This window comes from Dyella sp. EPa41 (assembly GCF_016586165.1).
Classification (GTDB): Bacteria; Pseudomonadota; Gammaproteobacteria; order Xanthomonadales; family Rhodanobacteraceae; genus Dyella.
In genome coordinates this window covers 1-46920 of record NZ_BCPR01000037.1, presented here as the reverse complement: position 1 = coordinate 46920, position 46920 = coordinate 1, and the positions used below count along the sequence as shown (strand labels likewise).

Annotated in this window: 35 protein-coding genes; 13 read left to right on the top strand and 22 right to left on the bottom strand. The window is 66.6% G+C overall.

Going from position 1 to position 46920, the window contains the following annotated elements; genetic code table 11:
- Positions 1–996: 996 nt before the first annotated feature.
- The 10 genes from nagA to pxpB form a co-directional block, all read right to left on the bottom strand.
- Positions 997–2151 (bottom strand): N-acetylglucosamine-6-phosphate deacetylase, encoded by a 1155-nt coding sequence (nagA, locus tag JMF82_RS13030; RefSeq protein WP_201314994.1) that lies wholly within the window; start codon positions 2149–2151, stop codon positions 997–999.
- Positions 2151–3185: an SIS domain-containing protein gene (locus JMF82_RS13025; RefSeq protein ID WP_201314993.1), complete on the bottom strand. Its 1035-nt coding sequence runs from the start codon at positions 3183–3185 to the stop codon at positions 2151–2153. The genes nagA and JMF82_RS13025 overlap by 1 nt, the downstream gene beginning before the upstream one ends.
- A gap of 42 nt (positions 3186–3227) precedes the next feature.
- Entirely contained in the window at positions 3228–4280 is a 1053-nt protein-coding gene (locus JMF82_RS13020; protein ID WP_201314992.1) for a LacI family DNA-binding transcriptional regulator, read from the bottom strand.
- Positions 4281–4348: 68 nt separating this feature from the next.
- Positions 4349–5635 carry a sugar MFS transporter gene (locus JMF82_RS13015; RefSeq protein WP_201314991.1) on the bottom strand — a complete coding sequence of 429 codons (1287 nt, stop codon included), beginning with the start codon at positions 5633–5635 and terminating at the stop codon, positions 4349–4351.
- 434 nt (positions 5636–6069) lie between these two features.
- Entirely contained in the window at positions 6070–6720 is a 651-nt protein-coding gene (gene pcp, locus JMF82_RS13010; RefSeq protein WP_201314990.1) for a pyroglutamyl-peptidase I, read from the bottom strand.
- A 10-nt stretch (positions 6721–6730) separates the two neighbouring features.
- On the bottom strand, positions 6731–7699 hold the full coding sequence (locus tag JMF82_RS13005) for a DUF979 family protein (protein WP_201314989.1): 969 nt from the start codon (positions 7697–7699) through the stop codon (positions 6731–6733).
- Between the two features lie 2 nt (positions 7700–7701).
- Positions 7702–8397 (bottom strand): DUF969 domain-containing protein, encoded by a 696-nt coding sequence (locus JMF82_RS13000; RefSeq protein WP_201314988.1) that lies wholly within the window; start codon positions 8395–8397, stop codon positions 7702–7704.
- Positions 8394–9176, bottom strand: coding sequence for a 5-oxoprolinase subunit PxpA (locus JMF82_RS12995; protein ID WP_201314987.1), 783 nt, complete (start codon positions 9174–9176; stop codon positions 8394–8396). The genes JMF82_RS13000 and JMF82_RS12995 overlap by 4 nt, the downstream gene beginning before the upstream one ends.
- Positions 9173–10156, bottom strand: a complete 984-nt coding sequence (locus JMF82_RS12990) for a biotin-dependent carboxyltransferase family protein (protein ID WP_201314986.1) — start codon at positions 10154–10156, stop codon at positions 9173–9175. Before JMF82_RS12990 ends, JMF82_RS12995 begins: the two co-directional genes overlap by 4 nt.
- Positions 10153–10914, bottom strand: a complete 762-nt coding sequence (pxpB, locus tag JMF82_RS12985; RefSeq protein ID WP_236585459.1) for a 5-oxoprolinase subunit PxpB — start codon at positions 10912–10914, stop codon at positions 10153–10155. Before pxpB ends, JMF82_RS12990 begins: the two co-directional genes overlap by 4 nt.
- Before the next feature lie 508 nt (positions 10915–11422).
- Between pxpB and glk the strand changes: the two genes are divergently transcribed.
- The 5 genes from glk (at position 11423) to JMF82_RS12960 (ending at position 20665) form a co-directional block, all read left to right on the top strand.
- Entirely contained in the window at positions 11423–12460 is a 1038-nt protein-coding gene (glk, locus tag JMF82_RS12980; protein ID WP_255560049.1) for a glucokinase, read from the top strand.
- A gap of 104 nt (positions 12461–12564) precedes the next feature.
- A complete protein-coding gene (locus tag JMF82_RS12975) occupies positions 12565–15339 on the top strand; it encodes a TonB-dependent receptor (protein ID WP_201314984.1) in 2775 nt (924 codons plus the stop codon).
- A gap of 101 nt (positions 15340–15440) precedes the next feature.
- Positions 15441–17276 (top strand): glycoside hydrolase family 9 protein, encoded by a 1836-nt coding sequence (locus tag JMF82_RS12970; RefSeq protein ID WP_201314983.1) that lies wholly within the window; start codon positions 15441–15443, stop codon positions 17274–17276.
- 21 nt (positions 17277–17297) lie between these two features.
- On the top strand, positions 17298–19598 hold the full coding sequence (locus JMF82_RS12965) for a family 20 glycosylhydrolase (protein ID WP_201314982.1): 2301 nt from the start codon (positions 17298–17300) through the stop codon (positions 19596–19598).
- Positions 19599–19600: 2 nt separating this feature from the next.
- A complete protein-coding gene (locus JMF82_RS12960; RefSeq protein ID WP_201314997.1) occupies positions 19601–20665 on the top strand; it encodes a heparan-alpha-glucosaminide N-acetyltransferase domain-containing protein in 1065 nt (354 codons plus the stop codon).
- Positions 20666–20770: 105 nt separating this feature from the next.
- Here JMF82_RS12960 and JMF82_RS12955 read toward each other — a convergent pair whose 3' ends face one another.
- From JMF82_RS12955 to JMF82_RS12905, 10 genes are all read right to left on the bottom strand, one after another.
- The gene (locus JMF82_RS12955; protein ID WP_255560051.1) at positions 20771–22282 is read right to left on the bottom strand and encodes an alpha-amylase family glycosyl hydrolase; all 1512 of its coding nucleotides are present in this window, start codon (positions 22280–22282) and stop codon (positions 20771–20773) included.
- 1053 nt (positions 22283–23335) lie between these two features.
- The gene (locus JMF82_RS12945; protein WP_236585458.1) at positions 23336–24715 is read right to left on the bottom strand and encodes a GGDEF domain-containing protein; all 1380 of its coding nucleotides are present in this window, start codon (positions 24713–24715) and stop codon (positions 23336–23338) included.
- A gap of 255 nt (positions 24716–24970) precedes the next feature.
- The gene (locus tag JMF82_RS12940) at positions 24971–26527 is read right to left on the bottom strand and encodes an RICIN domain-containing protein (RefSeq protein ID WP_201314980.1); all 1557 of its coding nucleotides are present in this window, start codon (positions 26525–26527) and stop codon (positions 24971–24973) included.
- 75 nt (positions 26528–26602) lie between these two features.
- Positions 26603–27994 carry a sugar porter family MFS transporter gene (locus JMF82_RS12935; RefSeq protein WP_201314979.1) on the bottom strand — a complete coding sequence of 464 codons (1392 nt, stop codon included), beginning with the start codon at positions 27992–27994 and terminating at the stop codon, positions 26603–26605.
- Positions 27995–28054: 60 nt separating this feature from the next.
- Complete coding sequence (locus JMF82_RS12930; RefSeq protein ID WP_201314978.1) at positions 28055–28963, bottom strand: SMP-30/gluconolactonase/LRE family protein; 909 nt, start codon at positions 28961–28963, stop codon at positions 28055–28057.
- Positions 28960–29721, bottom strand: coding sequence for an SDR family oxidoreductase (locus JMF82_RS12925; RefSeq protein ID WP_201314977.1), 762 nt, complete (start codon positions 29719–29721; stop codon positions 28960–28962). The genes JMF82_RS12930 and JMF82_RS12925 overlap by 4 nt, the downstream gene beginning before the upstream one ends.
- A 1-nt stretch (position 29722) precedes the next feature.
- Positions 29723–30871 (bottom strand): galactonate dehydratase, encoded by a 1149-nt coding sequence (dgoD, locus tag JMF82_RS12920; RefSeq protein WP_201314976.1) that lies wholly within the window; start codon positions 30869–30871, stop codon positions 29723–29725.
- On the bottom strand, positions 30868–31506 hold the full coding sequence (locus tag JMF82_RS12915) for a 2-dehydro-3-deoxy-6-phosphogalactonate aldolase (RefSeq protein WP_201314975.1): 639 nt from the start codon (positions 31504–31506) through the stop codon (positions 30868–30870). Before JMF82_RS12915 ends, dgoD begins: the two co-directional genes overlap by 4 nt.
- Positions 31507–31510: 4 nt before the next feature.
- A complete protein-coding gene (locus tag JMF82_RS12910) occupies positions 31511–32434 on the bottom strand; it encodes a 2-dehydro-3-deoxygalactonokinase (RefSeq protein WP_201314974.1) in 924 nt (307 codons plus the stop codon).
- Positions 32431–33159 carry a FadR/GntR family transcriptional regulator gene (locus JMF82_RS12905; protein ID WP_201314973.1) on the bottom strand — a complete coding sequence of 243 codons (729 nt, stop codon included), beginning with the start codon at positions 33157–33159 and terminating at the stop codon, positions 32431–32433. Before JMF82_RS12905 ends, JMF82_RS12910 begins: the two co-directional genes overlap by 4 nt.
- A 423-nt stretch (positions 33160–33582) precedes the next feature.
- Between JMF82_RS12905 and JMF82_RS12900 the strand changes: the two genes are divergently transcribed.
- The 6 genes from JMF82_RS12900 to JMF82_RS22025 all read left to right on the top strand — a co-directional run bounded on the left by JMF82_RS12900 (position 33583) and on the right by JMF82_RS22025 (position 41562).
- Positions 33583–34713 (top strand): aldose epimerase family protein, encoded by a 1131-nt coding sequence (locus tag JMF82_RS12900; RefSeq protein ID WP_201314972.1) that lies wholly within the window; start codon positions 33583–33585, stop codon positions 34711–34713.
- A gap of 126 nt (positions 34714–34839) precedes the next feature.
- Complete coding sequence (locus JMF82_RS12895; protein WP_236585457.1) at positions 34840–36024, top strand: cellulase family glycosylhydrolase; 1185 nt, start codon at positions 34840–34842, stop codon at positions 36022–36024.
- Between the two features lie 101 nt (positions 36025–36125).
- On the top strand, positions 36126–38924 hold the full coding sequence (locus JMF82_RS12890; RefSeq protein ID WP_201314971.1) for a TonB-dependent receptor: 2799 nt from the start codon (positions 36126–36128) through the stop codon (positions 38922–38924).
- Between the two features lie 97 nt (positions 38925–39021).
- Entirely contained in the window at positions 39022–40590 is a 1569-nt protein-coding gene (locus tag JMF82_RS12885; protein WP_201314970.1) for an exo-alpha-sialidase, read from the top strand.
- Between the two features lie 8 nt (positions 40591–40598).
- Entirely contained in the window at positions 40599–40931 is a 333-nt protein-coding gene (locus tag JMF82_RS22030; RefSeq protein ID WP_236585456.1) for a family 43 glycosylhydrolase, read from the top strand.
- Between the two features lie 19 nt (positions 40932–40950).
- On the top strand, positions 40951–41562 hold the full coding sequence (locus tag JMF82_RS22025; protein ID WP_236585455.1) for a glycoside hydrolase family 43 protein: 612 nt from the start codon (positions 40951–40953) through the stop codon (positions 41560–41562).
- Positions 41563–41575: 13 nt separating this feature from the next.
- On the opposite strand, the gene JMF82_RS12875 is transcribed toward JMF82_RS22025, so the two are convergent.
- Entirely contained in the window at positions 41576–42622 is a 1047-nt protein-coding gene (locus tag JMF82_RS12875; protein ID WP_201314969.1) for a hypothetical protein, read from the bottom strand.
- A gap of 98 nt (positions 42623–42720) precedes the next feature.
- Between JMF82_RS12875 and JMF82_RS12870 the strand changes: the two genes are divergently transcribed.
- Positions 42721–44469: an alkaline phosphatase gene (locus JMF82_RS12870; protein ID WP_201314968.1), complete on the top strand. Its 1749-nt coding sequence runs from the start codon at positions 42721–42723 to the stop codon at positions 44467–44469.
- A gap of 292 nt (positions 44470–44761) precedes the next feature.
- Here JMF82_RS12870 and JMF82_RS12865 read toward each other — a convergent pair whose 3' ends face one another.
- On the bottom strand, positions 44762–46054 hold the full coding sequence (locus JMF82_RS12865) for an alpha/beta hydrolase (protein WP_201314967.1): 1293 nt from the start codon (positions 46052–46054) through the stop codon (positions 44762–44764).
- Between the two features lie 255 nt (positions 46055–46309).
- On the opposite strand from JMF82_RS12865, the gene JMF82_RS12860 reads away from it, so the two are divergent.
- Positions 46310–46920 (top strand): glycerophosphodiester phosphodiesterase family protein (locus tag JMF82_RS12860; protein WP_304487915.1); only part of this gene is annotated, 611 nt, incomplete at its 3' end.

Sequence of the window (46920 nt, the reverse complement as noted above, 5' to 3'; positions counted from 1 at the left end):
ATATGGGGGATAGGAGCGTCGGACGACCGAGGTCAGTCGGGCCGTGCTCGTTACTACCTCGAACGTAGCCGCTACACCGCCACGCGCCGTAGCGAAGAGGACTCAAGGCAACGTTGTTGAGCCCTGAGGGGATCTATTCGCGCCGCACCGCCGTTTTTTCTCCCTCTCCCCTCCGGGGAGAGGGGTGGGGTGAGGGGTGGGTGCTCGCGAAGTTCCTTCCTACCTCTGTGGGAGCGCACCCAGTGCGCGACCGCAACGTTGCAACGCGCCTTGGCCTTGCGTCGTCGCGACCATCGCGGATCGAGGCAACCCTGTCAGTCCACGGTCGCGCACAGGGTGCGCTCCCACAACGAACCGCAGCCACCGGTGTCGCGACGCGATGTGCCGCTCCGCGGCACGAGCCTTCAACCAACCCCTGTGGGGCGGTGAGGGGTGGACGAGCAGGCCCCGCAGGGGTGCCCGACAGGACGTCGGGCACTTTTCGTCCGGGCAGGAGCCCGGTCGAAAAGCCCGGCCGCCCCTCACGGACTGGCTGGGCGTAGCCCAGACAGCGCCACGCGGGGTGCCCTTCTCTTTGGTTACTTTCTCTTGGGCAAGCAAGAGAAAGTGACCCGGGCCGCGGCAGCGGCTCGGAAGCCCGCCGCAGGCGAGCCCGGTCACGGAAGAAAGCAACTAAGACATCACCAACTACATGCTGAAGAACGAGTGCTGCAGACCGGCGCGAAAGGCGGTCGCGCACTGGGTGCGCTCCTACAAGGGAACGAACGTCACGTGAGGAGAAAGTGACCTGGGCCGCGACGGCGATCTGAAAGCCCGCGGCCCCACGAGGGCTCCTTTCGGTAGCGGGCGAGCCAGGTCGCCGAAACATAGCAATCGCCTGAAACGACATTGCCGAAAGAGCGAACCATGCAAACCGGCGCGAAAGGCGGTCGCGCACTGGGTGCGCTCCTACAATGGGTGCTTCAAGGATGCGCGGCGACAGGAGCGGGGCATGCCTCAGCCGGCATACCGCACGCCACCGATCCACGTCTCGCTCACCATCAACCCCTCATCCATCACCGCGAAGTCCGCCCGCTGCCCCGCCACCAGGCGGCCATGGGTGCGATCGAGGCCCAGCCATGCGGCCGGATAGGCGCTCGCCATGCGCGAGGCTTCGGCCAGCGGCAGGCCGACCATGTTCACGAGGTTGCGCACGCCCGTCGCCATGTCGAGCGCGGAGCCGGCGAGTACGCCGGTATCGCTCTGGCAGATGCCGTCGCGGGCGATGATGGTCTGGCCATTGAGTATGTATTCGGGGCTGTCGGCGCCAACCGGCGGCATCGCGTCGGTGACCAGCACGCTCTTGCCACGCGCCTTGGCAGCGATGGCGACGCGCAATGCCGCGGGATGCACATGATGGCCGTCGACGATGAGGCCGCACCAGCTGTAGGGATCATCCAGCGCGGCGCCGACCACGCCGGGCTCGCGACTGCCGAGCGGCGTCATCGCGTTGTAGAGATGGGTGAAGCCGCACACGCCCGCATCGAGCGCGGCACGCGTGGTGTCGTAGCTGGCGGCGGTGTGGCCGGCGACGACGAGCACGCCGGCTTCGCTGAGCTGGCGGATGGTGTCCAGTGGAACCTCTTCCACCGCGAGCGTGAGCATCACCACGCCGCGCCGGTTGCGCGTGATCGCGGCGATGTCTTCCGCATCCGGCAGCCGGAACAGGCTGGCGTCGTGAATGCCCTTGCGCGCGGTGGCGAGGAACGGGCCTTCGAGATGGATGCCGAGCACGCCCGGCACGCCTTGCTCGATCGCCGCGTCGACGGCGTCCAGCGCCTTGCGCATCACGTCGGCGGTATCGGTGATCAGCGTGGGCAGGAAGCCGGTGGTGCCGAACTTGCGATGCGCGGCACCCATCGTGGCGAGCGCGTCGACGGTGGGCTCGGCGTTGAACAGCACGCCACCACCTCCGTTGACCTGCACGTCGATGAAGCCGGGCAGCAGCAGCCGGCCCTTGAGGTCGTGGCGTTGTGCGGCCGTTGCGCGCGCGTCGTCGGCGCGCACGACGGCTTCGATGCGCTCGCCGCGCACCAGCACGGCCAGGCCGTCTTGCGGGCCGTGGTCGGTAAGCACGCGGGCGTTGACGAGGGCAGTGGCTTGGGCGCTCATCACATCGTCTCCGTCACCTTGCGCAGATGCGGCGGCACGTCCGGGTCGTAGCCGCGCGCGAGCGACAGCGCGCTGGCGGCGCGATAGAAGCTCTGCACGGCAAGCAGCGGCGTCACGATGGGCGAGATGCCTTCGGGCAACGGCAGCTTGTCCGGATCATGATTGCCGGGCGCGGCGACGAAGACGCGGGCGCCGCGGGCGCGGAACTCGCGCGCCACCGCCATGGTGTTTTCCAGCGTGCCGTCATCCTGGGCGAAGAACAGCACGGGAAACCCTTCGCCGACCAAGGCCATCGGGCCATGCTTCACTTCGGCGGCGCTGAAGGCTTCGGCATGCAGGCCGCAGGTTTCCTTGAGCTTGAGCGCGGCTTCCAGCGCGGCGCCGAAGCCGAAACCACGCCCCACCACGAACAGGTTGTGCGTATCGCGCAGGCCTTCGACCATCGCATTCCAGTTGCAGTCCCAACCCTGGCGCAGGTCACCGGGCAGGCGTGCCACCGCGGTGTGCAGGTCGTCGTCGTTGCACCAGTGCGCGGTCATCTGCAGGATCGCCGCCAGCGTGGCGAGATAGCTCTTGGTCGCGGCGACGCTCAGTTCCGGGCCCGCACGCAGCGGCACGAAGGTGTCGGCCATCTGCGCCAGCGGCGAGTCTTCCACGTTCACCAGCGCCACCACGTGCGCACCCGCATCCTTCGCGGCCTGCGCACTGCGCAGCAGGTCCGGGCTCTTGCCCGACTGCGAGATGGCGACGAACAAGGCGCCGTCCATGTGCAGGTCGGCGTCGTAGATGGAGGAGATCGACGGCGAGGCCGAGGCGGTGATCAGGCCAAGCCTTGTTTCGAATACGTACTTGGCGTACGCGGCGGCGTGATCGGAACTGCCGCGTGCACAGGTGACGATGAAGCGGGGCGGGTTGGCGCGAAGACGTTCGCCCAGGGCCGCGAGGATCGGTGCGTTCTCGCGCAACTGGCGCTCGACCACGGCGGCCGTCTCGTGGGCCTCGCGGAACATCAGGGTGGAGCTGGCTTCCTTCATCGTCTTCTCAATGGCATGCGTGTGGGCGCACACCGCAGGGTTTCAGCCCTTGCGTGGCGGGGTGGTTTGCGGCGGCGCGGTGGAGCCGCGCACGACCAGTTCGGGAACGAAACATTCGGCGTGCGGCATCTCCGCCGGGGCGCCGGCCTTGCGCTGCAGTTCGGCCATCAGCTGCAGCGCCGCATGGCGACCGATGTCGCTGGTGGATTGGCGCGCGGTGGTGAGCGCGGGCCATGCCTGCTTGGAGAACGGGCTGTCCTCGAAGCCGGCGATGGAGAGATTCCACGGCACGTCCAGTCCACTGGAACGCGCGGCCGCGAGCACGCCGGCGGCGATTTCGTCGTTGCTGCCGAAGATCGCGGTCGGCGGATCCTTCAGCGCGAGCAGCTTGCGGGCGCCGCGGAAACCATCGTCGAACGCGTAACGACCGGGCAGCACCAGCTTCTTGTCGAGCGGGATGCCGTAGTCCTTCAGTGCGTCGGCATAACCCTGGTAGCGCTCCGGGCTCGACCGGTGATGCGGTTCGCCCCACAGGAAGCCGACGCGCTTGTGGCCCATCTGGATCAGGTGTTCGGTGATGGCATACGCCGCGCTGCGGTCGTCCACGTAGACGCAGGGCGCGCCGTCGTGCGGATCTTCGCGCGAGGAAATGATGCGCACGAAACTGATGTCGTTCGCGCTGAGCTTGGCGATCAGCTCCGGCTCTTCGGACATCGGCGGCGCCAGCACCAGCCCGGCGAGGCGGTTGCGTTCGACCAGCGAGCACAGCTCGTTGGCGAGGTCAGGCGAGCTCGAGTCGCAGGGATGGATCAGCAACCCATAACCACGTTCGCGGCAGGCCGACAGCACGCCGTCCTGCATGCTGATGACGTAGTGCGCGTTCGGGTTGTCGTACACCAGCCCGATCGCATAGGCGTGCGTGCTGCGCAGGCCGCGCGCGGAGGGGTTGGGCTGGTAGCCCAGTGCCTCGATCGCGCGTTCGACCTTCTCGCGGGTATCGGCGCGCACCGAGGTCTCGCGGTTGATGACGCGCGAGACGGTCTTGAGCGAAACGCCCGAACGCTTGGCGACGTCCTTGATGGTGGGGTTGCGCAACGTGAAAACTCCGGAAAGCGGGAAAGGGCATCGTAGCCCAGCGAGGCGGGCGCCATGCCCGCCCTGGCTCAAGGCGCGTGCTGGCCGACGCGATGGCCCCTTGCGCCGTAATAGAGGATGTACAGGTAGCAGGGCACCATCAGCGCCATGAATACCAGCTGGAAGTTGAAGTGCTGTTTCAGGTGCACGAACAGCTGCGGCACCAGCGCACCGCCCACGATGGCCATGATCAGCAGCGCGGACCCGCGCTCGGTCAGGCGACCCAGGCCGTGGATGGCGAGCGGGAAGATCGCCGGCCACATCATCGCGTTGGCGAAGCCCAGCGCGGCGACGAAGCCCACCGAGACGCCGCCCGTGGTGAAGTAGGCGCCGAGCGTGAACAGCACGCCGAGCACCGCCGATACCGCCAGGTAGCTCTGCTGCGAAATGAAGCGCGGGATGAGCACCAGGCCCGCAAGGTAGCCGGCGAGCATCGCCATCAGCGTGTAGGAGGTGAAGTGCTTGGTTTCCTCCAGCGGCAGGCCGAAGCCCTGGCCATAGGTGCCGATGGCGTCGCCCGCCATCACTTCCACGCCCACGTAGAGGAACAGGCACAGCACGCCCAGCCACAGGTGCGGGAAGCTGAAGATGCCGCCCTTGCCGTGGCCGATATCGGACTCGGCGTTGGCGCCTGCCGGCTTGATCTCCGGCAGCGGCGAACGGACGACCCAGATCGCCAGCAGCACCAGCAACGCGGCCATGACCATGTAGGGCATGTGGATTTTCGCGGCGAACGTATTGAGCAGCGCCTCGCGGGCCGCGTCGGTCGGCGCGGCCTTCACTTGCGCATCGAAGCTGTCGATGCCGCTCAAGACCAGCGCGCCGAACACGAACGGCGCGAGCGCGCCAGCCACCTTGTTGCAGATGCCCATGAAGGCGATGCGCTGGGCGGCGCTGTCGATCGGGCCGAGGATGCTGATGTACGGGTTGGATGCCGTCTGCAGCAGCGCGAGGCCCGCGCCGATCACGAACAGGCCGACCAGCGCCGGATAGAAGATGCGCATGCTGACGAACTGCCCGAACAGCACGGCGCCGATGGCCATCACGAAAAGCCCGAGGCCCATGCCCTTCTTCATGCCCGTGCGGCGCAACACGCTCGACGAGGGAATGGCCAGGAAGAAGTAAGAGAAGTAGAAGACCAGCGGCACCAGGAAGGCCGACACGTCATCGACGTTGAAGGCGAGCTTCACGAAGGTGATCAGCGGGCCGTTGAGCCAGGTGACGAAGCCGAAGATGAAGAACAGCACGCCGATGATCAGCATCGGTACGACGCTGGACGATCGCGTCTGTCCGGCGGCAAGCGTTGTGGACGACATGGATGGTGAACTCCCCGCGGATGGCCTCATGACTGGCGGGCTCTAGCGGCCCGGCTCCCCCAGTGGCTCTTTATCGAGCTAACTAACAACGTTGTCAAATATTGACGCGTGCGAGTCATGGAGCGGTCATGGCCAAATCGGCGGACTTCCGGCGGAACGGATATTTTCCAAACGGCAGGGCACGGTCGCCGAAGTTGCTTGATTACTTAAAAAAGCATTCATAACAATGTGTTGCAGCGCACAAGGCGAGGTGTTCGGCCTTGGCTGCGCGGCCTGGCCAAGCCGTTGTTTGGCCTGAAAAACCCGCGATGACAACGTTATCATAAAAGTCTGGCTGGCGGCGGCAGCGGCCGCTGGCGACGCGTTCCGGACCCGGTGCCCCATCCAGCATGCGCGCCTTGGGCGCCGGAGGGAAGCCGCCCGCGGGCCTCGGCTCAGTCCAGCGTGCCGGCGCCCAGCTTCTCGTCCATGGCATGCGTGGCTGCGGCTTCGAGCGCCACGGCCAGTCCGCGCACCACGTCCCCGGCCGCCATGCTTGGCGCGCCCGGAAGTCGCGCCGCCTGGGCGGGCAGGTAGGGGATATGGATGAATCCGGCCCGTACCCCCGGCGCCAGCGTGGCCAGGTGCAGCATGAGGTAGGCGACGTGGTTGCACACATAGGTGCCGGCGGTGTTGGACACCTCGGCCGGCAGGCCCGCGGATTGCAGGGCGGCGAGCATGGCCTTGATCGGCAGCGTGCTGAAGTAGGCGGAAGGCCCGCCTGGCATCACCGGCTCGTCGATCGGCTGGGCGCCTTCGTTGTCCGGCATGCGCGCGTCCTGCACGTTGATCGCTACGCGCTCGATCGACAGGCGGCTGCGTCCCCCCGCCTGCCCGACGCCGAGCAGGATGGCGGGTTGGACCTCGTGCGCCGCCGACTCCAGTTCACGCCGGGAGGCCGCAAACACCGTTGGCAGCAGTCGCGCCACCACGCGATGGCCGGCGATCTCTCGATCGTGCAGCACGCGGACGGCTTCCCACGAGGGATTGACCGTCTCGTCGCCAAACGGGGTGAAGCCGGTCAGCAGGATGCGGGGCTTGCTCATCGACGGATGCTCAGCGGAAGACCAGCAGCCACATCATGATGAAGGTGGCGACGAAGATCGTCACCGCGCTCCAGAACTGCGCGCGGATCACGCCGTAGGGGCTGCGCAGTTCCAGCAGCGCGGCGGGCACCAGGTTGTAGTCGGCCGCCATCGGCGTCAACAGCGTGCCGCAATAACCGCAAAGCATGCCCATCGCGCCGAGAACGGCCGGGTGCGCGCCATACTGGTGGATCAGCAGGGGCAGCCCGATGCCAGCCATCATCACCGGGAACGCGGCGAACGCGTTGCCCATGATCACAGTGAACAACACCATGCCCAGCGCAAACACCAGCAGGCAGGCGAACGCGCTGCCTTCGGGCAGGATAGCGTTGGCAAGCGCGGCAATGGCGGCACCTACGCCGCTCTGCGTGAAGACCTCGCCGAGCGCGGCGAGCAGCAGCGGCAGCAGCGCCGCCCAGCCGATCGCGTCGAGCAGGCGCCGGCCCTCCGACAGTCCCTGATGCAGCGGCGCACGCGCCACGCCGGCGGCGACAAGCAGCGCGATGACGCAGGCGAGCGCCAATCCCGTCAGCGTCATTTGCGGCGCGGCAAACAGCGCATGGCCCGCCACCGACAGATGGGCGCCGAACAAGGCCACGATCAACGTCACCAGGGGAATCAGCAGCGCCGGCATGAACAGCTTGTGGCCCAGGCGCAGCGCCGAGGCGAGCCGCTGTTCCGCGCCGACGGTTTCCACGTGTGCATGCCTGCGCAGCCGCGGCGCGAGCAGGGCGAGCGCGATCACCATCGCACCGGCACCCTGGGCCGGCAGGGTGTTTCCCGCCTTCTGCTGCGCCAGCACGTAGTCACCGCCGGCGAACAACAGCCCCAGCAACAGCCAGAACGCCGCGCGACTGCCCTGTCCGTCGCGCAGGTTGCGCCATGCCACATGGATGAGGAAGGCGGCGATGAGCCAATAGGCATGCTCGATGCGCAACATGTTCAGCCGCCCCGTTCGCTGTGCAACGACATCGCACGCCGCTGCAGGCGGCGCTGATAGAGCCAGATGCGCACCGACTGGATGACGAAGGCGACGATGGCGGTGGGCAGCGCCCACAACGCGATGGCGAGCGGCGTCAGTTCGATGCCGTGCTGCGCGTAGAAACCCTGGATCAGCAGCACCGCTCCCAGCGCGATGAAGACATCCTCGCCGAAGAAACGGCCCACGTTGTCGGTGGCGGCGGCGATCGCGCGCAGTTCATCGCGATCATCGTCGCCCAGTGCCGGCAGGATCTTTTCCGCCGCGGCCTCGCTCATCGGCGCCAGCAGCGGGCGTACGGTCTGTGCATGGCCCGCCACGCCCATCAGGCCGAGCATGGCCAGCACCTCGCGCACCAGCAGGTAACCGATCAGCAGGCGTGCCAGCGTCATGCTGCGCAATCGCGCCATCCATTGCTGGGCGTGTTCGCGCAAGCCCGCGCGCTCGAGCAGGCCGATGGCGGGCAGGGTCAGCACGAACATCAACAGCATGCGCGAGGAGACGAAACTCCTGCCCAGCAGCGCGAGCAGGTCGGGCACATGCAGCCCGGCAAGCAGGCCGCTGACCAGGGCTGCGCACACCACCACGGGCACCGCGTTGAAGCGCAGGGCGAAGCCGATCACGATCACCGCCACGCCCAGCAGCGGCCAGTAGTTCATGCGCGCTGGCCCGGGGCGCGGATGCCGATGTCCGCGGCTTCCAGCGAGGCGCGCAGCTGGCGCGCGAATGCCACGGCATGCGCGCCATCGCCGTGGACGCAAAGCGTGTCGGCCTGCAGTTCCACGATGTCGCCATCCACGGCGCGCACGCGGCCTTCGCGCACCATGGCCATGGCCTGCGCGATGGCCTCGTCGCTTTCGACGATGACGGCGTCGGCTTCGCGGCGCGGTTGCAGCGAGCCGTCCGATCGGTAGCGGCGATCGGCGAAGGCCTCCGCCGCTACCGGCAGCCCCGCCTCGCGGCCGGCGTCCACCAGGGCGGAGTTGGCCAGGCCAAACAGGCACAGGGTGGGATCGAAATCGCGCACGGCCTGCGCGATGCCGTCGGCGAGGCGACGATCGCGCGCGGCCATGTTGTACAGCGCGCCATGCGGCTTCACGTGATGAAGGCGCGTGCCCGCCGCCTGTGCGAAGCCGTGCAGTGCGCCGACCTGATAAAGCGTCATCGCGTAAGCCTCGGACGGTGTGACGGGAATTTCGCGCCGACCGAAGCCCTGCAGGTCGGGCAGCGAAACATGGGCGCCGATGGCGACGCCGTGACCGACCGCCAGCGCGACCGTGCGGCGCATGATGTCCGGATCGCCGGCGTGAAAACCGCAGGCGATATTCGCCGAGCTCACCACGGCAAGCAGGGCGGCATCGTCGCCCATGCGCCATGCGCCGAAGGACTCGCCCAGGTCGCTGTTGATGTCGATGGTCTTGCGGATGACGGCGGTCATGCGGATTCCAGGCGTTCTTCGATGCGGCAAAGCAGGCGCTGCAAGCGTTCCTGGCGACGCGCCAGTCGCTGCAGCGACTCGTCCAGCGTGGTCTCCCGGAAGCATACGGCATCGCCGGGCCGCCGCTGCGCGAGGCGGGGGAGATCCACCGCCGCGAGCTGGCCGATGCGCGGATAGCCACCCGTGACCGGCGCCTCCGCCTGCAGCACGATCGGCTGCCCCGACGGCGGCAATTGCATGGTGCCCGGCAGGGTGGCTTCGGAAATCAGTTCCAGTGGCTGGCGCAAGGCGAGCCGATGACCATCCAGGCGGCTTGCCGTGCGGTTGCTGTCCTTGCTGACATGGAACGACGCGTCGAACAGCGTCCGTTGCGATGCGGCATCGAGCTGCGCGTAGTGGTGGCCGCGCAACAGGGCGAGAGGGCGCGCCATGTCGTCGAACCAGGGGCGGGGATCGAGCCCCCAGCGCGATACGCGCGGCGTATCCGTGGTGCGCGGCGACGATGGCGCTTTCTGTTCGCCGATCGCAAGTACGTCACCGGCCCGCAGCATCCGCCCGTCGAGTGGACCGAGGCGGGCATGCATGTCGGTGCTGCGACTGCCAAGCACGGCGGCCACGGCGAACCCCCCGTGCACGGCCAGGTAACCGCGGCAGCCGTGACGCATGCCGCCCAGTTGCAGCACGCTTCCGGCAGGGAGCACGCAACGGGTCCAGCCGGGCAGGGCATGCTGGTCGACACGCGCGTCCACAGTCGCGCCGGTGAGCGCGATGATGGCTGGCCGGGAAAAGCGCAGGGTCGGCCCCGTCAACGTGAACTCGAGCACCGCTTCATCGCCGGCGTTGCCGACCAGTGCGTTGGCCAGTCGCCATGCCGGCCCATCCATGACGCCCGCGCGCCCCACGCCAAGCGCTGCATAGCCTTGTCGGCCGCCATCCTGGAGACTGGTCAGCAGCCCGGGCCTGAGCACGCTCGCGTTCATGCGTCGCCACCGCCCGTGGTGGCAAGCCGCTCGTACTCCCGCGCATCGATTGCGCGAAAGCGCACGCGATCGCCGGGTTGCAGCAGCGAGGGCGGCGTGGACGCCAGCTCGAACAAGGCCAGTGGCGTGCGGCCAATCAGCTGCCAGCCACCCGGCAATGCCTGCGGATAGATGCCTGTTTGCAGGCCGCCGATGGCGACGCTGCCCGCCGCTACGGCGAGCCGCGGATCGGCGCGGCGCGGCATGGCGAGCGCCGGGTCCAGGCCCAGCAGATACGGGAAGCCGGGTGCGAAGCCGAGCATCGCGACGCGATAGTCGGCCGCGGTGTGGCGAGTGATGACTTCGGCTTCGGACATGCCGGCGTGCGATGCGACATCGTGCAAGTCGGGGCCGTGCTCGCCGCCGTAAAGCACCGGAATCGTCGCCACGCGGACGTCTTCGACAACCACGGCGGCATCGCGCAACGAAGCGCGCACGGCATCGTGCAGGCGCTGGCCGGGCGTCGCGGCGCCGATATCGATCCACTGCAACGGATCGAAGCGCAGCAGCACGCTCGCGTAGGCGGGCACGCATTCGATGCCGGGCAAGGCGGCCTGGAGACGTCGTGAGGCGGCGTGCACGCGCGCGTTCACCGCGGCATCGATCGTGTCGCCGAAACGCAGCAGCCACGCTTCTTCGGACAGCACCTCGATGGAGGGGGCGCCGTTCAATGCCATGGCGATGGCTCCTGCCTGGGGCAGGTCATCGGCGCCAGGCATCGGGCGGTTCTTCGCATGCGAAACAGGCGTCCATGGGAAAGCCGCCACTGTAGGAGCGCGGCTGTTGCGGGAAAAGCCCGCGACGCGACGCATGCATTCGCGCGGCAGGTGTTGGCGCGCGATGGCCGCGCGACCGTCGCATCTAGCAACGTTGTCAATTTCGGGTCGAGCCAGGCCCCAAAATGTCCTGTCGAGTCATCTTCCGTGACCTCCGGCAGGGTGCCAAATGGCTGCTGTGGCCGTGATCCGCCGGGCCACCCATGGCGCGGCGCGGGACTGTCTTCACGTCGTCGCTGTTCATACATAAGTGTATGAACTATAGGGTAATTACGACGACATCTGCGCATGCCTGTAACCCCGCGGCCATGGTGCCTGCTGCGTGGCAACACGGCATCTGCCCGTCCAAAAGCACCAGGCTGTTGACAACGTTGTCAGTCGTTACCAGACTCCGGCCAAAATCGGGTCGCGTTTCACAAGTACGTGACGAAGGGATGACGAGGGGATCGCAGTGGGCGAAGGGGTAAGCCGCAGCACGGGCGAGTTTTCGGCGGAAGGCATGTTTCTGGCGGCCGACGTCGGGGGTACGCACGCGCGCATCGGGCTGGTCAGCCAGGAGCCGGACGGCATCCGCCCGGTGACCGTGCTGCAGTACCACCGCTATGCCTGCGCCGACTGGCCCAGCCTCACGGCGGTGCTGAAGGATTTCGTCAGCCAGCTCGATCGCAGCGTGCACGTGGACGCCTGCGCGGTCGCCAGCGCGGGCTATGTGCTGGGCGACGCCATCGTCAACGACAACCTCCCGTGGCCGGTATCGATCCGCGATATCCGCGACAGCCTCGGCATCAACCAGCTCGCGGTCATCAACGACTTCGAGGCGGTGGCGTATGCCACGCAGTTCCTGAGCCACGCCGACACCACGCCGGTGATCGAAACCGAGGCGCCGCACGTGGCGGGTCCGGTGCTGGTGATGGGTCCGGGCACGGGGTTGGGTTCGGCGGTGTTGCTCCCGGGCAAGCCGCACGCCACGGTGCTGCCCACCGAAGCCGGACAGATCGCGCTGGCGCCGGGCAACGAGCGCGAGATCGAAATCCTCCGTTATCTCTCGCGCGAACGTGCCCACGTGTCGTTCGAGCACGCCTTGTCAGGCCCTGGACTGATCAACCTGTACCGCGCGCTGTGCGTGCTGCGCGACCAGGCGCCGGTGCTTTCCCTGCCCAGCCAGGTGACGCAGGCCGCGCTCTCGCGCAGCGACGCGGCGGCCGTGGAAGCCCTGGATGTGTTCTGCAACCTGCTGGGCAGCTTCGTGGGCGATCTTGCGCTGCTCTACGGCGCGCGTGGCGGCGTGTTCCTCGCCGGCGGCATCCTGCCGCAAATCCGCGACGTGCTGCTGGCCAGCGGTTTCCGCGATCGTTTTTTCAACAAGGGCGTGATGCGCCCTTTCCTGCAGCAAGTTCCCGTACGACTGATGGAACACGGCCAGCTCGGCGTGATCGGCGCGGCCGGCATGTACCTGGACGGCCAGCACGACCGGGGGAGAACGCAGTAACCGCTTCACCGTTGCATTGAACCGGGCGCAAGCCCAGACAGCCACGCCGCAGCCGGACGACCCACATACATCCGCTGCAGATACGCCTTCGAGGGGAGGAAACCATGTCAAACCGCAAGACTCTGCTAGCAGCAAGCATCATCGCCGGCTTGTGTCTGTCCGGCTCCGTGTACGCTGCCGATAACACCCCGGCGCAGCCGGGCCCGGCCGCTTCCGGCCAGGACAATGCCCAGACCACGGCCGACAAGAACAAGGCCAAGGAACTGGGTACCGTCACCGTCGTCGGTATCCGCGATTCGGAAGCCGAGTCGCTGAACCTGAAAAAGGCAGCCGACTCGCACGTCGAAGTGATCACCGCCGAAGACATCGGCAAGCTGCCGGCCAAGAACGTGGCCGACACGCTGCAGCGCCTGCCCGGCATCAACATCAGCTCGTCGAGCGCCAGCGAAGGCGGCTTCGACGAGAACGATCGCGTCAGCCTGCGTGGCACCAACCCGAGCATGACCCAGACCCTGGTCAACGGCCATACCGTCGGCACCGGCGACTGGTTCGTACTGAGCCAGGTGCAGACCGTGGGCCGCAGCGTGAGCTATAGCCTGCTGCCGGCGGAAGTCGTCAGCGAAGTGGTCGTGCACAAGTCTTCCGAAGCCAAGCTGCAGGAAGGTGGCAGCGCCGGTACGGTCGACATCATCACCCGCAAGCCACTGGAGTTCGCGCAGCCGTTCACCGCGCAGGCGGCCGTCGGCGGCGTCTATTCCGACCTGCCGGGCGATACCAAGCCGCAGTTCAACGGCCTGGTCAACTGGAAGAGCGACGACAACACCTTCGGCGTGATGGCGCAGGCGTTCTACGAGAAGCGCAGCCTGCAGCGCGACGGCCAGGAAATCGTGGGCGGCTACAACCAGATCGGCGCCGCCGACCCCATCGCCGTCGCCCATCCGGACCTGGCGGGCAAGTACTACCCGAACCTGATCGGCCAGACCCTGTTCACCCAGACCCGTACCCGCAAGGGCGGCACGGTGGACATCGAATGGAAGCCGCTCGACAACCTGACCTTGAACCTCAACAGCTTCTACTCGAAGCTCGAGGCCGACAACTACAACCGCAACTACATGTTGTGGACCAGCCAGTTCGTTTCGCGCGGCCTGGGCCTGCAGCCGGGTTACAAGGTGCAGGGCAACGTGCTGACCAATGCCACGTTCGCTCCGCCGCCGGCCGGTACGCCCGACACGCCGTATGGCGTGTATGACCAGATCTCACGCCCGGGCGCTTCGTCGTCGTCGGCGTACACCACGCTGGATGCCGAATGGCGCGCCACCGATCACCTGACCTTTACCGGCCAGATCGGCACCACCCAGGGCAAGGGCAACAGCGATAACCAGGACGTGAGCGAACTGGGCTTCGCCAACAACGCCGGCGGCAGTTGGTCGATGCGCGGTACCGGTCAGCCGACCAACTGGTCCGTGGGCGGCGACAACACCACGCCGTCGGGCATCATGCCCTCGGCCGGCTGGATCTTTGGCGACCAGGACATCCACGTCAAGGACAAGGAAGATTTCTACCAGTTCGACGGCGAATGGGCGCTGGACAGCTCGCCGATCAACCTCAGCACGCTCGATTTCGGCGTGCGCTATTCCGACCACACCCGCGAGAACAAGACCGACATCGGCCAGGGCCCGACCGGCGACTGGCAGAACCCGGCCAACTATCCGACCACCTGGTCCAACTACCCGGGCAGCTTCAACAGCGACCTCGGCGTGACCGGCCCGGGCCCGGCCTGGTACTACAGCCCGGGTGCGTTGGCCGCGTTCGATGCCAAGTACGCCAACCGTGACCCGGTGGCGCGCTTCAACTGGCAGAACATCTACAAGGTCAACGAGAAGGACACGGCGGCCTACGCGCAGGCGAACTTCGCCGGCGACCGCTGGAGCGGCAACATCGGCCTGCGCTACGTCTATACGAAGGAAGACATCAACTACAACTCCAGCGCCGTGTCGTCCTACACCACGGCGGGCCCGATCACCGGTTCGGCGTTCGGCAACTACTACGTCAACACCTACAACCACAGCTACGACAAGTTCCTGCCGAGCGCGAACTTCAAGTTCAACATCACGGATGACGTGATCGCCCGCTTCGCCGCGTCGCAGACGATGACGCGCCCGGACTACTCGGCACTGGCCGGTTCGTACTCGCTGGATGACCTGACCCACACCGGCAGCGGCGGCAATCCGCAGCTGAAGCCGCTCATCTCGACCAACTTCGATGCCGGCCTGGAGTGGTACTTCGCTCCGCGCGGCCTCGTGTCGGCCGGCGTGTACAACATGCAGCTGAGCGACTACATCAACTTCGGTACCCAGAACATCCAGTTCAAGGACCAGCAGGCCAGCAACACCGCCGGCCACGACGTGTTCGCGACGTACCAGGTCAGCGTGCCGACCAACGTCAACGGCCACGTGAAGGGCGTCGAGCTGAACTACATCCAGCCGATCGGCGACTACTTCGGCGTGCAGACGAACTACACCTTCGCCAGCGGTTCGGCGGAGGACGGCAAGCCGCTGCAGGGCACCTCGAAGAACACGTTCAACGTCTCGGGCTACTTCGAAAACCAGATGTTCAACGCCCGCATCAGCTACACCTACCGCTCGTCGTTCTACGCGGGCGTGAGCCGTACCGACACGTTCTACCAGGCGGGCATCGGCAACCTGGCGGCGTCGTTCGGCTACAACATCACTTCGTGGATGTCGCTCACGCTGGACGCGATGAACCTCAACAACCCGAAGCTCAAGTACTACACGGTCAATCCGAACTACGGCAAGCAGCCGTATGCGTTCTACGTGAACGGCCGCCAGTACTACCTGAACCTTCGCTTCAAGATCTGATTTGAGGCTACCTCCCCGCCAACGGGCCCGGCACTTTTGCCGGGCCCGATTTTTCATCGGGGATCCGCAACACCGTTATGCAAGCTCGAGGGGTCGATGGCATGAAGCAATGTCGCCGTCTCGCGATCGCACTGCTGGCGTTCCTCGCGGACGCCGCCAGCGCATCCGGGCAGAAAGTGCTGGTCGACCAGGTGGGCTACGACACGCTGGCCTCCAAGCAGGCCGTCATACAGGGCCTGCCGGATGCCTCGAAGCAAGGCTTTCGCATCGTGGATGCCGATACCGGCAAGATCGCCTGGCAGGGCGAAACGACGCCGGCCGTGCAGGTCGCGCGATGGAGCGATGACCGCTACGCGCTCGCCGACTTCAGTGGCCTGAAGACGCCGGGTCGCTACTACGTCGAATGGCAGGCGGGCGACCGCCAGGCGCGATCGTCGACGTTCGATGTGCAGGACAACGTGCTGGAGCGCCATACGCTCTCCAACGTCATCTACTACTTCAAGGGCCAGCGCGCCAGCGGCCTGATGGACCGGGCGGATCGCCAGCTTGCGCGGCCGGACGGCCAGCCCGGCACGCTCGATCTTCGTGGCGGCTGGTACGACGCCACCGGCGACTACGGCATCCACCTGTCGCACCAGAATCCCACCCGCTACTTCAACACGCAGCAGTTGCCGCTGGTGGCATGGAGCCTGTTGCGCAGCTGGCAACAGCTCGAGGCACGGCACGACAAGAACTTCCGCGAGTACCAGCGCCGCCTGCTGGACGAGGGGTTGTTCGGCGCCGACTTCCTGGTGCGCGACAAGCGGCCCGACGGTTCGTTCTATCAGTCGATCGATGCACCGGGCCCCGGCAAGCTGCCGCAGGATCGCCACATCGGCGATCCGAACTGGCGCACCCAGATCAAGCTCAAGCCCGGCGACCACACCGAGCGCGTGGATGAACCGGCGCGTGGGCCGCATGCGTACGAAGCGAGTTTCCGCGCCGGAGGCGGCATGGCGATCGCCGCGCTCGCCCTGGCGGCGAGCACGGGCGTGGATGGCGACTTCACCGCGCAGGACTACCTGCGCGCGGCGGCATCGGCTTACCGCTTCCTCGACGCGCACAACAGCGAACTGGCCAATGACGGCAAGGACAACATCGTCGACGACTATGGCGCATTGCTGGGCGCCGTGGAGCTCTATCGCGCCACGCACGATGCGTCATGGCGCAGGCTGGCCGACGGCCGCGCCGCGCGGCTGATGGCCAGGCTGGTCAGCCACGACGGCCATCGCGACTACTGGCGAGCCGACGATGGCGTGCGCCCGTTCTTCCACCCTTCCGATGCCGGCATGCCGGTGATCGCACTGGTCGAATACGCCTCCATCGCGGATGCAGCCAACCAGGCCAGGGTGCGCGACGTCGTGCGCCGCTCCCTGCGGGCCGAACTGGCGACGACGAATGCCGTGGCCAATCCCTTCGGTTACGCGCGCCAGCTCGTGCGTGGTGGCGATGGCAAGGTGCGCACCGCCTTCTTCTTTCCGCACGACACCGAGGCTGCGCCGTGGTGGCAAGGCGAGAACGCGCGCATAGCGTCGCTTGCCGCCGCCGCACGCCTGGCGGCTCCGCTGTATGCGGGCGACGCCGGGTTCCAGGGCGAACTGCAGTCCTACGCGTGGAACCAGTTGCACTGGATCCTCGGCCGCAACCCTTATGACAGCAGCATGCTGATGGGCAGCGGCCACGGCAATGCACCCTATATGTTCTTCGACTCCTACGCCTACACCAATGCGCCGGGAGCGATCATCAATGGCATCACCTCGGGACTGGACGACGAGGAAGGCATCGCCTTCGACCTCGGGTACGCTCAGACCGGCAAGGACGACGACTGGCGATGGACCGAGCAGTGGCTGCCGCACGATGCGTGGTACCTGTTTGCCATCAGCCTTCCCCACGATTGACGTGACGACGCGAGACGACCGATGAGCATAGCCCGCACCGCCCTTTGCCTTGCCCTGGCCAGCCTGGGCACGTTCGCCCATGGCGCCGGTACGAGCATCGACGTGATCCCGATGCCGGCACAGGTCTCCGGGTCCGGCGATGGCTTTGCGGTGGGCACGCGAACCCCGATCGTGGTGGATGCGGGCGATGCGCAGGCGAAGCGGTCGGCCGACTATCTCGCCTCGCTGATGACGCGCACGCGGCACCTGGACCTCAAGGTGCAGCAGGCAGCCGCCACCGGCGCGGCCATCGTCTTGAAGCGCGATGCGTCGGCGCCGGTGGCCGGCGCGGAGGGCTACGCGTTGGACGTCACGCCCACGGGCATGGTCATCACGGCGCGCGACGAGGCGGGGCTGTTCTACGGCGCCATGACCGCATGGCAGTTGATGACGCCGGCACATGGCGAGGGCGACGTACGCGTGCCCGCGGTGCATATCCGCGATCAGCCGCGCTTCAACTGGCGTGGCTTCATGCTCGATTCCGCGCGCCACTTCTGGACGGTGGATGAGGTGCGCACCGTCATCGACCAGATGGCCCAGCACAAGCTCAACGTGCTGCATTGGCATCTCACCGATGACCAGGGTTGGCGCATCGAGATCAAGAAGTATCCCGAGCTGACCCGCATCGGCGCGTGGCGCAAGCCGCCGGGAGCCGGCCAGGACGGCGAACCGCGGCGCTACGGCGGGTTCTATACGCAGGACGAGATCCGCGCCATCGTCGCCTACGCGGCGGACCGCCACATCACGGTGGTGCCCGAGATCGACATGCCCGGCCATGCGCAGGCGGCGGTGGCGTCGTATCCGGAGCTTGGTGTCACCGGCAAGCGTCCGCCGGTGTCGGTGGACTGGGGCGTCAACCCTTATCTCTACAACGTCGACGACCACACCATCCGTTTCCTGGAGGATGTGCTGGACGAAGTGATGGCGTTGTTCCCGTCGACCTACATCCACGTCGGCGGCGACGAAGCCGTCAAGGACCAGTGGCAGGCATCGGCCGCGGTGCAGGCGCGCATGCGCGAACTCAAGCTCAAGGACGAGAACGCGATGCAGAGCTGGTTCATCGAGCGGATGGGCCGGTACCTCGCCGCGCATGGCCGTCGCCTGGTCGGCTGGGACGAAGTCCTCGAAGGCGGCGTGCCGCCCAGCGCGACGGTGATGTCCTGGCGCGGCACGCAAGGCGCCATCAGTGCCGCGAAACTGGGGCATGACGTGGTGCTGTCGCCCGCGCCGCAGCTCTACCTCGACCACATGCAGAGCGATCGCGAGGACGAAACCACGGGCCGCATGCCGCCGATGACACTGGAAAGCTATTACGGCTTCGAAGCGGTGCCGAAGGAACTGGACGCTTCGCAGGCCAGGCATGTGCTCGGCATGCAGGCGAACCTGTGGACGGAACACATGCCCACGATGCGTCATGTCGAGCACGCGGTGTTCCCGCGCCTGGACGCGCTTGCCGAAGCAGCATGGTCGCCGGCGGCCGTGCGCGACTGGCATGGCTTCCTCGACCGCTTGCCGGCGCAGTTCTTACGCTATCGCGCGCAGGACATCGGTTATGCCGACAGCGCGTTCGCGGCGAACATCGAGGTGGATCGCAATGCTTCCATCGCCAGCGGCGAGGCCAACGTGAGCTTGTCCAACCAGGCGGGTTACGGCGCGCTCCACTACACGACCGACGGCACCGCGCCCACCGCTGCTTCGCCGGTTTACGCCAAGCCGTTCGCGGTGAAGCTGCCGACCACGGTAAAAGCCGTGGCGCTTGCGCCGGATGGCGCGCCGTTGGCGCAAGCGCGCCAGCGCGTACTCGATCTTCCGTCGCTGCGCACCCGCGGCACCGCGGAGATGGTCAACTGTCCGGGCAGCGACTTCGGCCTGCGCGTGCAGCCGACGCCCGATGCCACCAGCATGAAGCCGAGCTACGTCATCAATGTGTTCGACAATTGCCGCGTGTATCCGGCCGCGAAGCTCGATGGCATCGCCGGCATTCGCGTGGAGACCGCGCGGCTGCCGCGCAATTACCAGTTGGCGCACGACGCGAAGCTGGTGGTTGCGCACAAGGGCGGCACGCCGCAGGGTGAACTGGTCGTGCGCGCGGACAGCTGCAAGGGCAGGACATTGGCGACGCTGCCGCTGCCCGTGGGCGGCAGCGACAGCTTCACGCTGAAGGGCGCCCTGGCCGCCCAGACCGGCGTGCATGACCTGTGCCTGGTGTTCACGTCGCCGATCACCGGCCCGCTTTATGGCATCGGCTCGGCCACGCTGGTGCCCGCGGGCGCGGCGCCGTGAACATGCTTCGGCGGCTGGCCTCGGTGGATGCGCTGCGTGGCTGCACGGTCGCGCTGATGCTCCTGGTCAACGATCCGGGCGATGGCGAGCATGTCTACTGGCCGTTGGAACACGCGCGGTGGAACGGCTGCACGCCGACGGACTTCGTGTTTCCGTTCTTCCTCTTCGTGGTGGGCGTGTCGATCGCACTGGCGATCGCTCCACGCGTGGAGCGCGGCGAAGACAAGGGCGTACTCGCACGGGCGGCGATGAAACGCGCCTTGCGCATCCTGTTGCTGGGCGTGGCCATCAACGTGCTGGCCTGGTGGGCGCTGCCATGGGCGCATCTGCGCTTTCCCGGCGTACTGCAGCGCATCGGCGTCTGTTTCGCGGGCGCGGCGCTGTTCGCGATCTACACGCAGGCGCGCGTGCAGTGGGCAGCGATCGTCGCCATCCTGCTCGGCTATTGGGGGCTGTTGCTGGCGGGCGGCAGCATGGAGCCGTTCGTCAACATCGTGAGCCGCACGGACTTCGCGGTCTTCGGCCGCTTCGTCTATCTGATCGACCCGGCCACCGGGCGTGGCCACGATCCGGAAGGCCTGCTCAGCAGCTTCCCGTCGCTGGCGACGACCCTGCTGGGATTGCGCGCCGGGCAATGGCTGCGCGATGGACGGATAAAGCCGCTGCTGGCCGCCGGCGCCGTGATGCTCGCGCTGGGCTATGCATGGTCGCTGGTGTTTCCGTTCAACAAGAATCTGTGGACTTCTTCGTTCGTGCTGTGGACCGGCGGCTGGGCGATGCTCGCGCTGGCGCTGTTCCACGGACTGGTCGACCGGCTCGGTTGGCCGGCCATCGGCCGTCGCTTCGGCGTGAACGCGGTGGCGGCTTACGCGGGTTCCGAGTTGATGCAGATACTGATGCCGGCCCTGGGTATCCAGGAGCCGCTCTACCGGCATGCCTTTGCCAGCTGGGTGACCCCTCTCGCTGGTCCCTACGCCGCTTCGCTCGCGTACGCCGTCGCGTTTGTCGCCCTGTGGTGGGCGATCGTCTACGTGATGGATCGCCGGCACCGTTACATCAAGCTTTGAACCATCGCCGAGAGCGCCACGTCAGGCCACCGCGCCCGCTCGGGCAGAGAGCGCCATCCAGGTCGCATTGCCATGGATGGCGCCCCAGTCACCCGGCAGGCTCTGCTATTTGGAAATCAATAACAGCAACGATTGGCCACATTGGCCGTAGGTGGTGCCGGCACCACCGATGAGAGCCTCGTTGCCAGGCGTCACGAAGGTATTGGCGCCGTCATTCCAGTTGCACGTATCGGTCACGCGATACCACTGCGTGCCGCTTGGCGGCGCGGGCAGGGTGAAGGTCACGCTGCCCGACCAGCCGTTGTAGGCGATGTAGATGGAGTTGGCATCGCCCAGTGACGGCCCGTTGATGGTGTACGCGATCGCGTAGTTGGATGTGTTGCTCCAGTAGCCGCTGGTGGCGACGGAGCCGTTCGGCTGGTACCACACGACCTGGCTGGACGAATACCAGGTGGCCGGCCGCAGGGCCGGATGCGCACGACGGAAGGCAATCAGGCGTTGCGCGAAGTTGTAGAAGTTGGACTGGTCCGTGGTCCAGCCGTTGGTGAGCCAGTTGGCCGTGGAGTCGAGGTTGTAGGCGTTGTTGTTGCAACGGAGGGAGCGCAGGTATTCATCGCCGCCCTGCATCAACGGCGTGCCGGCCGAAAGCATCTCGAAGGCCATGCCCGTTCGTGCCGCACGCCGCTGGTCGAACGCCGTGCCCGTGCCGGCGGACATGCCCTGGTCCCAGCTGTAGTTGCTGCTCGTGCCGCCATCGGACGGACCGTACGGCCATGCCTGGTTGTTGTTGGAACCGTTGCAGGCATAGACGTCATTGAGCGTCAGGCCGTCGTGCACGTCCATCAAGTTGATCGAGTTCCACGGCGAGCGTCCGCTGGCCTGGAACAGGTTGGATGACCCGCTGAAATCATTGGCGTCCTGCCCGATCGAGATGGTCATGCTGCCCAGCTCGTTCTGCGCCTGGCGCAGGCTGTCGCGAAACGCGCCATTCCATTCCGACCAGCCGGCGGGAAAGCCGCCCAGCTGGTACGAGTTGCCACCGATCGCCCAGGGCTCCGCGAACAGGTCCAGGCCGCTGCCGCCGGCGGCGGGGCGCACGGTGAATTCGCGCAGGATGCGGTTGATGGCGACGTTGGGGTCCGCCGCGTCGAAATTGAAGCCGCCATTGGGGCAGTTGGGTGCGGCCGATTGGTAGGCACCGTTGAGGCAGCTGTTGCCCAGCACCGGCGCGAGATCGAAGCGGAAGCCGTCCACGCCCATCGTGTTTGCCCAATAGGCGAGCGAATCGACGATGAGGTTCTGCGCCACGGTGTTGTACGTGTTGTAGTTCGCGCCCGTGCCGGTGTTGTCGTAGAAGTACTGATTGCCCGAGGTGAGTTCGTAGTACGTCGCGTTGTCGAGCCCGCGCCACGAGTAGATGGTCGCGGTCGACGGATCGCTGCTGCTCCAGCTGCCGCCCTCGGCGGTGTGGTTGTAGACCACGTCCATGTAGACCTTGATGCCTGCGTTGTGGAACGCCTGCACCATTGCCTGGAACTCCGCGGTGGGACCCCCGCTGCCTTGTTGTACGCATAGCGGCGATCGGGCGCGAAGTAGTCCTCGGTCATGTAGCCCCAGTAGTTCTGGTTGGCGCTGGAATTGGGCACCACGTCGTTGGCGTCATTCTGCGTTTCCTGCACCGGCAGGAATTCCACCGCCGTCACGCCGAGGCTGGCGAGATAGCTCGCCTTGAGTCCCGCGCCACGATAGGTACCCCGGTAGGCGGCGGGAATGCCGGTGTCCTGTTCGGTAAACCCGCGCACGTTCACTTCATAGATCACGTCGTCTTTCTGCGCGCGCGTGGGTTTCGTGCCGATGCCTTGTCCGCTGGGCGCGAGCACGATGCCCTTGGGCGCGTAGGTGCCGCTGTCGATGGTGCGGTAACTCGCGCCCGACGCGAACACGTTGCCGTTCTGGCTGGATGCGTTGAGCGGGTCCTGGCTCACTTCAAGCGCGTAGGGATCGAGCAGCAGCTTGTTCGGATTGAAGCGATTGCCGCCGGCATCCACGTCCGACACGAAGCCGGCCTGCGAGCCTTTGCCCCAGCTCGCGCTGTAGGTCCAGTTGGGCCCCCACGCCCGATAGCCGTAGTAGATGGCGCCGGTGATGCCGGCGGCCTGGATCGACGACACGGGAACCGTCGCCGCCCATACACCGTTGCCGACGTTGCTCATCACGTAGGTGGCCGACTCCTGCGCACCATAGCCGCTGGCGTACAGGTACAGCGCGATGCGCGTGGCATGCGACGAGTACACGCGAAACGTCACGTTCGCCTGCTGCGCGTCGTAAGCGGCGCCTAGGCTCATGCCATTGACGGCTGCGAGGGCAGGTGCGGCGGGAAGGGTCGCGAGGCTGGCGCAGGCCAGCAGCATGGCGAGAAACGTCGAGCACTTCATGCAGGTCTTCCTCCATCCAACGGTTGCGGATCGGGATACATGAACGTGCGCAGTCCGTGCGCTTGTTGCGTTTCAACGCTCGCGGCGGGCCGAAAGAGGAGGCGTGAAGCGATACGCCCTGGCGGTCGACGGCGAGTGCGAGGCATCGTAGAGAGCATCGCAATGCAGCAACCAGGGGGTTGCATACGTATTCATGGGTCGATCGAACACATCGCAGGATGTCGCGATGGCGGCCTCAGCCGGGGAAGTCGTGGCCGGGCGAATCGCCGGCGAGGTGGATGCGGTTGCCGCCGAGTTTCTTCGCTTCGTACATCGCGTTGTCGGCGGCGCGCGTGAGTTGCTCGGGATCGTCGCCGTGCTCGGGATAGGTTGCGATGCCGATGCTGGTGGCGATGCGCACCTCCCGTCCGGCGAGCAGGAAAGACGCGTGGAGTGCCAGGCGGATTTTCTCCGCGACATGCAGGCCGTCGTTCGGGGACTGCAGCGCATGGAGCAATACGACGAACTCGTCGCCGCCAATCCGGCCGATCACGTCGGCCTCGCGCACGTGCTTGGCGATGCGCGCGGCCACTTCGCACAGCAGCAGATCGCCCACGTGGTGTCCGTAGTGGTCGTTGGCCTGCTTGAACTTGTCCAGGTCGATGTAGAGCAGGCCCAGGTGTCCGCCAAACCGCTTGACGTGTTTCAGCGCGGCATCGAACTGCTGGTAGAAGAGATCGCGGTTCGCCAGGTCGGTCAGCGGGTCGTGCCTTGCGATATGGTGCAGCCGCGCTTCCGCCTGCTTGCGCTCGATGGAGGCCGCGACCTGCGTGGACACGAACTGCAGGAGCTCCTTGTCCTTTTCCGAGTAGCGCATGCGCTCGGAATAGCTCTGCAGCACCAGTGCGCCAATGGTGGCGCCGTGCGAGGTGAGCGGCACGCCCAGCCACTGCAGGGCGTCGCTGCCATGGCGCGGCAGGGACACCGCAAGGTCGGAGTCCGGCGTGAGCAACATCGCCTCGCCGGAGCGGATCACTTCGGCGGTGAGCGTGCCCGATTCGAGGGGCTGCGGCGCCGGCGCCGCATCGCGTTCATCCACGAAGTAGGGAAAGCTGAGCTCCTTGCGCGCAGCGTCATACAGCGCCACGAAGAAGTTCGCCGCGGGCAGCAGGCCGCCGATGATGCGGTGTATCTGCTCGATCAGCGCAGGCAGGTCGTCGCTGGCGTGCGCGGCCTCGGAAATGGCGTGCAGCGCGGAGGTCATCGACTCGGCGCGCTTGAGCTCGGTGATGTCGCGCGCGACCGCGATGCGCAGCCGGTCGGATTCCGACCATCGCGCCGACCACATGATGTGCACGACCTTGCCGTCCTTGCGGATGTAGCGGTTGTGGAAATGCGACTGCGGCTGGCCGGCCATGATGGCGTTGGCGGTCAGCAGCGTGAGTTCACGGTCGTCGGGGTGCACCAGCTCGATCATCGGGCGCCCGATCACCTCGGCCGGGGCATAGCCGAAGATGCGTTCGTAGCTGGCGCTGACGAACACGTAGCGGCCTTCCTCGTCGACCACGCAGATGGCGTCCCATAGCAGGTCCATGATCTTGTTGAGCGAGGTGAGTACGATCGGCTGCGTGGTCATGGTCGGCCCCTGGCGGCCGGATCGTGGGCCTGCCATCGGGCTCGCAAGTCCCGTGCCACGAAGCCACCCCGCGGTCGAGGGAGTTCTCCGGTCGGCACTTCGGTGCGACTGACAGTCATGGCGGCGAGGCGGCAGCGAAGTCGCGGGACGCGGGCACTATAAGGCGGAAGGCACCGCCACCGCACCTTCCGGGGCGCCGGGAAAGATCGACCCCGGCGCCGGCCACGCTGGCCGGCGCCGGGCTTCTTCACGGTTTCAGTGCAGCGTCCACTGCTGGGGCGCCAAGCCGTTGTCGGTCCAGATCTGCAGTTGCGTGCCGTGGGTGGTCGAACCGGCGGGGTCGTCCAGCATCAGCGAGCCGGAGGCCTGGTTCATCAGCTTGTAGGTGCCGTTGCCCAAGTCCATGAACATCCAGTTCTGGTTGGCGTTGTTGGCACAGCCCCACAGAGACACCAGGTTGCCCGGCGAAGTGCTGCCACCGGTGTTGTCCACGCAAAGGCCCGTCTGCTGGTTCTGGATGCTGAACCAGCCGCCGCCCTTGGCATGCACCGTCCAGTTCTGCACCGGAGCGCCGTTGCAGTCCCACAGTTCCGCGCTGGTGTTGTTGGCGGTGGACCAGGCGGTGTTGTCCAGGCACAGCGCCGGCGCCTGCACGCTCTGGAACACATGCGTGGAGCCATCGGCCGGCAGGCGGTTCCATGCCTCGCTGGCGAAGTAGGTGATGCAGCCGCCATTGAGGTAGTCCGAAGCCAGTTCCAGGATGCTCGATCCGTCGGTGGCCGGCAGCAATGCCGATGAATAATTGGGGCAGTAGTTGTCGTAGGCCGTCGGTACCTGCACCGGCGCGGCGATGGTGTACCAGTTGCCGGTGCCGTCGGTGTTGGTGTTGACGAACAGCACCTTGCCGTTGGAGGCGGACACACTGCCATTGGATTCGTACATCACCTGGCCGACCAGCAGGATGGCGCCGTTGCCCGACAGCACCGACGGGCTCCAGCGATTGAGCGGCGCATGCTCCAGGTACTGCCCCGCCGTGGTCTGCACCTTGGTACCCATGTTGCCGGCATCGCCGAAGTTCCAGCCGTCAGTGGACGTGCGCGAGAACACGGTGCAGGCCGCCGGCCCACATAGCTCGTAGCTCATGAAGAAATGCCCGTTGGGCAACTTGCTCACCGTGATCATGCCGGGGCGATCGCCCTGGATGGTGCTGCGCACGGTGTTGGTCTCGTCCTGCCAGGTCTGGCCGTTGTAGCTGCGGATCTGCGCGAGCTTCTGGCTGCAGCAGCTGTCCGTCTCGTCGGACCAGAACATCACCAGCGCGCCGTCGTTGGCCACTTCGAACTCGGGTTCCCACAGGCCATGGCTGCTGTCGCCGCGCACCACCGGCGTGCTGTGGTACGACCAGGAGCCGCCCTGGTTGGTGCTGATGTACACCTCGATCGCCGGCGTGCTGCCGGAGAAATACGACGCGGCCGAGATGAGCGTGCCCGCCGGCAGCGAACCCACTGGCTGGGGGAGCTCGTAGAGCGTGGCGCAGCAGCGTTCACTGCTGCCGCTCACCGTGGGCACCGGGCCCAGCAGCGACCAGCTGGCGCCGTCGTCGCTGCTCTGGAAGATGATGCCGTTGGTGCTGGCGATCAGACGTCCATACGTATTGGCGGGGCCATGCTGCAGCCTCACCACGCGTGGGTAGAGCGTGCTTCCCTGCAGCACGGTTCCGGTGGCGGCGTGGGCCTTGCCGCCGATCTGCAGCAAGCCCAGCAGAAGGACAAAGAGGAGGAACAGGGGATGGTTTTTACGACAGCACCGCATAAACGACCTCCGTGGCCGTCCGGAGACGGCCAAGCATGGGTTGATGGGTACAGCGGTTGGTTGGCCGGTTAGCGCTTACCGGCCGATGTCGCGCAGTCGCTTGCCGCTCATCAGATTGCGCTCGATCTGTTCCAGCGTGACGCCCTTGGTCTCGGGCACGAGCCAGAAGGTAAGTACGATGAACACCGCATTGAGCCCGGCATACAGCCAGAACGTATTGGCGTTGCCGATGCCGTTGAGCAGGCTCAGGAAGCTGATGCCCACGAGGTAATTGCAGGCCCAGTTGGTAAAGGTGGAGCAGCCGATGCCGAAGTCGCGGCCCTTGAGCGGCTGGATTTCCGAGCACAGCGTCCAGATCAGCGGGCCGGCCGACATGGCAAAGCCGACGATGAACATCAGCAGCATCGCCACGGTGAAGATCTGCGTGCCCTGGTCGTGGATGCCGTTGTGCATCATCAGGCCCACCACGGCGAGGCCGACGGCCATCACGGTAAAGCCGGTGTAGAGGATGGGCTTGCGGCCCCAGCGGTCGATCAGTGCGATGGCGATGAACGTGGCAAGCACGTTGGTCAGGCCCACCAGCGCGGTGAACCACATCTGCGCGGCCGTGTCGTAACCCATCACCTGGAAGATGCGCGGCGCGTAGTACATCACCACGTTCATGCCGGTGAACTGCTGCATCAGCTGCAGCAGCACGCCCAGCCATACTGAACGGCGGAAGTTGCGGTTCTCCAGGAACATGTGCCAGCCGCGCTGCGGCGTCTTCAGCTGCTCGTCGATGTCGGCGATTTCGCGCGACACGACGTCGCTGTCACCACGCAGGCGCTGCAGCACGTCGATGGCCTCCTGCCGGCGACCGCGCATCAGCAGCCAGCGCGGGCTGTCGGGAAGAAACAGCACGCCCAGCAGGAACAACGCGCCCGGAACCGCGATGATGCCGAGCATCCAGCGCCAGGCACCGCTGTAACTGAAGGCCGTATCGGAAAGAAACGCCACCAGGATACCGATGGTGATCATCAGCTGATACGTGGAAATCATGGCGCCGCGGATGTATTCGGGCGCGACCTCGGCCAGGTACAGCGGTGCCGTGAAGGACGCGATGCCGATGGCCATGCCCAGCACGACGCGGGAGGCGATCAGCGTCTCCGGCGACCATGCCATGCCCGATAGCAGCGAGCCGATGACGAACAGCACGGCGCCCAGTACCAGCGAACGCTTGCGACCGAGGTGGCCCGACAGCCAGCTGGCCGCCAGGGCGCCCGCGGCGGCGCCGAACATCATGGCGCTCACGATCCACTCGATGGTGTGGTCGCTCACCTTGTACTCGGCCTGGATGAACTGCGTGGCGCCGGAGATCACGCCGACATCGAGGCCGAACATGAGGCCCGCCAACGCCGCGAGTATGCAGACGAAGACGACGGTGGCCTTGGATTGCGCCGAGGATGGCGCGATGGCTTGGGCATTCATGGGTGAGACTCCCCCGCTGGCGATGGTGTGGCCCCTGTGGGCATGGGTGGGCCGCGATCCCTACGCGGCAGCGATGACGTGTGGCGGCGGCCCGGGAAAACGCGGCTCGGGCAATCCGCCGAAGTCCGAGTGCACGGCAAACAGCGCGCCGGCATACGGTTGGCTGGCGAGCGCGGCTTCGTCGAGGCCATCGCGCGCACTGGTGATGTAGAGCGTCGAAAGATGGGTGCCGCCGAAGGCGGGACGCGTCGGTTGCGAAGCCGCCACGTCGATGCAGCGATCCATGCGGCCGTCGCTGGTGTAACGCACCACCCGGCCGAGGCCCCACTGCGCGTTCCACAGCGCACCCTCGGCGTCCACCGCCGAACCATCCGGCTCGCCGCGCGGGTCATCCAGCGCGATGAACGTGCGCACGTCGGAAACCCCGTCGCCGTAGTCGCAGCATTGGATGGTGCGCGTGAGCGAATCGCAGAAATACATGAGGTCGCCGTCGGGGCTGAAGGCGACGCTGTTGCTGATCGCCACGCCGGGCAGCGGCAGGCGTTCCAGCGACAGATCGTGGTTGAGGCGATGAAAGCCGCCGATGGGTTGCTTCGGTCCGTCATCGGGCGGCTCGTGCAGCGTGCCGAACACGAAGCGCCCCTGGCGATCGCAGGCGCCGTCGTTGAGTCGCGTGGGCAGCCCGGCTTCGACCTCCATGATCGGCACCAGCCGACGGCTGGCCGGATGGAAGAAGGCCAGTCGCGTAGCGAGCCCGAGCAGCAGCCAGCCGTCCGCTTCGCACAGCGCGAAGCAGGCCAGTCGCTCAGGCATGCTCCACTGGTGCAGCGCGCCGTCGTGCGGCCGATAGCGCCACAGCGTGGAGGCGTGGATGTCGGTCCAGTAAAGCACTTGTCCGCGGTCGCACCACAGCACGCCTTCGCCCAGCGTGTTGTGCACCTGCATCGCGACCGTGGCGCGCATGTTCATACCCAGCCACCGTCGACGATGAAAGCCTGTCCCGTGCACATGCGGCTGTCGTCGGCGGCGAGGAACAGCGCGGCGCGCGCGAGATCGTCCGCCATCAGGTAGCCCGGCAGGCACTGCACGCGCGCGATCTCCGCCTCGCCATCCGCGTCCAGCCACAGGCGGCGCTGCTTTTCGGTGATCACCCAGCCGGGCACCAGCGCATTGATGCGGATGCGGTCGTGGCCGAGTTCGCGCGCGAGGCCGTTCACCAGCCCGTGCACGGCGGCCTTGGCCATCGCATACATCGGATAGCCGGCGTTTTTCTTCATCCAGCCGGTGGAACCCAGGCAGATCACCGAACCGCCGCCCAGCGCACGCATGTCCTCGCGCACGGCCTGCGTGGCGAAGTACTGGTGACGCAGGTTGATGGCGATATTGCGGTCGAATTCCGCCGCCGTGGTCTGCCCGAAGGTGTGGCGAACATCGTTCGCGGCGTTGTTCACCAGCACGCCGATCGGGCCGTGCGTGTCGCGCGCGTCATCGATGGACGCCTCCAGCGCCGCGAGATCGGTGACGTCGCATGGCAGGAATAGTGGGCGATGCTTCGCCTGGGCGAGGCTTTCCGCCAGCTGCTCGCCGCTCGCGCGATCGATGTCGACGAACGATACGCGCGCACCCTGCTGCGCGAAGTGCTCGACGAAGGCGGCGCCGATGCCGGTCGCGCCACCGCTGATGAACACGTGGCGGTCGACCAGGCTGGGATAAGTGGCGAATCTCATCTCACCATTCCGCCACGCTGCCGTCGGCGTGGCGCCAGATCGGGTTGCGCCAGCGATGGCCCACGGCCGCGCGCTCGGCGACGTATTCCTCGTTGACCGAGATGCCGAGGCCGGGGCCGCCGGGAATCGTCACGAAGCCGTCGTTGTAGGCGAACACGCTGCGGTCATGCACGTAGTCGAGCAGGTCGTTGCCCGCGTTGTAGTGGATGCCCAGGCTCTGTTCCTGGATGAAGGCGTTGTGGCAGACCGCATCGAGCTGCAGGTTCGCCGCCAGCGCGATCGGCCCCAGCGGGCAATGCAGCGCGAGCGCCACGTCGTAGGCTTCGGCCATCGCGGCGATCTTGCGCGTTTCGGTGATGCCGCCGGAGTGCGAGGGATCGGGCTGGATGATGTCCACGCCGCCCATCTGCAGCACGCGCTTGAAGTCGTAGCGCGTGTACAGGCGCTCGCCGAGCGCGATGGGCGCGGGCGAGATGGCGGCGAGTTCCGGCAGCGCTTCCAGGTGATCGGACAGCACCGGCTCTTCGATGAACATCAGCTTGAACGGCGCGAGCTCGCGCATCAGCACCTTGGCCATCGGCTTGTGCACGCGGCCGTGGAAATCGAGGCCGATGCCGACATGCGGGCCCACCGCCTCGCGGATGGCCTGCACGTTGGCGATGACCTGCTCGACCTTGTCGTAGGTGTCGACATACTGCAGCTCTTCCGTCGCATTCATCTTCACGGCGGTGAAGCCGCGGGCTACGGCATCCCTTGCCTGGCGTGCCGTGTCGGCAGGCCGGTCGCCGCCGATCCACGAGTACACGCGGATGCGATCGCGCACCGGTCCGCCAAGCAACTGGTGCACGGGCTGGCCCAGGTCCTTGCCCTTGATGTCCCACAACGCCTGGTCGATGCCGGCGATCGCGCTCATCAGCACCGGTCCGCCGCGATAGAAGCCGCCGCGGTACATCACGCTCCACAGGTCTTCGATGTGGCGCGGATCCTTGCCGACCAGGTAGTCGGAAAGCTCCTCCACGGCGGCCGCCACGGTATGCGCGCGGCCTTCCACGATCGGTTCGCCCCAGCCGACGATGCCGGCATCGGTTTCGATGCGAAGGAACAGCCAGCGCGGGGGAACGATGTAGGTGGTGAGGCGGGTGATCTTCATGCAGGCGATCCTTGTGAAGCGAGGTGACGCTGCCACGCGTCGGCGAACTCGCGCGCGCGGACGGCAACGTCGCCGGCCGGCCGGCCGGGCGCGTAGAGGGAAGAACCGATGCCGAAACCGGTCGCACCGGCGGCGAGCCAGGTCGTCATGTTGTCCGGCGAGATGCCGCCGACGGGGAGCACGGCGGTGCCCGCGGGCAACACGGCGCGCCATGCCTTCAGCCCGGCCGGGCTGGCCTGTTCGGCAGGGAAGAGTTTCAGCGCATCGGCCCCGGCGGCCAGCGCGGCGAAGGCTTCGGTGGGCGTGGCGACGCCGGGCACGCAATAGAGGCCCGCCTGCTTGGCAGCACGGATCACGGCGACGTCGGCATGCGGCATCACCACCAGTCGACCGCCCGCGTCCGCAACGTCCTTGACCTTGACCGGATCGAGCACGGTGCCGGCGCCGACGAGATAGTCATCGCCCAGCGCGTCGACCAGGCGGCGGATGCTGGCGAACGGCTGCGGTGAATTGAGCGGCACTTCCAGCATGCGGAAGCCCGCGCCGACGAGCGCGCGGCCGACATCGACGGATTCGTCGGGCGTGAGTCCGCGCAGGATCGCAACAAGGGGGAGGGGTTCAAGCCAGGCTTTCATGGGGTCATGCCGCTGCGAGAGGGGAAACCAGGCCGGCCGCGGCGGCGATGCGCCAGAGGCCTAGTGCCGTGGTGTTGTCGGGAGCCGCATCGATGTCGATGCCGAAGATGGCGGCGGCTTTCAGATAGCGTTCGCACAGCGCGCCTTCGCCCACCATCCGTGTCGGCGTGAGCGGGTCGGCCCAGCCGGCGGCGAGCGCGATGCGCAGCTCATCGCCGATCAGCAGGCCCGACAGGTAGTCGGCCACCGAAGAGGGCGGCAGCACGCCGTCGAGCATCAGCGCGCGCGCCGAAAACACGCGTGACAACGCGCCGGCGGCGCCGCTGTCGCGCGCGCAGACCACGCCGCCATGGAACGCCTGCTCGTCGTCGCCGCTTTCAGGCAGTTGGGCGCCGAGGATCGAATGCTGCAGCAGCACGCCATACAACTCGCCCGTCATGACCGTCGCGAAGCCGGTGACCGCCCCGTCGCGCAGCGACACCCATTTGCTGTGCGTGCCGGGCAGCAGCAGGCAGCCGCGTTGCCCGATCGAGGGCGTGGCGGCGAGCGCGCCGGCCACCTGGGTTTCTTCGCCGCGCATCACGTCCGGCCGCTGCGGATCACGCAGGCCCGGCACCAGGTGGACGCGGCGGCCGCCCGGTGTCTCAAGCCGCGCCAGCGCGCCGGCGAGCCGGTCGACACTGGTGGGCGTATCGAGATACGGCACCTCCCGCCAGCCGTTGCGGCTGCCGACCATGCCGCATGCCAGCACGGGCACGTCGGGCCAATGCTGCACGGCCTGCGCGAAGGCTTCGGCGAAACCGCCCTCGGGCAGGCGCCGGATGCCATGCGCAAACGCGCGTTTCTCCTCGACCTCTCCCTGGGCGTCGTAGCGGTAGGCACGCAGGTGCGTGCTGCCCCAGTCGAGGCCGATGAGCGACGTCGTCACGCGCTGGCCTTCTTGCGGGTACGGCTGCTGCGACTGCGCTGCAGGTTGGTGTGCGAGTCCACGATCATGCTCTGCATGGTCTTGCGCGCCACTTCCGGCTGCTTGCGGCGGATCGCCTCGAGCACCTTCTGGTGGTACGGCAGCGAATACTTGAAGTTGCCGGCATTGCGCGCCGACAGCGTGAAGAACGTGCCGAGCGCGGTTTCGATCACCGAGAACAGCGACTGCATCAGTTCATTGCCGGTGGCGTGCAGCACGGCGTCATGGAACAAAAGGTCGGCGTGCGACCACTCGTCCAGCGTCTGCGCGGCGTCCATCGCGTTGTAGGCTTCTTCGATCGCGGCCAGCTGCGGCGCGGTGCGCCGGCGCGCGGCAGCGGCGGCGGCGGCGGGTTCGATGATCTCGCGCATCTCCACCAGCTTGTCGACGAAGTCATCGGTCGGCATGGAGGCGCAGCGCCAGGCGAGCACGTCGGCGTCGAGCTGGTTCCAGTAGCGCTCTTCCAGCACGCGCGCGCCGACGCCCGTGCGCGACTCGATCAGTCCCTTGGCGGAAAGCACCTTGAGCGCCTCGCGCAATGCGGTGCGGCTGACCTGCAGGCTCTCGGCCAGGGTCTCTTCGCGCGGCAGGATCTCGCCGGGCTTCACCTTGCCGCTGACGATGCGCTGCCCCAGTTCGTGCATGACATGCCCGTACAGGCTGCGAACTGCGATCGGCTTCTTCATGAAATCCTCTGACCCCCGGTTCTGGCGACATGCGCCCGTACGTGCGCGGGCGATGATCGGCGCCCGAATCATTTGTCATACAAACGGACTATAAGCAAGTTGCTCGGCGCCTGCCAAGCTGTTTTGCATCGTTTCTTCGTGCGGACACGCCGACATGGCGGTTCGCGATCCAAACGCGCCATGACGCAATGCAGAAACTTCCTGCCTGGATCGCCAGCGGACATGACGCCCGTGTTTCCGGTTCACCGCACGAAAACCGCGTCGTGGCGGACCGTTGATCATGCCAGTGTCCGCAATGCCGCATCGCACAAAGGAAAATTCCGGTGACCAGGAACACTTGCACGATAATCATACAATGTGATTGCATGCCGCCACTCGTGATACATCGAAGGGGATGCTGGGGACATGCAGCGTGCAGGTTTGATGGCTTCGATTCTCTGGCTGGCGACGTTGTCCGCGGCACACGCGGCGACTGACGCCAGGCGCGAAACATTCGGCACCACGCCCGACGGCAGGCACGTCGATGCGGTGGTGTTGAGCAACACCCATGGCACCAGGGCGCGCATCATCGCGCTGGGCGCCAGCCTGCAGTCGCTCGAAGTGGCCGACCGCAACGGCCACGTCGCGAACATCGCGCTCGGCTACGCATCGCTGGACGGCTACCTGAGCAAGCCCCAGTACTTCGGCGCCACGGTGGGCCGCTATGCGAACCGTATCGCCAAGGGACACTTCGTGCTCGACGGCAAGCCGTACAGCGTGCCCGTCAATGACGGCGCCAATTCGCTGCACGGCGGCACGCGCGGCTTCGACAAGGTGCTGTGGACCGTCGGCGAAGTGAAGCACGACGCCGGCAAGGCCAGCGTGACGCTGAGCTACGTGAGCCCCGACGGCGACATGGGTTACCCGGGCGAGCTGAAGGTCAGCGCTACCTACACGCTGGACGAGGACAACCGCCTCGCCATCGACTATCGCGCCACCACCAGCAAGACGACCATCGTGAACCTCAGCAACCACGCCTACTGGAATCTCTCCGGCGAAGGCTCGGGCAGCGTGATGGACGAGCGCCTCACCATCGCCGGCGATGCGTACCTGCCGGTGGACGCGGGTTCCATCCCCACCGGCGAGATCCGCAAGGTCGATGGCACGCCGTTCGATTTCCGCCAGGGCAAGCCGATTGGCCGCGACATCCGCAGCAACGATCCGCAGCTGCTCAACGGCCGCGGCTACGACCACAACTGGGTGATCAGCCGCGAAGAAGCAACGACACCGCGGGTGGTCGCGCGGGTGGAAGACCCGGCGTCGGGCCGCGTGATGACGTTGAAGTCGGCCAAGCCGGGCCTGCAGTTCTATTCGGGCAATTTCCTCGACGGCACCACCGTCGGCACCGGCGGCCACGTCTATCGCCAGGGCGACGCCTTCGTGCTGGAACCGCAGCTTTACCCGGACACGCCGAACCAGGCGTCGTTCGGTTCGGCCCGGCTGGAGCCGGGTCATGAGTACCGCAACCTGATCGTGTACGAGTTCACCACCGAATCGGCGCGCGGAGCGCGCTGACGCACCGAGTCACCGACGCAAGGGCGCCCGCGAGGGCGCTCACGGGGCCGCTTTGTCTCGCGACAGCGCAGCCAGGCGTCAAACCATGCTTCGCGCGGAGGACCGCGCGATCCAAGAAGGAGAGCTATGAAGTACGCACTACTGGCCATGGCGATGGGACTGGCGGCAACATTCGCCGCGCCGACGCAGGCGCGCGAAGCCTCCGGTCGCTGGACGCCGGCCGAAGCCAAGGCCTGGTACGACAAGCAGTCGTGGACGCTGGGCAGCAACTACGTACCGGCAAACGCCATCAACGAGCTGGAGATGTGGCAGGCCGACACGTTCGACGCCGCGCGCATCGACCTGGAGCTTGGCTGGGCGCAGAAGCTGGGCATGAACACCATGCGCGTGTTCCTGCACGACCTGCTGTGGCAGCAGGATCCGGCCGGGTTCAAGCAGCGCATCGATCGTTTCCTCGCGATCGCGGCCAAGCACGACATCAAGCCGATCTTCGTGCTGTTCGATTCGTGCTGGGATCCGGAGCCGAAGCTGGGTCCGCAGCGTCCGCCGATCCCCGGCGTGCACAACTCCGGCTGGGTGCAGAGCCCCGGCGTGGCGATGACCGATCCGAGCCAGTACCCGCGATTCGAGCGGTACGTGAAGGACATCGTCGGCAGCTTCGGCAAGGACAACCGCGTCCTCGCCTGGGACGTGTGGAACGAACCGGACAACCCGGGTGGCGGCAACTACGATCCCAAGGAGCCGAAGGACAAGGTGGCGCTGGTCGCCAAGCTGCTGCCGCAGGTATTCACCTGGGCGCGCAGCGCGTCGCCGATGCAGCCGCTCACCAGCGGCGTGTGGCATGACGACGACTGGTCCGATCCGTCCAAGCTCAATGCGGTGGAACGCACCCAGCTCGAGCAGTCCGACGTGATCAGCTTCCACAACTACGGCTGGCCGGAAGAGTTCGCCAGTCGCGTGCGGCAGCTTAAGGGTTACGGACGTCCGTTGATCTGCACCGAATACATGGCGCGCGGCGCGGGCTCGACCATCGACGGCGTATTGCCGCTGGCCAAGAAGCTCGATGTCGGCATGGTGAACTGGGGCTTCGTGGAGGGCAGGTCGCAGACCATCATGCCGTGGGATTCCTGGCTGCGCCCGTACACGCAGCAGCCACCGACGCTGTGGTTCCACGACCTGTTGCATGGCGATGGCACGCCCTATCGCCAACGCGAAGCCGAGATTCTCCGCGCGCTGTCCCACGCGCCGCGCGGCGTAGTGCCTGCGGAAGCGGTGATGGTTCCCGCGCAGGCCACCAGCAAGACGCAGTGATGCACGCCTTATCCATTTGCCGTCCCACAACGGCATCGCACAACGACAGCTGCCGGCCCAACCGGCGGCACACGACCGACCTCTGAGGGGAGGCTTCACCCATGTATCGCCATCGCATTCCCATGACCCTGCTCGCGACGATGATCGCCGCGGCCTTCGCCACCGCCCACGCGGCCGACGCGCCGACGCCGGCGCCGGCCGACCAGCAGCAGACCACCGACGCGCAGTCCGCCGACGCACAGGCCAACCAGTCCGGCGCGCAGAAAAAGCCGGGCACCAGCGGCACCGAAGCGTCCACGCAGAACGCCGTGAACCTCTCCGGCGTGGTGGTGACGCCGCTGCGCGAAAGCTTGCAGAGCGCACAGTCGATCAAGCAGGACTCGCGCATGATCGTCGACTCGATCGTCGCCGAAGACATCGGCAAGCTGCCGGACAACAGCGTGGCCGACGCCATGCAGCGCATCACCGGCGTGCAGATCGCGCAGGGTTTCCAGGGCGAGACCAACTCGGTGGTGATCCGCGGCCTGCCCAATGTCATCACCACCTTGAACGGCCGCGAGATCTTCAGCGGCGTGGGTCGTTCGTTCGCGTTCCAGAACCTGCCGGCGACGGCGGTGAAGACCGTGCAGGTCTACAAGACCAGCGAGGCCAGCCTGCCGACCGGTGGCATCGCCGGCCTGGTGGACATGCAGCTCTATCGTCCGTTCGATTTCGACGGCCCCAAGGCGGCCGCCACCTTCACCGAAACGCACAGCAAGTACGGCGACCACAATGATCCCAACGGCAGCCTGCTGCTCAGTGATCGCTGGAAGACCGACATCGGCGAGTTCGGCGCCCTGGTGAACGTGGGCTACGACAAGCAGCACTACGCCTACAACGCCGTGTGGAACGACTTCCCGAAGGTGCTGACCGGCGCCAACGGCACGCCGATCCGCACGGGTGACGGCAACCTCATCTCCATGCCCAACGGCTTCGGCGCCGACTACAACATCGGCGACCGTACGCGCCAGGAGTTCAACTACGCGTTGCAGTGGAAGCCCAACGACAGCACCGAGGTCTACGTCGAAGGCCTCTACGACTGGGATTCGGACAGCTACAACCAGCCGTTCTACTTCAGTTTCCCGGTGGGTTCGGTCGATCCGACCTCGGTGACCGTGGGCAACCATTGCTACGCCAACCAGCTGACCGGTTCGCCGTACCAGGGCCAGACCATCTGCGACGCCACCAGCGGCAGCTGGACCGGCAACACCTATGCGGCCACCAGCACGCAGGCGCACCAGCAGTGGGGCCACGACATCCAGAACTCGATCGGCGCGAAGTGGCACGGCGACCGCCTGAACCTGTCCACCGACCTGTCGTTCAACTCCAGCTCGTTCCATGACCAGACCTTCATCGTCGACACCTTCCTTAAGGCGCCGGTGACCACGGTGTGGAACGGCGGCAACAGCTGGGCGCTCGCGGGCAACCCGGCCAACGATCCGTCGCAGTACTACCTCAACGGCCTGTTCCAGACCTGGAACAACCAGCGCGGCACGCAGACCGCCTGGCGCGGCGACGGCACCTACGACCTCAACGGCAGCTTCTTCCAGTACGTGGATTTCGGCCTGCGCTATTCGGACCACAAGGCCGAGTACACGGGCAGCGTGGAAGTGTCCACGCCGCCGCCAGGCGGCACGGGCGCCATCTCGGCCAACCCGAATCCGGCCAACCAGGTGATCGCGCGCTTCCCTAACGGCTACTTCTGCAACCAGCCGAGTACCGATGCGATCCCGGCCACCTGGTTGAGCGGCTGCTACAACTTCCTCGTCAACAACGCCGACGCGATCCGCACGCTCTACGGCCTGCCGACGGGCCTGGCGCCGGTAAACCCGGGTCGTTACTACCAGATCGACGAGAAGTCGTACTCGGGCTATTTCCAGTTCGCCTACGGCAACGAGATGTTCGGGCTGCCGTACGACGGCCTGCTGGGCATGCGCATCGAACGCGTGAAGCGCAACCTCGATGCGTTCTCGTATGACGCCTCGACCAACATCTACACGCCGCTGTCGGCGAACACCAGCTCGCCGGTGTACCTGCCGAACGCCAGCTTCAACCTGCACATCAAGGACAACCTGCAGCTGCGACTGGTGGCGGCCAAGACGCTCACCTACCCGGGCTTCGGCCAGCTCAACCCGTCGTTGTCGCTCAACCCGGGCACCATCAACCGGGCCGGCGTCGCCAGCAGCGGCAACCCGGACCTGAAGCCGATCAAGTCGAACAACTACGACGCTTCGCTGGAGTGGTACTTCGCGCCGGCCAGCTACATCAGCGGCGGCCTGTTCTACCGCGACATCAACGGCTACATCCAGAACTACGTGACGGACGTGACCATCGGTGGCCAGCCATACCAGCTCAACTCGCCGCAGAGCGCGGGCTCGGGCCACCTGTTTGGCGGTGAATTCGCGTACCAGCAGTTCTTCGACTTCCTGCCGGAACCCTTCAACGGCCTGGGCGCGCAGCTCAACTACACCTACATCGACGGCTCCACCCGTTCGCCGCAGTACATCGGCGGCCCGGTGGTCACCTCGCCGCTGCAGAACGTGTCGAAGAACAACGGCAACGCGGTGCTGATGTATGAAAAGTACGGCTGGTCCGCGCGTCTTGCCTACAACTACCGCAGCCGCTTCATCGATGGCTTCAACCAGCCGACCGTGGCGGGCGTGAACGACGAGATCAAGCCGGCCAACCAGGTGGACTTCTCGCTCGGCTACGACATCAACCAGTACTTCACCGTGGTGTTCAACGCGACCAACATCCTTGGCGCGGACCTGCACCAGTACTGGGGTGACGGCAACACCCGTCCGCGCGACGTGCGCTACCAGGACCGCACCTACGGCCTGGGCGTCCGCTTCAAGATGTAACGCTCTCTCCCACTTGGCGGGCGACGGTTGGCAACGCCGTCGTTCCGCCAGTTTTTTTTGGAGGGCAGGGCGCCTGCGTCGACACCGAGGAGCACGCATGAAGATCGCAACAACGCCGCTGGCCACGCTGGTGCTGGCTGTTTCGCTGGCCTGTGCCGCGCATGCCCAGGATGCGCCCAGGCAGGCGCAGGGCACGCGCCTGGCCGATGGCACAGGTTACGTGTCCATCGCGCGCGTGGAGCATGGCCCGGCGCAGGATCGTGGCCGCCTGCTGATGGTGTTCGAGCAGGACGGCATGGGCGGCATCCCCTTGTGGGAAAGCCGCGACCGCGGCGATACCTGGCATTTCCTGATGAACGTCACCGACCAGGCGCATGCCTCGGATCGGAACTGGCAGCTGCGCTGGCAGCCGCATATCACCGAGCTGGAGCGCGCGGCGGGCGATCTGCCGGCGGGCACGCTGGTGCTGTCGGCCAACGCGACCGGCAACGATGCGAAGGGCCACGTGGTCACCGAAGACCTGCAGGTGTACGTATCGCAGGACGGCGGCAAGACCTGGCGTTACCGCAGCTCCATCGTGAAGGGTGGCGGGCGACCGGAAGACAAGGACAACAAGGGCGTGTGGGAGTCCAACATCCACGTGCTCGACGACGGCCGCCTGGTGGCCTATTACTCCACCGAGCAGCACAAGGCCGAGGGCTACAACCAGCTGCTGGCGCACAAGGTCTCCAATGACGGCGGCCGGCACTGGGAACAGGAAGTACGCGACGTGGCGATTCCCGGCGGCGTGCAGCGTCCCGGCATGGCCATCGTCACGCGCCTGCCCGACAAGCGTTATGCGATGACCTACGAGAACATCGACGGTCCCGACAACGGCCAGGTGTTCATCAAGTTCAGTCGCGACGGCCTCGACTGGGGCGATCCGCAACGGCATGGCGAACCGGTGATGACGCTGTCGGGCTTCTGGCCCGCCGCCTGCCCGGTGGTGCGCTGGTTCCCGCTGGGCGGGCCCGAAGGCGTGATCGTCGTTTCGGCGCAGCGCGCCGGCGGCGGTGGCGACGAAGGTGGCCGCACGCTGTACTGGAACAATGCCTCGGGCCGCGGCCCCTGGTGGGAAGTGCGCGCGCCGGTGCAGAAGATCACCGGCAACATCCACGCCGGCTGGACGCAGGAGCTCCTGCTGCGCGACGACGGCAGCCTGCTGCACGTCACCAGTTCGTCGGTGGCCGACGCGCCGACGCATGCCTCGCGCAACGAGATCCTCTATCGCGCGGCGACGCTGCGCTTCGACCGCTATGAAGCGGAGGATGCGTCGTTTACCGGTGCGGTGGCGGTGCCCGATCCCAAGGCTTCCAACCTGCGCAAGGCGCGCCTGGGTGCGGGTCCGCAGGCGCGGCTGCGCTTCGTGGTCAACAGCACGGGTGGCACGCATGCGCTCACCCTGCGCTATGCCGATCTCGGTCTCGCGGCGCAGCCCGCGTTGGTGGTCAACGGTGCGCGCATCGCCACGCCGCGCGCGGGTGACACGCCGGACAGCTGGCACGAGATCAGCGTGCAGGCGAACCTGCTGCCGGGCTTCAACACCATCGATGTCGATGGCGGCGAACACGTGCTCGACGTCGACTACCTTCAGGTGGACGGCCAGGCACCGGCGGGCAAGTCGTGATGCGCGCCATGCGAACAGCGTTTGCACTGGCTTGCCTCGTCGTGGCTGCCCCGGCATTCGCGGCGGCTGCCAAACCGCAGGGTCCGCTGCTGCCTTCGGGCCCTGATCCGTGGGTGGCGCAGCGCGATGGCGTCTACTACTACACCAACACCCAGGGCGATCGCATTTCGCTGTGGAAGACCACCGACCTCGCGCGCCTGGGCGAGGCCAGGCCGGTGATCGTGTGGCGTGCGCCCGCGCAAGGTCCCAACTCCGCGTCCGTGTGGGCCCCCGAGCTGCACTACCTCGACGGCAAGTGGTACCTGTACTACACGGCCGTGGACAAGGCACACACGGGATGATGCGCATCGCCACGTCTTCGTGCTGGAGAACGCCTCGGCCGACCCCACGCAGGGCGAATGGATCGACAAGGGCATGCTGAAGACGCACCTGTCGGGCATCGACGGCACGGTGTTCGACCACGGCGGCAAGCGCTACTTCGTGTATTCCGCCTACGTGGGGGATCACAGCGACCTGGTCATCGCGCCGATGAGCAACCCGTGGACACTGGGCGAGCCGCAGGTGGACATCGCGCATCCCACGTATGCATGGGAAATGCAGGGCGGCCGCAAGATCCTCGAAGGGCCCGAGTTCCTCAAGGGCCCTGGCGGCAAGGTGTTCCTCAGCTATTCGGCAAGCGCGTGCTGGTCCGACGACTATGCGCTGGGCCTGCTCGAAGCCCATGGCGACGGCAACTTGCTGGACCCTTCCTCGTGGCGCAAGTCGCCAGCGCCGGTGCTGCATGGCTCGGCGGAGCGCGGCGTGTATGCCACGGGACACAACGGGTTCTTCAAGGCGCCGGATGGGCAGGACTGGATCATCTATCACGCCAACGGTGGCCCGGACTGGAAGTGCACCGCGCGCCGCGCGCCATATATCGAGCCGTTCCATTGGAGCCCGCAGGGCACGCCGGTCTTCGACGGCACGCGCTGAGCCGGATGCGTGGTCACCTGGACGTCGCGGCGTCGAGCCGCGACGCCAGCTCGACGCTACGCGGCGCGGCCAATCCACCGAAGCGCAGGTCGATATCCTGCAATTGGGTGCGCGCGTGGTTGCCGTCACCGCGCGCCAGCGAGGCCTCGACTGCGTCCAGTTGTTCGCCGAGTTCCTTGTCCATGCGCGCACGGCACGCCGTGAGGGGCGTCGCGTCGTCCGCAACATGGCGCTCCAGTGATTCCAGCGCGCGGTCGAACGCCGACGGATCGGCGATCTCGTGGCCGGTCCACGGTATGGTCCGCGCGTCGATGTCGGTGATGCACCACTGCTTCAGCGACTGGCGGCTTTGTCGATCGGCTTGCTGGCGCGCGGTGTCGGTGGCGCCCGTGAGGTAGACCACCCGGGTCGATGCCTGGAACTGTTCGAGCAGGTCGCGCGGCGGCAGCGGCACCTGCTGGCCGAGCACGTCGCTGCCGGCGTCGAGCAGCACGCCGTGGAACAGGTCCGCATAGCCGAGCGCCAGGCGCAGCGCCACGCGCGAGCCGCCGGAAAAACCGCCGATGAACACCCGCCGTGGGTCGATGTGGTAACGCGACATCGCGTTGGCGGCACCGAGCAACGCCAGTGGCTCGCGACGATCGAGCACATCCTCGTCGTTGCCGGATTCGGCGGCGGTGACAAGCACGATGCCGCGCCGCTCCAGCACGGGAATCCAGGTGAGCGGAATGCGCGCTTCGTCCCAGGGTGGCACGAACACCATCAGCGCGTAACCTTCCGGTGGCGCATGCGTGGGCACGTAGACGGTGAAGCGCTCCTTCGAAAGATCGATCGGCTGTTCGCGGATGGTGATGCCGGTCGCATGGGCCTGTTGCCGGATGCGCTGGCCGTTGAGGGGGCTCACCAGTCGACGGATAAGCTGGGAGCTGGTGGCGAAATCGGGGTACTGGTCGAACACCATGTCCCGATGCAGGCCGGTGACGTCGCCCGTGGCATCGCCGGCCACGGCCATGCAGGAGGCCAGTCCGAACAGGGACGCGAGCAATGCGCGGCAGGTCATGCCATGAGGCTAGCATCGAAGGCCGGGCCCGGCGTGTCACGGCAATTTCTTGCGACGCGACTATCATGCGCGATTGGCCTGTCACCAAGGGATTGCCCATGCCGTTTCCGTCGCTGCGCGCGCCACGCGTGCTGTTGCTGGCTTCGTTTCCGCTGATCACCGCCTGTGCCAGCCAGGCCGTCGCGCCGCCCGCCGTGCACGCCACCGTCATCGACGTACCGGCTATCCAGCGGCCCGGCGGCGAAACCCCGCAGTGGTGGTTCCGCAACGGCGCGGCCGCGGCTGCGCAGCTCGCCGCGCAAGCGAACACTGGTGGGCAGCACGCCAGGAACGTCATCGTCTTCCTTGGCGATGGCATGAGCCTGCCCACCATCGCCGCGGCACATGTACGCGCGGGACAACGCCAGGGCCTGGACGGCGAGAGCTACCGCCTGAGCTTCGAGCGTTTTCCGTTCAGCGCCTTGAGCCGCACCTACGAGACCGACCAGCAGACGCCCGACTCGGCCGGCACCATGACCGCCATCATGAGCGGCGTGAAGACGCGCGCAGGTTTCATCGGCGTATCGCAGGTGCCGCGTCGCCAGGACTGCGCCGCCACGCATGGGCAGGAGCTGGTGAGCACGCTGGAACTCGCCGCCGCCGCGGGCATGGGCACGGGCGCGATCACCACCACGCGCATCACGCATGCCACGCCAGCGGCGACCTACGGTCATCTGCCCGAGCGCAACTGGGAAGTGGATGCCGACCTCACCGCCGATGCCAAGGCGCAGGGCTGCAAGGATTTCGCCGCGCAGCTGGTCGATTTCCCCGCTGCCGGCGGACTTACCGTCGCCCTGGGCGGCGGCCGCACCGAGTTCATGCGCGCGGGCGAGGACGATCCGGTCGAACGCGGCGTGGTCGGCCAGCGCCTGGACGGCCGCGACCTGATCGGTGAGTGGAAACAGCATCACCCGGATGGCGCTTATGTGTGGAACCGCCAGCAGCTGCTGGCGCTGGATCCGGCGAAGACACCGCGCCTGCTCGGGCTGTTCAATCCCTCGCATCTCAACTACGAGCACGAGCGCACCACCGGCAAGCTGGACGAGCCCAGCCTCGCCGAGATGACCACGCGCGCCATCGACGTGCTGAAGCAGAATCCGAACGGCTTCTTCCTGATGGTGGAGGGTGGCCGCATCGATCATGCGTTGCACGGTGGCAACGCGTACCGCGCGCTGGATGAGACCATCGCGTTCGCCGATGCCGTGCAGGCGGCGCTGCAGCATACCGATCCTGGCAATACGTTGATCGTGGTCACCGCCGATCACAGCCACACCATGACCTTCGCCGGCTACCCCAGGCGCGGCAACGATATCCTGGGCCTGGTGCAGGGCCACACCGACAGCTACGACGAGGAAGGCGGCGCCGGGCTCGCCCGCGATGCGGCGGGGCGTCCGTACACCACGCTGGGTTTCGCCAACGGACCGGGCTACACCGGTGCCAGCGACATGCAGCCCGAGGGCAGCAAGCGCTTCCCGCACAATCCGCGCGACTACTCGTACAACACCAAGGGTCGCCCCGACCTCAGCAAGGCAAAGACCAGCGATCCGGACTACATGCAGGAGGCCATCCTGCCGATGAAGGCGGAAACGCATGGCGGCGAGGACGTGGCGATCTTCGCCAACGGGCCGGGCGCCGCCGCGTTCCACGGCGAGCTGGAGCAGAACGCGATCTTCCACGTGATCGTGCAGCACGCACCGCTACTTCGCGACGAACTCTGCAAGCTGGGAAGCTGCAACACCGATGGCATGCCGGTGGACCGGCCGACTTACGAGGCGTGGCTGAAGCAGGTGGGTGCGGGAAAGCGTTGAGCCCGTCACACCCGCCACCTTGTGGGAGCGCACCCTGTGCGCGACCGCGGTGCCTGGGCACGACCCAGTCGACGGATGTCTACCGACTCCGGCCTTGCCAGCCCGAGGGCAGCTCATCGTCGCGCACAGGGTGCGCTCCCACACAATGGCCTGGTGGCGGCTCAGCTGTTGTAGGAGCGCACCCAGTGCGCGATCGCAGGGTTGCGATCGCGCGCGGGTGTTCCCTTTCGCCCTTGCATCCCCGCGCGGACATGGGCGGTTCGCGGGATCCCATCGCGCACTGGGTGCGCTCCTACAGGGAGGGCTTTATCTGGCTCTCGCCATACGGCGGATGCCACACACCCTTCGCATAGTCGATCGCCATGCGCATATAGCCTTCCGAGTAACGCGTGGAGACGCGCTCGCCTTTCGCATCGGTTTCGAATTCCGTCATGCCGTGCTCGGCCTTCGGGAACACCGCGGTGGTGACGGGAAGCCCGCCTGCCTGCAGCGAGGCCAGGCGGCGCAGCGTTTCCCCGCTCGGCGCGTCGATATCCAGTCCACCCAGCATCCACAGCTGCGGCGTGTGCAGCTTGCGCAGCACGGCCATGGAGTCGTAGTGCCACGGCGTGTGGAACATGTACGCCTTGCCCTTCTCGCGGATGTCCGCATCGCTCATGGGCAGCACGAGATAGCTGAAGTCGCCGCGCACGTCCTTGTACCAGGGCTCCTTGCTGTATTTGGCGCGCGCCGCGTCGAGCTGGTCGAAGCCTTGCGTCAGCCCGCTGGAAAGGATGAGGCCGATGGCGTCGGACAGTTCCCAGGCCTTGTCGATCACCGACTGGTGATAGCCTTTCAGCTTCAGCTGGAAGGCCACGGCTTCACGGTCTTCCTCCAGCGGCGAGATGGCGAGGCCGTAGCCGACGATCACGAAGTCCACCTTGGTGCGTGTCGCGGCCAGCGGCGCCACCCAGCCGCCCTGCGAGCCGCCGCGGAAGCCCGTGCGGGACGCACGCGCACCGGCGAGCCTGCGGGCCGCGTTCATGGCGGCCACGGCGTCGTTCGCCAGCACGCTGTAGTCCTGCGTGTACTCGCCGGCCGAATCGCCGGTACCGCGCTTGTCGTACACGAACGCGCCCACGCCTTCCGCCGGCAACTGCCGCTGCATGGCGTCCCAGGTGCGCGCCGAGTCGTGCTCCGATCCGTGGACCAGCACCACGATGGGCACCTTGCCCGAGCCCGGTGGAAGAATCAGCCGCCCCGCCAGTCGCGTGCCGCCGTCGCCGGCGAAGACCGTCTCGCGCACGTCCAGCGGAATGCGTTTGGCGGCCATGCCACCGAAGGTCAGGTCGCCCTTGGCGCAGTCGGTGAACACCACATCCTTGCCATCGGGCCGGTCGGTCCAGCCGAACGTGCTCTTCCAGCTGTCGTCATGCTCGCGGCGCAACTTGCCGCTGGCGCCGTCGATGCGCCGCCAGCGCAAGGTGCCCTCGTCGCTGGGCGCGATATCCAGCGATTGCCCATCGGCGAGGCGATAGGCGCCGACGTGGCAATCCGTGGCGGCGGGGGCGCTGGCAAGCAGGGCGGCAAAGAGTAGGGAGAACATGGAATCCGTGTCCTGTCGTAGGTTCCTGCAAACTATCAAGCGCGAGCGAGCCCGCCATTGGCCGCAAGTCACGCCCCTGCCGACAGTCATGCCGGCGCTCGCATGCCGACGGTGTCGCGACGGCGCCTCGGCCATGTCAAGGAAACGACATGCGGCCGGCTCACGATGGGCGATCACCAGGCAGGCATCGCAAGGGAGTGGGCAATGGCCGTAGTTCGTTTAAGCTGGGCTGTCTTCGTCGTGGGTGTGCTGTCCATGGGCCATGTGCAGGCCAACGAAGCGCCGCTGGCGCCGAAGGTGCTGGTGATCGGCCATCGCGGCGCCAGTGCACTGCGTCCTGAACACACGCTGGCCTCCTACGGCAAGGCGATCGCAGACGGCGCCGACTTCATCGAGCCCGACCTGGTGATGACGCGCGACGGCGTGCCGGTGGCGCGCCACGAGAACGAGATCGGCGGCACCACCGACGTGGCGCAGCATCCCGAATTCGCCTCGCGCAAGACCACCAAGGCCATCGACGGGCATCCGGTGAGCGGCTGGTTCACCGAAGACTTCACCCTCGCCGAGCTGAAGACGCTGCGCGCCCGCGAGCGCCTGCCCGAGTTTCGCGGTACGGCTTACGACGGGCAGTTCCAGATACCCACGCTGGACGAGATCATCGATTTCGTCGCCGCTGAATCGGCGACGCGCGGTCGCGTGGTCGGCATCATTCCCGAGATCAAGCACGGCACCTATTTCCACAAGGCCGGCCTGCCGATGGAAGACCGCGTGCTGGCCATCCTCGCTGCGCATGCGTATACGCGGAAGGCGCCGGTGGAGATCCAGTCGTTCGAGATCGCCAACCTGCGCTATCTGCGCGGCAAACT

Coding starts and splice junctions, on each gene's coding strand:
- JMF82_RS12895 (WP_236585457.1), top strand. CDS start 34,840: ATGAAGTACGCACTACTGGCCATGGCGATGGGACTGGCGGCAACATTC.
- JMF82_RS12915 (WP_201314975.1), bottom strand. CDS start 31,506: ATGAAAGCCTGGCTTGAACCCCTCCCCCTTGTTGCGATCCTGCGCGGA.
- JMF82_RS12925 (WP_201314977.1), bottom strand. CDS start 29,721: ATGAGATTCGCCACTTATCCCAGCCTGGTCGACCGCCACGTGTTCATC.
- JMF82_RS13000 (WP_201314988.1), bottom strand. CDS start 8,397: ATGAACTACTGGCCGCTGCTGGGCGTGGCGGTGATCGTGATCGGCTTC.
- JMF82_RS13005 (WP_201314989.1), bottom strand. CDS start 7,699: ATGTTGCGCATCGAGCATGCCTATTGGCTCATCGCCGCCTTCCTCATC.
- JMF82_RS13025 (WP_201314993.1), bottom strand. CDS start 3,185: ATGAAGGAAGCCAGCTCCACCCTGATGTTCCGCGAGGCCCACGAGACG.
- JMF82_RS12990 (WP_201314986.1), bottom strand. CDS start 10,156: ATGAACGCGAGCGTGCTCAGGCCCGGGCTGCTGACCAGTCTCCAGGAT.
- JMF82_RS12940 (WP_201314980.1), bottom strand. CDS start 26,527: ATGCGGTGCTGTCGTAAAAACCATCCCCTGTTCCTCCTCTTTGTCCTT.
- JMF82_RS12870 (WP_201314968.1), top strand. CDS start 42,721: ATGCCGTTTCCGTCGCTGCGCGCGCCACGCGTGCTGTTGCTGGCTTCG.
- pxpB (WP_236585459.1), bottom strand. CDS start 10,914: ATGCCTGGCGCCGATGACCTGCCCCAGGCAGGAGCCATCGCCATGGCA.
- JMF82_RS12970 (WP_201314983.1), top strand. CDS start 15,441: ATGAAGCAATGTCGCCGTCTCGCGATCGCACTGCTGGCGTTCCTCGCG.
- JMF82_RS12875 (WP_201314969.1), bottom strand. CDS start 42,622: ATGACCTGCCGCGCATTGCTCGCGTCCCTGTTCGGACTGGCCTCCTGC.
- JMF82_RS12945 (WP_236585458.1), bottom strand. CDS start 24,715: ATGACCACGCAGCCGATCGTACTCACCTCGCTCAACAAGATCATGGAC.
- JMF82_RS12960 (WP_201314997.1), top strand. CDS start 19,601: ATGCTTCGGCGGCTGGCCTCGGTGGATGCGCTGCGTGGCTGCACGGTC.
- JMF82_RS12865 (WP_201314967.1), bottom strand. CDS start 46,054: ATGTTCTCCCTACTCTTTGCCGCCCTGCTTGCCAGCGCCCCCGCCGCC.
- JMF82_RS13015 (WP_201314991.1), bottom strand. CDS start 5,635: ATGTCGTCCACAACGCTTGCCGCCGGACAGACGCGATCGTCCAGCGTC.
- JMF82_RS12935 (WP_201314979.1), bottom strand. CDS start 27,994: ATGAATGCCCAAGCCATCGCGCCATCCTCGGCGCAATCCAAGGCCACC.
- JMF82_RS12995 (WP_201314987.1), bottom strand. CDS start 9,176: ATGACCGCCGTCATCCGCAAGACCATCGACATCAACAGCGACCTGGGC.
- nagA (WP_201314994.1), bottom strand. CDS start 2,151: ATGAGCGCCCAAGCCACTGCCCTCGTCAACGCCCGCGTGCTTACCGAC.
- dgoD (WP_201314976.1), bottom strand. CDS start 30,871: ATGAAGATCACCCGCCTCACCACCTACATCGTTCCCCCGCGCTGGCTG.
- JMF82_RS22030 (WP_236585456.1), top strand. CDS start 40,599: ATGCGAACAGCGTTTGCACTGGCTTGCCTCGTCGTGGCTGCCCCGGCA.
- JMF82_RS12905 (WP_201314973.1), bottom strand. CDS start 33,159: ATGAAGAAGCCGATCGCAGTTCGCAGCCTGTACGGGCATGTCATGCAC.
- JMF82_RS12900 (WP_201314972.1), top strand. CDS start 33,583: ATGGCTTCGATTCTCTGGCTGGCGACGTTGTCCGCGGCACACGCGGCG.
- JMF82_RS12930 (WP_201314978.1), bottom strand. CDS start 28,963: ATGAACATGCGCGCCACGGTCGCGATGCAGGTGCACAACACGCTGGGC.
- JMF82_RS12975 (WP_201314984.1), top strand. CDS start 12,565: ATGTCAAACCGCAAGACTCTGCTAGCAGCAAGCATCATCGCCGGCTTG.
- JMF82_RS12965 (WP_201314982.1), top strand. CDS start 17,298: ATGAGCATAGCCCGCACCGCCCTTTGCCTTGCCCTGGCCAGCCTGGGC.
- JMF82_RS12885 (WP_201314970.1), top strand. CDS start 39,022: ATGAAGATCGCAACAACGCCGCTGGCCACGCTGGTGCTGGCTGTTTCG.
- pcp (WP_201314990.1), bottom strand. CDS start 6,720: ATGAGCAAGCCCCGCATCCTGCTGACCGGCTTCACCCCGTTTGGCGAC.
- JMF82_RS12890 (WP_201314971.1), top strand. CDS start 36,126: ATGTATCGCCATCGCATTCCCATGACCCTGCTCGCGACGATGATCGCC.